The following is a 57,671-nucleotide window of genomic DNA, read 5'->3' on the forward strand; positions in this document are numbered from 1 at the left end:
ATGTTTTTCTTGATGTTCATCTTTCAACGAGTATTTTAGAGGTTAGTGGTTTTCCAATTCGAATAAAAAAAGGTACAAATCCAATAGATGTGGTAAATAACGCACTCAAACTTAAATAAAAAAAGCTACTGCATCAAAGTATTGTCAAAAGGGTGATTGTACTAAATATTAATAGGTAGATTGTAGTGATTTAATATTAATAATTTTATTGAGTGCCCTAAAATCTTTCCGCCTTTGGCAATACTAACATCATTTATCTGTATAAGCTTAATTACATAGACTACAATTATGACTATCGAAAAATCTGCAATGAAGGAAGTTAATTATTCCCAATTTTTTATAAGGATTGCAATCGGATTGCTTATTATTTCAATTGGATTTCCATTTTTTATAAACTGTTTTTTTTCTGATTGGTCTAAAAGTGGCACTTTTGGAGATACTTTTGGAGCATTAAATGCCCTGTTCTCAGGATTGGCATTAGCTGGTGTTATTGTCACTATTATGATGCAAAAATCCGAGTTAAAGAATCAACAACACGAATTGAGTTTACAGCGTTCAGAAATGCAAGAAACTAGAAAAGAGTTTTTAATAAATAGAACTACAAGTCTTGTATATAATCAACTAGACAGATTTGAAAGATGTTTAAATGAATTATCTATCACACATGCTGGAAAGCCCTACATCGGTAATGATGCAATTTCATTTCTGAATGAAAATAGAATTCATGTTATGCAATCATCAGATATGTCAGAAGAACAATTCATAAAAGCAAAGAAAGATTCAATAGTTAAGCTCATAAGAATATATGGTCCAAACAAATCTCAGATTGAGAAATTTGCTCACAATGCTTATAACGCAGTAGAAGTTCTTAAAATGCTGATTTTTTTAACAGAATTGGACATAAAGCACCTTAACGACATTAAAAATTTATTCTTTACTAATGTTGGTTTTATTAATATGGGGATTATAGAACAAATATGTGAATTGACGGAGGACGAGTTAAAATATATGAATTCTAACGAATATGATAATTTGGATATTGAACCGTGCAGTATGTTTAGATCAAAAATATTTCTAAAGCCAATAAAAGAATTTTATTATTCTAAACTAAATCAAGAAAATTTTCCTTTTCTCAAAGCTGAATGGATGGATAGCAGAGGGGAAATTTGACTAAATATATATATAATTTCTTTACAATAGTAAAGATTGGATTGTTTGTAGAATTGAAAAAATAGGTTTGAGTTAAAATAAAACACTATTGACACCTCTCCCGATGCCAATAGTATTCCATAAACATCATTCAGGTAGTTGTCGATTTTTTAATCTAATCATAGTCTAGCTGGTTTTAAAAGTTTACTATTTTATTTGTTCTCCTGCATTATAAAAAGTCAAAGAGGAGAGAAGGAGCTCTGATATTGTTCAGAGTGGTTGACTTCAGTGAGGTACACCAATACTCACTTCGATAGTCATCGCATGGATAATCGGATCATAACTTAGCTGGTTTTAAAAATTTTTACTTCTTTAGTTCACCTGCCTTTGTAAAGAAATCAATAAGCAGATAAAAGATCTCTGATGTGTTTTTCAGATCAGAGCAGTAGACATCGTTTTCTGCATAGTAGATGTACATGAAAAAGACATAGATTAGCACCTTGTTCATGTCCTGCGGTGTAATCAGCTTGAGAAGACTATCCAGCTCATCAATGATTTCCTGATTGAGTACAGTGTCTTCCTGTAAGATAACAGCTACTCTCTTTAATGGATTTGTTTCCATAAATGTTTGTTGGGTTTTGTGCTTCGTTCCGCAAGCGTTTAAAAAAATAAGACAATAAAAAAGCGTGGAACAGTAGCTACTGGGATAGAGGTACCGCGAAGAACCCGAAATACAATAGCTAAGCCCACGCAAAAGCGGAACACCAGCTATTCTTGTATTTCTGAAAATTCGCGGTTTTCTATACCCAAGAATATGCTAACGCAATTTTATTATATGTAAAAGTCTTTATGTCTGACTCTATTCGATAATCATTACAGTGTTAAGGTTGAACGGAGCAAAGATAGGAAAAAAGTTGAAAGTTGAAAGTCAAAAGTTTAAAGAAAAAAGAATGATATAATATTTAGATAATGAGGATTGGTAAGTTTTTATTCTTTTGGAAAGTTCAGATGTTTCGCAGGCTCAACATGACAAGGCTTGGCTTTGAGAGTATATTTTCCTTTGTCATCCTGACCCCTGCGAAGGATCTGATAGTTACAAATAACTTGCAATATTAATCATCATCTGCCAGATAGCTAAGTTATCATTGTAAAACTCAGATGTTTCGCAAGTTCAACATGACAAAGAGTAATGATTCATTAAGTTTCTGAGGCGTGCCACAGGCCTTAGGTGAAGGGCAGCCTGATATCTTGATAACTGTTAAAACTTATGTCCTACTGTCAGAAATGTATTAAAAGCCTTTATTCTATTATCGACAGGTCTATCAATAAAATTGTTGAAAGTAAATTGGTAACGACTCGTCAGGTGCCAATATATATTGTCGTTTATGTTGCATCCTAAAGTAATGCCTCCAAGGCCGGCAATTAAGAATGAATTGAACTTTGGGTCAAAGGGATAATAAGAAGATGAGCCTATTTTGAACATAGGAGAAACTCCTATGTGCGCCCCTAATACAAATGATTTATGAAGGGGATATATATTAAAGGTTATCGGTGCTTCAATATATTTGCCTTTTACTCTGACTATTCCATCTGAAAGGACAGCTCCATTAATATCTGTAAAAGTTGCCAATCCCTTATATCCATATGTTGAATAGCTGGGCTCAATTCCTATATCGAATATTTTTGAAATGCCAGGATAAAAAACAAGGCCAAAAGAAGGCGTAAATATAGAATTAACATCTTTCATATAAGGACTAACAATTTCTACTTTGCTAAAGTTAATCCCTCCTTTAATTCCAATTGATTGAGAGAATGTAATAACGGGCAAAAGTGTTAAGATTAAAATAAAAATCTTCTTCATTGTGTTAAGATTTATTGTTGAATAATTAAAAATAAAGTACAAAATTATTGAACAATAAAGATTTATCCAAAGAAAGGAGTTTGTTCTTTTTAAACCGCTAAAAAAGAACAGAATAAAGGTGGAGCATTATTAGAACTCAGGACACGGCAATACTTTAAGTTTCTTTATACCTTTCTTCTTATTGAAGATATAGGTGATATTCAGTTCATGTGCTCCGGCAGGACGGGCTGCTTTTAATTTGGAAACTATAAAATCATAACTGTATGTAAGCCTGAATTGCTTTATTCTCCATCCTGCCAGAACGATCATAGATTCGTTATTCTGAAGTCCGGAATTATACTTCTTTACTGGAATACCTCTGTACCACACTCCAAGAACATATTCGTTATAAAATAGATACACTCCCATATCCAGTTGATCTGACTTTCCCTGAAACTTATACTGAACAGTAGGTATAAGGTAAAGTGATTGTGTTGCGTACCCCATGTGGTTTTTGGTATCACCTTTAATCGCTTCAATTCTGTAGCCCGCGGTAATTGAATGTTTTAATGGTAGAGGACTTCTTTCATTCCAGTAAGATTGATTGGGTCGGTTTAAATGATGTCCTGCATAGGAAACCCATATCTTTCTGGAATATAAAACCATACCTGATCCTATATCCGCAAAAGTTTTTTTATTGGAATTATAATGTGGATCGTTGGTGGGATTGCCTGTTAATCCCTGGTCATCAAATTGATCGGGGTATTTAAGATTGGTATAATCAATTGATCTGCTAATTAGACCTAATTGTATAGCAGGTCTTAAAGCAAGGTTTTCAGAAAGTCCGATTTCATATGAATATTGCAGAGCTGCTTCAGTTGAATTGATATAATTTTTTCCCTGCCAGTCTTTTAAAATATATGCACCAAATCCACTTTTATATTTCTCAAAATATCTGTCATAAGATAAATAAGAGGTGGTGTACTTAGCTTCTAAAGAAGGCCATTGCAATCGTTGATGAAATGTGATCCTGTCAGCATGTGCACTGCCGGCAAAGGCAGGATTTAAATATAATGAGGCTGCATAAAATTGAGAAAATTGAATATCCTGACATTTCACTTTAAAAGTAAATGTTGATAAAACTAAACATAGTATTAAAGTGAATGGATTTTGTAAACTTCTAATATTCAATTTTTTTATCCTATTTATAATTGAAATGTAATGGTAAATTCTTTCAATAATGACCGATATCCAATCTTGTAATAAGTTTTTTACGTATGATTTTGGAAAATGATTTAGACAGGTAACGACATTTATTATATAAGCTGCATATCTGTATTGAGAAATTGTCTTTGTAATAAAAAGTATAACTGACGTTTAAGGGTAAATGTATTTTCAAAAAAATAAGCTTCATCTTATATGCCTGTTAGTAGGCATATTAATACTGTTTTCAAGTAATCCTATATACTCACAAGCACCTTTAAGTTCTTGTGATCCTTCTACTCCTTCATTTGTAGTAGATTTGTCTGGCAATGCTGATAGCGCATGGTTTAGTCCCAGTGTTGTAAGGTCAGGCCTATGTTGTGGTCTGGATCCTAATGCCAGTCCACCGATTCGTTGTATTGAATTTGTGCTTACTCTGGATACAGGTGCACAAGGTATTCGTTTTGATATAGCATCCGGTGCCGTTCCTCCAGGCTCTTTAGGGTATCAGATCAATTGCGGACCTTATCATATGGTGGGTGAAAATATTTGCCTTGATGGGGCAGGTCCTCACAGACTTACGTTTTGTAAACCAGGAGCTAATAAAAATATTTATACCATTGTTTCTATTCCCAAACCTAATGTAACTCCTCCTGTTACAGTTAGTGACGCTTGTAACGCAACACTCACTGCCGAAGGGTTTGATCCTGCTACTATTCAATGGAGTTCTGTCCCTTACAATCCAATATATAACAGTTATCTAAATTGTACTGCAGCATGTTCTACCGTAACTGCAACTTATCAACCTGGTGCGCCGCCATACATAGACTATCAGGTAAGTGGTGTGCCAATTGGAGGTTGTAATGCTAATCGGGTAACAAGGTCCACAAGGGTATATTTTGTTAATGACAAGACTGCGCAGATCATGCCTAAAGACGCAACAGTTTGTTTTGGAAATTCAGATGCTACAATCACCGCATATGGAACAGGAGGAGCCCCTCCATATAAATACCAGTGGAGCACAGGAGAAACCACACAATCTATCAATGTAGGAGAAGGAAAATATTGGGTGCGCATAACTGATGCTACCAGTTGTCCTGCTGCAACTGATACGGTAACGGTTACCGCATATAAATTGCCTATCACCGCAAATGCAGGTCCTGATCTTACAAGCTGTGCCAACAATCCCTCCGTAGGACTGGCAGGCTCAGTAGCTGTTGCTACAGGAGGTATATGGTCTGGAGGGACAGGTACATTTAGTCCTTCTAATAATTCTCTTAATGTTACTTATACTCCTTCTCCTTCAGAAATAACAGCAGGCACTGTAAAACTTACATTAACAACTACAGGTAATGGAAGTTGTCCTCCTGCTACGGATGATGTTATAATAAATATAGTGCCTTCTCCTGTGGTGAATGCAGGAACCGACAGAACCATCTGTGCTAACAATGCATCTGTTTCTTTAAATGGAATTGTAACAAATGCAGGAGGTGGAACATGGACAGGTGGCGCAGGAACATTCAACCCGAATGCCAATACTCTTAATGCCACATATTATCCTACTGCTACTGAAATCAGTTCTGGTTCAGTAACTCTTATCCTTACATCATCAGGAAACGGAACTTGCCTTCCTGTTTCTGATAATGTGCTCATTACCATTACTCCTTCGCCTGTCATTAATGCAGGACCTGACCTGACAGTATGTGCCAATAATTCAACCGCAAATCTTTCCGCTACTGTTTCTGTGGCTTCAGGGGTGAGCTGGACTGGAGGTACCGGGTCATTTTCGCCAAATCGAAATGTTTTACAACCTTCATATACTCCCTCTGCAGCTGAAGTGGCAGCAGGCTTTGTATTGCTTACTGTAACATCAACGGGAAATGGTAATTGCAATCCTGTTTCAGATGATGTGAGGATTAATATATCACCTGCACCTTTAGTAAATGCAGGAGCAGACAGAACTGTCTGTGCAAATAATCCCAGCCTTGTGTTAAACGGATCTGTCACAGTCGCTACAGGTGGTGTTTGGTCCGGTGGGGCAGGAACATTTAATCCCTCTACAAGCGCTTTGAATGCGAGTTATACACCATCTAATGCTGAAATTACCGCAGGAAAGGTTACACTTACTTTAACTTCAACAGGAAACGGATTGTGTAGTCCTGTATCAGATAATATGGTTGTGACCATTACACCAGCACCTATAGTGAATGCAGGATCAGATGTAACTGTTTGTGGCAATAATTCATCTGTATCATTATCAGGTATTGTAACAATTGCAACCGGAGGACAATGGTCTGGGGGAACAGGAACTTTTTCTCCCAATGCAGGTTCATTAGCTACTCAATACAATCCTTCTGCTGCAGAAATTGCTGCAGGTTCAGTTATCCTGACCTTAACAAGTACAGGAAACGGGTCTTGTCTGCAGGTAAGTGATAATTTAAGAATACAAATTACTCCGGCGCCAATTGTTAATGCTGGCCCAGACCTAGCAATATGTGCTACTGCAAATAATGTTGCATTAAACGGAAGTGTAACTGTGGCATCTGGTGGTACTTGGAGAACTTCGGGAACAGGATCTTTTACACCTAATGCTAATGCTCTTAATGCTTCTTATGTTCCTTCTGCATCTGATAAAACCTCAGGCAATATTACTTTAACTTTAACAAGTACTGGTAATGGCAACTGTATTCCTGTAACGGATAACATGCAGCTTACCATTTCACCGGCTCCTGTTGTAAATGCGGGACCTCCAAAAGTAATTTGTGCTGATGCAGGGAGTGTAAGTTTATCAGGGTCTGTATTAAACGCATCAGGTGCTATCTGGACGAGTACCGGAACGGGCAGCTATTCACCTTCTAATACTAACCTCAATACCAACTATAATTTATCACCAGGTGATAGAACTCCTCATGTGATAACCTTTACACTTACCAGTACAGGAAGTGGTGTTTGTAGTCCTGTATCATCTCAGACTCAGGTAACGGTAACCCCCGCGCCTACAATAAATGCCGGACCTGATATTACAGTTTGTTCTGATGTGCCTGATGTCCAATTGAACGGATCTGTATCCATTGCGACAGGAGGGATATGGAGTAGTTCCGGTTCCGGCAGTTTCAGTCCTTCACCTTTGGCACTCAATGCTAAATACATACCTTCTCCAGCCGATAAAGCGGCAGGGTCGGTTTCTATAACCATCACCTCTTCAGGTAACGGAACATGTTTTCCTGTAACAGACCAGATGCAAATCAACTTTACACCTGCACCTATTATAAATGCAGGGCCGGATGTAGTGGTTTGTTCTGATAATCCGGCAACTGCTTTAACTGGTTCTGTAACAGTTGCAACAGGAGGAACCTGGACAGGAGGGGCAGGAGTCTTTTCACCAGGAAGAAATGGTTTAGCTGTTACTTATACGCCAACTGCTTCAGAGATATTAACCGGATCAGTATTCCTGACTTTAACATCTACCGGAAACGGTACTTGTATTCCTGTTTCTGATAATATTGTGATTAAGATTACACCTGCACCTATAGTAAATGCAGGACCGGATCAGAACTTATGTGGAGATGTTAATTCCATACAAATCAATGGTACGGCATCAAATGTAACTTCCTTCACTTGGACAACAGGAGGAACTGGAGCATTCACTAATGCAAATGCTTTAAGTACTGAATATTTTCCAACTACTGCTGATACTACAAGTCATAGCATTACATTGCAGCTTTCTGTTACACCATTGCCGGGATGTAACCCGACTTCAGATGCAGTGACTATCAACTTTACTCAAATACCTGTTATTGATGCAGGCCCTGCTCAGACTGTTTGTGAAAACGATATCCCGGTGCAGCTTCAGGCTTCAGGGGCCAAAGCAAGATGGTCGGGTGGAGCTGGAACATTTTATCCTAATGACAGTACTCTCAATGCAACTTATACTCCATCAGCTGCGGAACTGACAATAGGATCAGTGGCATTAACCATTACAACCATAGCTAATTCTGTTTGTCCTCAGGTTACAGATAATGTGGCCATCAGTTTTATTAAAGGCCCTGTTGTAAATGTTGGGCCAGATATAACTGTCTGTGCTGACACGGCAGGGGTTCCTCTGGCGGCTACGGTATCCAACAGTTCAGGTGCAAGATGGTCAACCACAGGAACAGGAGTATTTTCTCCAGATGATATTACAGTAAATGCAACTTATGTTCCTTCTGCGGCAGATGCTGTAGCTGGCAATGTAATGCTTACTTTAAGTACGACCGGTACTACTATCTGCGATCCTGTAACTGATTACCTTATTTTGAGAATTAATCCGGCTCCTATAGTGAATGCAGGATTTGATAAAACTGTTTGTGGAGACACAAGTTCCGTTCAACTGAATGGATCTGTTTCATTTGCAGGAGGCGGAATATGGACAAGCAATGGTTCCGGGTCGTATAGTCCTGATAATGTCAGTCTCAATACAAATTATCTTTTTACCAATGCAGACACAGCAGCTCATCAGGTTACTTTCACTTTGACTTCAACAGGGAATGGTTTGTGTAAGCCGGTTTCAGATCAGGTGATTGTGAATCTGACACCTGTGCCATTTGTTTCGGCTGGCTCTGATATAGAGGTGTGTCTGGATGTAACAGCAATACCTCTTTCAGGATTGGTTGCCAATACATCAGGAATGCTTTGGACTTCTACAGGTACAGGATATTTTACACCTTCTCCACTTACAAATGAGGTTGAATATTATCCATCGGTTTCAGATCGTACTTCAGGTACAGCCACTCTTACGCTTATGGCGAATGCAACAGGTGTATGTAGCGGCCGATCACACAGTATCACATTAAGTTTTACACCTGCCCCGACAATTAATGCAGGACCTGATCAATCTATTTGTGCTGACTCTTCAATGATAAGTTTGAATGGTGCTGTAACAGTTGCCACAGGAGGTGCATGGACTACCAATGGTTCAGGCACATTTACCTCACCTTCAAGCCTTATTACAGATTATATTCTGTCTTCAGCAGACAGTGCTGCGGGTCAAGTAACGCTGATACTGACATCAACTGGTAATGGAACCTGCAATCCTGTATCAGACGAAATGGTGCTAAAGATTACACCTTCACCTACAATATATGCAGGACCTGATGTAACACATTGTGCAGATGTACAAGCGGTAAATATTTTTGGACTTACTACAGTCGCTACCGGGGGAATATGGTCTTCATCAGGTACGGGTTCATTCTCTCCTGATCCGGCACAGCTTAATACTGCATATATTCCATCCGCTACAGACACAGCAAATGGTTCTGTTGTCCTTACCATTACGAGTACTGGAAATGGGACATGTAAAGCAGTGTCAGATCAGATGGTCATTAACTTGACTCCCGCTCCATTAGTTAATGCAGGTGTTGCCGGCCCTATTTGTATTGATATTATGACAAGCTCACTTAGCGGAACAGTATACAATGCGGGAGGAGGAATGTGGAGCACTTCTGGATCAGGAACTTTTTCAAATATCAATAACCTGATTACGGATTATCTTCTTTCAGCTACAGATAAAGCCAATACTGCGGTCACAATATATCTGACTTCTACGGGAAATGGTACTTGCAATCCTGTTGTTGATTCACTTGTATTAGATGTTAACCCAGGTCCTATAGTCAATGCAGGAGCTGATCAGATTATATGTGCTGATGCAGATTCTGTTTTATTAAGTGGTGAATATTTTCTTGCAGGCGGAGCAAAATGGAGCACAGCAGGTTCAGGTGTATTTGCAGCTTCTGATACTTCAATGATTGTTTATTACAAACCTTCTGTCGCAGACACATCTGCTGGAAGTGTAAAGATATTCCTTACTACCTTTGATAATATGGGTTGTAATCCTGTTAAAGACAGCCTGCTTATTACATTTACTCCTGCTCCTGTAATTAATGCTGGAACAGATCAATTGATTTGTGTAAATCAAAACTCTATAAACTTGTCCGGTGCAGTAAGTGTCGCCACAGGAGGAATGTGGGAAAGTACAGGAGCAGGAATATTTAATCCTAATAATGCTCTTAATACAAACTATACAGTTTCACCTGCCGATACATCAAATGGAGTTTATTTTATATTAACCTCTACTGGTAATGGAACGTGTAAACCTGTTCGGGATTCCCTATTTGTTGACTTTCAACAACTACCTACAATTAATTCAAGTGCTACCTCCATCTGTGTAGATAATTCAGGAGCACCATTAAGCGGACAATATTCTAAAGCACAAGGAATCAAATGGACATCGACAGGAAGTGGAAATTTTCTTCCTTCTGATGTTGATTTGAATCCTACTTATTATCCTTCGCCTGCAGATTTTTCATCAGGAAATATTCAGATTCAATTATCTACAACAGGTAACGGAGTTTGCCCTCCTGCAACAGCTGATATTGCTGTTACTGTAAAGCCTGCACCAGTGATAGATGCAGGAACGGATAAAGTAGTATGTGCTGATAATCCACCGGTTAATGTAAGCGGAACTGTGGCAAATGCAGCAGGAGGTATATGGTCCAGTTCCGGAAGTGGAAGCTTTTCACCGGATCCAAGTCTGTTGAATGTTACTTACAATCCTTCCATTGCTGACATAGATACCGGAGCGGTTCGGCTCTATTTTACTACAACTGGAAATGGTGATTGTTTTCCAAGAGTAGATAGTATGCTGATAACTATTACTCCAAGACCTGTTATATATGCAGGGGAAGATCAGCTGATATGTCCTAAGCAGACAAGTGTTACGCTTAATGCTACTGTAAATAACGCTTCTGGCGGACAGTGGACTTCAACAGGAACAGGCACTAATTCTTCAGCATCCTCTTTAAACAATACATATACTTTATCTGCTGCCGATTATTCAGCTGGTCCTTTGATGTTCATTGTTACTTCTACAGGAAACGGTTTATGTCAGCCTGTAAAAGATACTCTTATGTTATCAATACTCCCGTTGCCGGACGTTGTCGCTGGTGCTGATCAGGCAGTTTGTCGCGATGTGGATGCAATTGCATTCTCAGGAGGTTATACCATAGCATCTGGTGCTAGTTGGTATTCTACAGGTACAGGTGTTTTTTCTAATCCTAATAGTACTATAACAGTCTATTATCCTTCTAATCAGGATAAGGACAATGGTTTAGTGAAAATCTATTACAAGACAATTTTGGCTAACACCTGCAGACAGGTGACAGATACAGCAAATTTGTATATAGCACCTATTCCTGTTGCGCAAACCATATCAGATCAGATAGTATGTGTGGATAATGAGCGCATTAGTTTGTCAGGAAATGTTACCAATGCTACTGGCGGGGGATGGACAACATCCGGTTCAGGAGTTTTTCTTCCTGATACCTCTTCATTGGATGCATCTTATATAATTTCTGCTCAAGATAAAAGTGCTGGATTTGTAAGACTTATACTTACAACAACGGGTAATTTAGGTTGCTCAAATACAGACTCGGTCAATGTTACAATTTACCCTATTCCTGATATAAAATTAGGGAATGAGAATGCATGTATTGGAGATCAGATAGTTCTGAATGCTCAACCTTCCAATATTCCGGTGTTTGGACAAGCAAGCTTTAGCTGGCAGAAAGGTAGTAATAGTTTACCGTACAATACCTCTTCTATAACAGTTACAGATCCAGGGTTTTACAAAGTGAAATATCAGTTAGGGGAATGTTCGAGATATGATGAACTTAATTTGTCATTTCATCCCAAACCAATACCTCGGGTAGATGACCTTGTGGAGTTTTGTAAAGAGACTCAACAAGTTGTGATACTTGATGGTGGTCCTGCAGACCATTACCTGTGGACGAAGTCAGGAAATACAGATAAACAGGAAGTTGTAAACCAGCCTGGAATGTATTATGTGAAGGTTTTTAATGAATTTAATTGTTCAAATCTCGATAGTATAAAGGTGGTAGATATCTGTCCTCCAAGAGTATTTGTACCAGATATATTTACACCTAACGACGATGGAAGCAATGATAAATTTAATACCTTTGGTAAATATTTTACTGCATACAAATTTACTGTCTTTAACAGGTGGGGAGAGATAATTTTTTATACAGAAAATCCAACGGAAGCATGGGATGGTACGTATTTAGGAGAACCGATGCCTAACGGAGTTTATCCATGGATTTTGTACTATGAAGGGTTAACAGAGAGATACAAAGGACCTTTTAAGGAGCAGGGAAGTGTAACTGTAGACAGATAGATTTATGAAAAAAAATTCATTCTATTTATGCCTGATAGTATTATGCTTTGTTTCTTGTATGAGAGACCAGTATAAAGGTAACTCCTTGAGTGAAAGCAAACAAAAGGGCTTGTCGGATATGAGCAATAATTACCACGTAAAAGAAACAGCCAGAGTGTTGAATGAAAATAAAAACAAGAAAGAGAAGAGGGAGAAACTTGCTGAAAAAAGAAGAGTTGCTCTTGCAAAGATGAATACCAAAAGCAGTACGAAGTATAAAAGGAAAAGATCGTTAGTGTTTGATTATTATTGATTGCTAGAAGATTATAGATTGTTCCCACAAAAGATATAAGATAAGCCCCTATTTTAGGGGCTTTTTTATTTTAATAATACTAATTAACGTTTTCATTTTACAAGTAAAAAGAAAGTAGGTTATAGTTTGAGGAGTTAATTAGTAGAGAACTATTTCCTTATTTTAGTTTTGGAATTTTTATCATTTTTCAATATCAAGGGTACTTCTTTTGGTCTATTTGTTGGATTTCAGAAATATAAAATGAAATTCCACTTACGTTCTCCTTATGGTTATAATTAGAAGTATTCTTGTTAATTTTAGATTTATATATTCTTATTATATGAAATTATATTTGAATTGTTCAGATCGTTGGTTTAAGGTATTTATTCTTAATACTGGTTTAGCTATTGTTTTCCTTATTTTACTGGCTGGGCCCTGCAATGCTCAATCATCCACTTCAAGTCAACCGGAATTCCCAACTGCTGAAACTATAAAAAAATCAGAATTGCACTATAATCTTATTCCCGGAAATAACAATACCTGGGGCTATGATATATTTATGGGCGATAAATTGGTAATCCATCAAAGTGTGATACCAGGAATGGCAGGAAATAATGGATTTAAAAACAAAGCCAGCGCCCAGAAGGTGGCAGAAGCAGTAATGCACAAGATGAGAAATGGAGAAGTTCCACCCAGTATAAGTAAGGAAGAATTAAAAAGAATGAATGTATTATAAATTTGAAACTTTAATATGAAACTTTTAACTTTTTGTAATTCGAAATTTTCAGCATTAATAAAGCGGGTAATTTTTTTACAGTTTGTTTTTACAGCTTTTATTAACCCCTCCTTTTGTCAAACTCCGGACTCCTGGACAAAAAAGAATCATGTTGGATTCAATAAACCTGATGCGCCTTTATCAAGATTTGGAGCTGTAGGTTTTTCCATTAACAACAAAGGATATATAGGAGCCGGGAAAAATGATAATGGAAACCAGATTGATTTTTGGGAGTATGATCCCATTACCAATGTATGGACACAGAAAGCTGATTTTATTGGCGGAGGCAGATATAATGCTGTGGGGTTTAGTATATCAAATAAAGGATATGTAGGAACGGGAAATGCAGGCCTAGGTGTACTTTATGATAATCAGAAAGGTTTTAAAGTTAAAGATTTTTATGAATACGATCCGGTAACCAACCAATGGACGCAAAAAGCGGATTTTGCGGGGGAAGCCAGACAGGCCGCTGTGGGCTTTGCTATTGGAGATAAAGGCTATATTGGTACAGGAACCAACGGTAATCCGCTCAATGACTTCTGGGAGTATAATCCCAGTACAGATACCTGGTCTAAAAAGAAAGATTTTCCAGGAAAGGCTAGATTTGGAGCTTGCGGATTTGCTATTCAAAATAAAGGATACTTGGGCAGTGGAAATATTGGTGATAATATTGAATATGATGATCCTGAAAAAGTAAGTGACTTTTGGGAATATGACCCAACTCTTGATATGTGGACTCAAAAGGCAGATGTTGGTGGAGACCCAAAGCATTTTGCCACAGGAATATCTGCAGGTAATAAAGGATATGTCAGCGGTGGAGATCAGTATATCTGGGAGTTTGATCCTGCAAGTAATACCTGGGAACAAAAAGTTGATTTAGGATATATTTTTGAATATGGAGCAGGATTCAGTATCGAAGGGAAACTGTACCAGGGTACAGGATATTCTTCAATTATTTTAAACGAATTTATAGAATACGATCCAAATAAAAATGCTGTGACAAGAAAAACCAATCTTGGCAATGAACTGATAACCAAAAGTGTAGGATTCTCAATTCTAAATAAAGGCTATATTGGAACAGGTTTTGGATTTAGAAACTATAAAGAGTTCTGGGAGTATGACCCTCAAACAGGATACTGGACGCAGAAAGCTGATTTTGCAGGAGATGGAAGAACCTCTGCTGTAGGTTTTTCAATAGGAGATAAAGGGTACATTGGTACTGGCCTTGGCTCAGTATCCACAGGAACCTCAGATATTTTCATGAAAGATTTTTGGGAATATAATCCTGCAACAAATGTCTGGACAAGAAAAAAAGACTTTCCTGGAGCAGGAAGGTATGAAGCTGTTGGTTTTTCTATTAATAATAAAGGTTATATTGGAACAGGCACTATTAATGGAAATTTTGAAAAAGATTTTTGGGAATATGATCCTGCAAAAGATGAATGGACCAAGAAAAAAGATTTTGGAGGTGGCATAAGAACAGAAGCTGTTGGCTTTTCTATTAATAATAAGGGATACATCGGGACCGGAATAGGTACAATGAATCATCATAAAGACTTTTGGGAATATGATCCAGCTATAGACAATTGGATTCAAAAAGCCAATTTCAAGGGAACTGGAAGAAGTGGTGCTGTAGGTTTTAATGTCGGAAATAAGGGGTATATAGGTACAGGAGATGACCCTTATTCTCAGTCTGATTTTTATGAATTTGACCCCGCAAACAATACCTGGACAAGGAAAGCGGACTTTCCTGATACCAGATGGAATGCTATTGGATTTGGCATTGGCAATAAAGGATTCCTTGGTACAGGGGGGGCTCACAATGATGATATGGGTGATTTCTGGCAATATAATCCAAGTGAGTTATATATAAACAGTCTGAATAGTGCAACATTCTGTAAAGGTAGTCCTATTGAAGTAAAGTTTGCTACTGGAAAGGTTTTATATAATACAGACAATGTTTATAATGTTGAATTATCAGATGTTTCCGGTAGTTTCAATTCTCCTCTTTTACTAGGCACACTTAATTCCGGTGATTCTTCAGGTGTAATAAAGGCAGAGATTCCACAGCAAATAATAAGCAGTAATTCCTATAAGATCAGAATTGTTAGTTCTCATCCTTCCTTTGTCAAAGAATTTGAAAACCAAATTGTAATTGAAAACAATAATGCTCCTGTTGTTGCTAATACAATTTTACGTGATACGGTTTGTTCTAAAGTATTATGGAATGGTGTACAGTTAACCTCTATTGAACCATCAGTAAGTTTTAAATGGAAGACTTTAGATAATCCATTTGTTATTGTTCCTGTTTCTTATGGAAACGGTAATATTCCAAGTCAGACTTTTTCCACTTCTGACGATCAACTTAGAGAGGTTAACTTTCAGATTCTTCCTTATTCAACCTGTCCTGGAAAGATGGCAGAATATATTGTAACTGTGAGACCGACTCCTTGGGTTAGCTTTGATTATCCAATGGAAGATCTTATTTGTTCAGGTCAGATGTGGCCAACCAGTTCTATGAATTTACAACCTAATAATGTTACCTTTAAATGGAGTTTATTATCCACAAATGGAGTATCTGGATATTTAACAGAAAGCGAAGGTGAGATTCCTCCGCATAAACTTTTAAACACAGGTGCAACAGATGCAAATGTTATTTATCAGCTAAGAGTTGAAGATGATTATTGCAGCTCTTTACCTATAAATTTTAAAGTTACAGTTGATGTGTGTACTGATTTAAAAAATGAAAAACTGAACCAGGAATCATATTCAGTCTCCCCCAATCCATTTACAGACTTTACTGTCTTAAAAATGAACGGTGAAGATAATTTAATGAACTATAGCATTTTGCTTTTTGACTCACAAGGAAATAAAGTATTGGAAATTCCTGATGTTAAGACGAAAGAAGTTTTAATAGAAAGAGGAAATCTACATGATGGAATCTACTATTATCAAGTTATAAATAAGAATCAACAAGCAGGAAGCGGGAAGATTGTGATTAGAAATTGATTTACTTGAAGTCTTATAGGCGTTTGCATTAGGAGTGAGAGTGTTCATTTAAATTTTATAATAGCCAGTTTGTATATCGAACTGGCTATTTTTTTGACGCAAAAACTAGATACATAATCCTATTTATTGCTTGGTTATTAAAACCTCATTTTCTTCTCATCAATTTTTTGCTTTTTACATAACATTTAAGACATTAGCATTTTCAATTTAAAACTTCCAGCTATGCAAACACCATATTCAACTAATCCTCAGTTTGAATTGGCAGTACAATTTGTCAATAATACTTCACAGAATATTTTTCTTACTGGAAAAGCCGGCACAGGGAAAACTACTTTTCTTAAATACATAAAGCAATATTCTCATAAGAAACTGGCAGTAGTCGCGCCGACTGGCATTGCAGCCATTAATGCAGGAGGTGTTACCTTACATTCATTTTTTCAACTTCCTTTTGGTAACTTTTTACCACTAGAAAGTAACAATGAAATGCCTGAAGGTAATTTCTTTAACCGCCATATGCTTTTAAAACAACTTCGGTTTGGGGGAATGAAAAGAAGGCTGTTTTTGGAGCTAGAGCTGCTTATCATTGATGAGGTTTCCATGCTTAGGAGTGATTTGCTGGATGCGATAGATTTAATATTAAAACATGTTCGAAGACAGTTCAATTTACCATTCGGAGGAGTACAAATAGTCTTTATCGGAGATCTCTTGCAGTTACCTCCGGTGGTCAATGAGGAAGATTGGAAAACACTTAAACATTTTTATTCAAGTCCTTTCTTTTTTGATGCACAGGTTTTGAAAACAGCACCTCCGCAATATCTGGAGCTAAAGAAAATATATCGTCAGACCAATGACGTTTTTATCGGACTGCTAAACAGACTTAGAAATGATAAGGTTCTTCAGCAAGATCTGGATTTACTAAACAGTTATTATCGTCCTGAATTCAAGCCACAGGTACAGGATGAATACATTACGCTTACAACTCATAACAGGAAAGCAGAAGAGATCAACCAGAAAGAACTGAACAAACTGGAAGGTGCAGCGCATATCTTTAAAGCAGAAATCAAAGGAGACTTTAATGAAAAAACTGTAACTGCCGAAGTGGAGCTCTTGCTTAAAGAAGGTGCTCAGATCATGTTTATCAGGAATGATAAAGGAGAGAATAAGAAGTTTTACAATGGAAAATTAGGTGTTGTAAGTAAGCTGGAAAAAGATGCCGTGTATGTGCGCTTTACTGCTAATGAAGATGAATTCAAAGTAGAGAAAGAGACATGGAATAATGTTCGCTATAATTTCAACAAAGAAACAGATGCTATTGAAGAAGAGGTATTAGGATCTTTTACACAATATCCACTAAGACTCGCCTGGGCCATTACCATTCATAAAAGCCAGGGATTAACCTTTTCAAAAGCAATAGTTGATGCCGGAGAATCATTTGCACCTGGACAAGTTTATGTAGCGCTGAGCCGCCTAACTTCTCTGGATGGATTGGTTCTTTATTCAAAAATAAGATTAGATTCTATAAATACTGACCAGCATGCGCTGGAGTTTGCCCTGCTGGAGAGGGATGATATAAGTCTTCATGAGGATCTTAAAGAAGGTGAGAAGCAATATGTTCATGCCAAACTTCTTGAAGTGTTTAATTTTGCTTCACTTTCCGATGTTATGGAGCAGTTCCACACAAGCATGTTTGATAGAAGATTGACTTTTCTGGATGAAGCCACTGAACTAGCAAAAGGTCTTTTGGAAAAGGCAAAAGCTATGGAAATTATTGCCGAGAAATTTGTAAGGCAAATGGAACAGCTCTTGAAGACAGCATCTGATAATAAATATGGAAACTTACGGGAAAGGGTAGATGCTGCAGGAAAATATTTTTTAGATACTATAAAGAAGGAGCTTTTCACACCTGTTGAACAACATTATGATAATGTGAAAAATCTGAAGAAGGTAAAGCAGTACTTGCAGGATCTTAACGAAGTATCCGATTTGATTAAAAGAAAGAAATATCAGCTGGAACAAGCTATGCAGTTAACCGTAGGTTTGGCTACTGGATCAGATCCTGGTAATTTGTTACGAGGAATACAACTATCAGGGAAAAATAGAATGGAAACGGAGAAGGAAGAGACGGTGAAGCAATTGCCCAAAGTGAAAGCCAAAAAAGGAGATACACAAAGGTTGAGTCTTGAGTTATTCAAGCAAGGCAGTTCAATAGAGAAAATAGCAGAAGAAAGAGGTCTTAATCCAGGCACTATTGAAGGTCACCTTGTTTCTTTTATTCTTACTGGTGAGGTAGCAGTAGAGGAAATTGTAAAGGAAGATAAGCTGAAAGTTATTGTAGCTGTAATAGAGGAAATGGGAGATATGCGGACTTCTGTATATAAAGACAGACTTGGCGAAAATTATAGTTATGGCGAAATAAATGCAGTTATGAATTGGAGATACAAAGTGGCAGCAGGAATTAATTAGGATTCATTAAGAGCTATAGAACTCTAAGTCCAATTTGTGGTTCTTATATCTGAGATTTACTTCGAAAAATTTTTCTGACTGCAATAAATTTTTTAGATCTTTTTGTCAGAAGAAAATCAATAGATAATAAAAGTAAATACCCGGAAGTAATCTCTCCCGGGTATTTTTGTTAAGCTATTTCTGTATTGTTGCTCTTATTATGGTTCCGCTTTCAGTAGTTATTTCCAACATATAAATTCCAGTCTTTAACACTGGTGGTACAATCCTGAATGTATCTGTATTAGTCTTTTGAACTTCTGCATAATATTTGAATCCCAATGTTGAAATTAATACAGCTTCAGTTACAATTTCTTCTTCATTAATAAATTTTATTTTCAACTCATTATCAAATGGGTTAGGGTAAATTAAATATTGTTGACTGGATTCAATGGCACTTGCTGTTGATGTAACTGTGAAGAAAATAGTCAAAGTGTCAAGTAATGTTCCCTGAGCATTGGATTGAGAATAGGCATAACCTTTCAACTTATGTGCCCCTAGCGGAGGTGTCCATGAGTTATAATTTCCATTATTGTCTCCAGTCATGGCGTATGGTGGAGTGTTTTCAATTCTTCCGCTTACACCATCCAGTTCAAATTTAATACATCCGATTCCGGTAGGTGATGTATTGGCTCTTATATTCAGGTTGCTGCCTGTGACATTTCTATTGATGATACTGTTGTTAGGTATGGGGTCAAATCCGGAAACAGGAAGTTCTGTATTCGCATTGATAAGTGTGAAGCTTTGCAGGTAATCTGGACCAGATGTTACTGTAATCTGAACGGAATCCTGTTGATAAGCAGTTGAATCATCATAAGCTTTTATTTTTATATTATGCGTTCCAGTTTGAAGATTCTGAATGGGAAAAGAATAGGAGGGTATAGAGTCTTTTCCTAATAATAAGTTGTCAATATAAAATTCCACAAATTTAATTATTCCATCAGAATCACTGGCTGTTGCAGTTACTGTAATGCTTGATCCTATACTAAAGTTGGATAAGTTTGCAGGAGAAGTAATATGTGCAACTGGCAACTGATTTGCTTTTTTGATCACCTTTACAAGTACTGAGTCTGTTGCAAATGCCAATGAATCATCATAAGCTTTTGCAATGAAGTGATAGGTGCCTTGTGGAAGGTTGTTAACGTTGATGACATATGATTCTGTGCTATCTGTGCCAATAAGCAAGTTGTTCTGAAAAAACTCTACACGTTTAATGTATCCATCATTGTCTACTGCTAAAGCGTTGATTGAAAAGCTGGTTCCATAAATAATTTCTGAGTTGTCTGCCGGCGAGGTAATCGTTATAACAGGTATTTGGTTTGGATGTTGAATTACATTAAAGTAAACAGAATCGATACTGTATGCACTTGAATCATCATATGCGATAGCTTTTAATATATAATTTCCATTATTAAGACCGGAAAGGTTAGTATTGAAAGGATATATACTATCTGTAAAAAATAAATTGTTATTAAGAATAAAACTGATTTTTTTAATAAAACCATCCTGATCTTCTGCGGATGCATTTATATTGATAGTACTACCATGGGTGAATGACGAGCTGTCTTCAGGGGAAATTATTGATATCTGAGGCAACTTGTTAGGGAGATCTTTTATAGTAATAATCACCGAATCTGAAGCTGATGCAAATGCATTATCAGTTGCTTTTACCTTGATGCTGTGTGTGCCAGGCGTTAATCCTGTAGTGGAATAAGTATAAGGAGAAGTCTGGTCTGTAAATATTGGTGTGCCATCCAGAAAAAAGTCCACTTTGGATATTGTTCCGTTAGCATCGATTGCATTGGCAATTATATTAATTACCTCTGTGCTTCCGTAAGTTTGATTGGAGGCTGGACTCGTCAAACTAACTGTCGGAGGAATGTTTGTATCTTCATCTGAAAAGATGAAGAATGCCCAATCATTATTGTTGGGAGAGGTAAGGGTTTGATTGACTAATGATGTAGATTGATTTGTGAATTCTCCTGTGACAGGATTGTAAATTCTATATTTCCAGTTTCCTGAAGGGATACTCACTGTCGCAGAGCCTCCTTTGCTGAGATAGGCGACATATTTTTTTTCTGTATTGCTTCCCAATAACCAGTTAGAAGTGCTGTTGGAAATATATTGGTCCATTGGCTCCATGAATTGAAATGGAAGAAAGTTGTTAAACAAATTAAGTGCATATCTTCCATAATCCCAGAATTTGTCCCTGCTTCTGAAATCTTCGCAATCTAAATCATCAATGGCTCGAGAGTTGTCATAACCGAAATACCAGTCATTTCCACCACCGCCACCTGTAAGGTTTCCCCATAAAACATTTTTTCTTAATGTTGCCTGGTTATTTACTGCAGGGCTATCCGGATTTAATCCTCCGTTCACTTCATCATGTTCTATAACCCATTTATATCCCGCCTGTGCGGATAGGTTTCTCCATTTTATTGGAAGGCTATGACCAACAGTATTTGGTTGTTGAAGGGATGTTCCGTCAAAATTTATATCTCCTAGCAAAGGTATATATAATTGATCCGGTGAAGTTGAATTAGCTTTTGTATGTACTTTAACAGGGTGTTTATATGGATCGTTTTTTTTGAAGAAAGCGGCATCTGCTTTTAATTGGGCTGTACTCCTGTTAGTTTCTTCTCCAAGATTCCATAATACCGCATTGTGATGTGAAAACCTTGCAATCATCTCTCTATAGTATATTATGCGCTCAATTCCAAGATTTCCGTTGTTGAGCATTCGATCATTTTCAGCTTCTTGGAAAACAAGTTGCAAAGCGATTCCTTTTTTTTCCATATGAGAAAATACAATCTCCCACTGATCGAGCTTGCTCACATCATAGCGTTTTGTTTCTGTGTATGTTGTCCATGGATAAACTTCACGTCCATCGCCGTTTACATTCATTAAGAGAAAGTAAAATTCATTGATGTCTTTTGATGACAAATAGTTGATAGCTCCTATGATTCCTTTTCCTAAACCATTTTTCCATGTAGTATCGCCCGCATTCCAATCAGAAATATGAGGCGTGTAATGATGAAGACCATCAGGAAGGTTGTTAACTGTGCCACCAGTATGATCCTGGGTATTGTCAAATTCCCAGTAGGCTAGAAAGTTTTCAGGACTTCCTGTTCCGTTTTTAAGAAAATATGTACTAGTTCCTTTAAATTTATAATAATGCTCATTATGATGTTCAAGCCATCCTTTACTTCTGAGATCTTTTCCGCTTTTGTCAGATGCTGATACAGAAAAAGATCCTGTTGTTCCGTCTATAGTGGCGATGGAAGTTCCTTCAAGGGAATCAGAAGAAGCTGCGATATTTGTGCCGTGTCTGAATGAAGTTTTGTAATTCCATATACCGGTAGTAGGGGGATTGAAATTTACTCTCCATTTATTGCCAGTACTGTCAGAAGTATTGTGTGAATTACCTTCTGCTGTATAATATCCTGGAACGATATAGGTATGATTTCCTGAAGTGAAATATACGTTTAATCTATAATCGCTAAAGGGATTGATAACATCTTTTTCAGCAGTTGAAGGTCCTGTAAAAGTCAAACTTACTTTATGCCATTGTTTCAATTCTCCTGTAATAGAAGGCTGAGATAGTAAGATTAAAGGACAAATGAAAAGATATAGGAATGTTGTTGATTTAGTAAATATATAATTCATGGATCGGTAAGATTACTAGTGTGTAACCATCATTTTTTTAGGAATGTTTTTGGTAGGGAAAGGCATTTTATGTCACCATTGCTTCATTATAACTTTAAACAAACGGAAAACGAGGGTCGTTATACTTTTGAAAAGCCTGTAAATCCTGTGTTTTATCGAAATACTATGAAAACTAATAACAATATATTATTGCTAATAATAATTTTATTTTTGTCAAGTGTGTCTTATTCTTTTGGAGGAGATGAATTACCGGAAAATAAAAAGAAGAATAAAATAAAGAATAATAAAGAGAATGCCCCGGTTGGGTTAACATATAAATCCGGTTTTAAAGGGAAGGATGATGGATTTCATGATTATTTTCTTACAGTTCAGCTTGGAGGTTTCTGGGCTTATAATAATGCTTCTATCAAGCTTAATTCTCCAGAACTTGAAGGTACAGATATTGATCTTGAAAGGGATTTTGATTTAAGTAATAATAAATTTTTCCCAAGAGCTGACGTGATCTTCAGAATAGGAAAACGTCATCAAATAGCGGCCTCATTTTTTAACCTTTCAAGAAAAAATTCTTTGGTTCTTGATAGGACTGTATCCTTCGGTGATACTACGTTCTATGTAAATTCTGGACTTGATGCTAAATTCAGACTAACTTCTTATGGATTAGATTATAGATTTTCTATTATTAAAACTCCACTATGGGAAGCAGGTGTTTTGCTTGGAGCTAAAGCGTTTAATGTATATGCTAGAGCTGAAGCACATTTGAATGGCTATAGTTATGGGGTTACTAAACAATACTGGGCTCCTGTTCCTCTTCCTGGTGTGCATGTTTTGGTTAATCTTGGTAAGCATGTTGTGCTGAGAGGTATAGGAGATTATTTTCAACTTAACGTAAATGATTGGAATTTTAAAGTATGGGAAGTCAGACCTGGAATTGAGATCTATCCAATCGAAAATTTAGGTCTTTCATTCTACTATCATTACCTCGTGGCCAATGTCAACAATGTTCCTGAAGAGGATATAAACGGTTATTTTAAATATAAAATCAGTGCTGTTACCGGTCAGGTTGCTTTGAGATTCTAGTCTTATTCCAATGATATCATTTGATATTGAGCTGTTAAGTTGAATAAGTGCAAACTAGATTTGTTTTGTTAAAATTGTTTGCATAACGATTTCAAATTATTGACAGTTTTCAAAATGAGCAGGAGCTCTAAAAATGATAAATATGAAGAAGGTCAATATATTTAATAAAGTATCTTTGATGTTTGGAATGCTGTTTGTTTGTGTAGCAAGCGTATTCGCTCAAGTTTCGTCAGATAAGGATCCGAATGCTGATTTCAGTCAGTTTAAAACCTTTGGATTTAAACCCGGAACGGTTATAAATCAGGGAAAGACTGAAACGAATAATACCATTATGGATAACAGGGTTGATAACGCAGTTACTTCTGAGTTAACAGCAAAAGGATTAAGAAGAGATGATAATAATCCTGATCTTGTAATTTCTTATACAGCAGGAGCTCAGAAGAAAACCGAACTTGAAGATGCTGGTCCTGGTTTTGCAGGTCCAGGTATATATGTAGCCGATGGATGGTGGGCAGATTCGTATAATGATTTCTGGACAAATACCTATAATGAAGGAACTTTAATGATCGATGTAAAAGATGCCCAAACAGATGATCTGGTTTACAGGGTATATGGCGCAGGCGAGGTTAAGAATAAATCCAAAAAACAGGATAAAGAAGTAAATAGAGTTGTTCAGAAGGGATTTAAAGATTTCCCTCAGAAATAACCCTCATTGATTGAATAACGAAAGCAGGTTGCAGAGATGCAGCCTGTTTTTGTTTAAGAGGGGACTCCCTTACAGAGAACAATTTAATGTTGAACAGTCTTATTTTTAAAGGGAAGAATTTGAATATTATGGCTTTATATCAAAAGGATGATCATCGCAGTAACTTGTTGGATGATATTTATGCATCTCCTGATCTTGGCGTATCTATGCCAAAGTATCGGATACCTGATGAAGAACATGATCCAAGGATTGCATATGCTGCGGTGCACGATGAATTGATGCTTGACGGTAATTCAAGGCAAAATCTGGCTACTTTCTGTCAGACATATCTTGACCCTGAAATACATAAGTTAATGGATGAATCGGTAGATAAGAACATGATTGATAAGGATGAGTATCCTCAGACTGCAGAAATTGAATCCCGTTGTGTGGCTATGATTGCAGATTTATGGAACTCCCCGGATGCAGCGAACACGATAGGATGTTCAACTACCGGATCCAGTGAGGCTGCCATGTTAGGCGGGCTCGCTATGAAATGGAAATGGAGAGCAAAAAGACAAGCTCAGGGCAAGCCCGCCGATAAGCCTAATCTTATCTGTGGACCTGTTCAGGTTTGTTGGCATAAGTTTGCACGTTATTTCGATGTGGAACTTAGGGAGATACCGATGGAGCATGGAAGATTATTAATGTCTCCGGAAGAAGTACTTAAAAGATGCGATGAAAACACAATAGGTGTTGTGCCTACATTAGGTGTGACCTTTACACTGCAGTTTGAAGATGTTAAAGGTGTTAGTGAAGCTTTGGACCAGTTACAGAATGATACAGGATTGGATATTCCGATACACGTCGACGCAGCAAGCGGGGGATTTGTAGCTCCATTCCTCTATGAGGAGTTGTTATGGGATTTCAGATTGCCGAGAGTAAAATCAATCAATGCTTCCGGACATAAGCATGGTTTATCTCCTTTGGGAGTCGGATGGGTAGTTTGGAGAGAAAAACAGGACCTTCCGGAAGAGTTGATATTTAATGTTAATTATCTCGGTGGTAATATGCCTACATTTGCATTAAACTTCAGCAGGCCAGGTGGACAGATCATTGCTCAGTATTATAATTTTCTAAGGCTGGGGAGAGATGGTTATAGGAGAATCCATCAATCATGTATAGACACAGGAATCTACCTTGCTGAAGAAATAGCAAAGTCTGGTCTTGTGGAAATGATCTATGATGGAAGAGGAGGTTTGCCAGGATGTTGTTATAAGCTAAAGGAAGGGTTGGATACCAATTATACTTTGTATGATCTTTCTGACAGGCTTAGAGCAAGGGGATGGCAGATAGCGTCCTATTCTCTTCCTTCCAATGCTCAGGATATAGTGATTCAGAGAATTCTGGTGAGACACGGTTTTACTCATGATCTTGCAAATCTTCTACTGGACGATATGAATCGATCAGTAGAATTTTTCAAGGAACACCCTATTGTAAAACCTATGACGAGGGATGAAGCAGGAGGATTTAATCACTCTTAAGCTGAAAAATCGTAGCATTCGTTCTGTAATTTTGCAGAACGAATGTTTTTATTTTTTTGTGAGTTTTCCTGTTTAAACTTTTTTTTATTTGACTTGTTGATAAAGCGGTTGCAGTAAATTAAGCCTTTATAGAAAATGTGGAGGCTCACATTCTTTCACTTTATAGCAAGATCATATGTTTAAATTTAAGGATGAACGTCCTAATATAAAGAAGGTTGAAATTCCTGTTAAGCAAGGTACTATTACTACTTTCGGAATCTCAATGATGACTTGTGCATGCGTATTGAGCTTAAGAGGATTACCTGTAATAGCTAAGGAAGAATTAACAATGTTTTTCTATATAGGGTTTTCAACACTTCTATTTTTGATTCCGGTATCCCTTGTTTCGGCAGAGTTGGGAGGAGCTTTTGGAGACAGGGCAGGGGGTGTTTATACCTGGGTAGGCGAAGCTTTTAATAAGAGAACAGGTTTTATTGCTATCTGGCTAGAATGGGCACAAACAATCGTGTTGTATCCTACTGTACTAGGCTTTGCATCAGGTGCATTTGCCTATGCTCTTGGAAGCCCTTCTCTGGCAAGCAATGGAATGTTTGTGGGTGTGTTTTCAATTTTTATATATTGGGTGGCAACTTTCATTGTCTTCAGGGGATCTGCAGTTATTCAAAAAGTAACAAGCTATGGCTTCCTTTTAGGTACAGTTATCCCTGGATTATTAATTATAGGCTTTGGTTCAGCCTGGATGATAATGGGGGAGAAAATCGCATTTCTGCATCCTGATCCAAATAATGTCGCTGTGGCCAGAATTGTTGATGGAAAAGTAGCACCTCGTATCTTTCCTTATTTCAATAGCATTACAGATGTTGCATTTCTTGCAGGTATTGTATTGCTGTTTTCAGGAGTTGAATCTCAGGCAGTACATGCAAATGAATTGAAAAATCCTGCTAAACAATTTCCTCAGGCTATGCTGCTCGCAGCTTTAATTATATTCAGTATTTTTACATTAGGTGCATTATCGGTAGGTGCTGTAGTTCCTGGTAAAGAGATTAATGTTCAGTCTGGATTGATGCAGGCGTTTTATAGAATCTTTAATAAATTTCATCTTGGAGGGCTAACTTATATCTCCGGTTTTTTAGTAACCTTTGGTGCTGTTGCAAGTGTTCTTTCATGGTTGTCAGGTCCAAGTAAGGGGCTTCTCGTTACTTCTAAAGATGGAATATTGCCTGATTTGATGAGTAAGACTAATGCAAAGGGGATTCAAACGGGAATACTTTATTTTCAAGGATTGTTTGTCACTATATTGGCTTCATTATATATTTTTCTTGAAGATGTAAATATAGCATTCTTCCTTTTGACAGTCCTTACTGTGGGCCTTTATCTGATCATGTATATGTTGATGTATGCAGCAGCTATTAGGTTAAAATATACTCACCCTAATCTTCCCAGATCATATAAAGTTCCTGGTGGAAATACAGGCATGCTGATTGTAGCAGGAGTCGGTTTTCTTGCCGTATTGTTTGCCTTTGTGCTTGCTTTCGTGCCTCCGTCTCAGCTTCCTATCGGAAGTCCTGCTTCTTATGTAGGTATGGTAATTGGAGGAACAGCATTCTTTACCGGACTTCCCTTTTTGATTTTCTATGTGAAAAAGAAAAGAGGTATAAATCTGAGCGGGAAACCTAATGTTTAAATTTTTGAATAATGTTGAGATGATTAAGGAGAATTGAGTGGTGAATTCATATTTGAATGCAGTTAATTTATTTGAGTTAATAAAAATGATTAGTTAGAAAATTAATGATCATCAAACTCTTTAAAAGCAACTTTATACTTTGTTATATACGTTGATATCATATTTTAGATTAAATCCACAAACTTTATTGAAGCAATTAAATGCGATCAAAAATACAGTGCGATTGTTATTATAGCTCATAGTGATCATCTTTATTACAGCCCTAGTAGTGTTATTACTTTTCCTGATCTTTTGCTAGAATTTAATTTTAGATTTAGTGTTGTCATGATTAATAAAACAGAATAATCGTGGCGGAGAGATTTGCTATCGTCTCTTAGATCAGAGTTTATCTATATATTATTTGATTAAATTCATTGCTTATTTATTGTTATCAATAGTTTTCTGTAGGATTCATTTCACCATATTTTTCCAAAGTTTTTTGAAGATTTTCAAGACTTGAAACGTCAAGATTTACAATTCCTGTTAATGGCCTGTCCAAGTCGATAATGAGAAGCATAATCGAAGAAATAATTATAGCAAGACTTATAGCAAATTTTAATTTTCCAGAGTCTGAATATCCATGGTAATATCCAGTAGAAAAGAAAGAAAATATTGAAATTAAAATTAATATGAATACTATTGTTATCGGCGCACGGTTTTCAAGCGCAGATGAAATACTTTCGCTCGTATCTACAATACTGTTTAATGATTGAATAATCAGGCTTGTATTAACATTCGGTTCAAACTTCCCTATCTTGGCTGATTTTGCCCAAATTGTTACCTGAAGATTTATCAGTTGGGTTTGAATTTCATCCTGTCGCTCAGTAGTGGTTCTTATCTTATATTGATTGTAATATTGTATTCTTGTTGCCAGATATTTTTTTAAAAGTTTTCTGAGATTTTTTTTGGCGGTACTATCTTTCAAAAGCCCTACTCTGAAGTAGGCTGTCCCGATACTGGTGCCTTCTCTGTCAATTAAAGTCCTGCGCTCTTCATATCTTGTTGCTGCTACACTGAATGAAAATGCAAGGAGTATTCCCAGTAAGGATAAAGATCCGCTCTGTATGGAAGAGATAATAAAGAAATCGTTGCTGTTTGTAGTTTTTTTGCTAAAGAACTTTCTTCCCTGGCGAAATCCGATTAGATAAGATATAATGAGGATTATTAATATTACTAGTATGGATATCCATTCATCTTTAAATGTAAAGGGATCATCGGTAAAGAAATATTTCATAAATCTGGGCTAATCTTCCCGATACAACCAGAAACCTATCCTCATGTTCTGATTTTTAAATTTCAAAATCTAGTGGTAGAATAAAAAAATACAGACCTAGTTATACTCGTTGTAACATTTTTTTAGCATCCATGTTTGACTTCAAACATATTAATACTAGAGGTAGATGGCGATATTATTCCCTCTCGTATTGTTTGTTTAAAATGTCCTATAATCTGCTATAATGCTCAGTATAGGGAGTAGGGTTGATACTCTTTGAAGTGTGTTGAAAGACTGGAACTAAGTATAGGACTTGGAATACCAAGGAGATTAACATTCATTACTTCTTTAGAAGTATTTTGATTCTAATAATTTCAAGGTAATAACTATATCTATCTATATTATGAAAATTACAAAACCAATCCTAAAACAGTCAGTACTAGGAGGACTAGTAGTCCTATCATTAATCAGCATAGTTTTTTTCTCTTTTACTCAAAATAAGGATAAAGCAACTGAAGAAGATATTAAAGCAGCGTTAAAAGAGGCTTATGATAAATTTAAAACCTTAAAAGGAGGAAAGAATGCAGACTACATACCATACCTGGCAAAAGTAGATTCTACCTTTTATGGAATAGTAATAGTAACTGCTGATGGAAAAGTTTATCCAATGGGGGAAACTAAATACGAATTCGGTATCGAATCAATTTCAAAGGTATTTACGCTTGCCCAGGCTTTACAAGAAAGAGGTGGCAAAGTAGTAATGGATAGCATAGGGGTTAATGCAACAGGTCTACCATTCAATTCTGTACAAGCAATCGAAATACAAGGACAACAACCACAAAATCCTTTGGTCAATGCAGGTGCAATAGCTACCGTTAGTTTGTTGGAGCCTAAAAATAACCAAGAAGCAAAATGGGCCAAAGTACAAAAAAACTTTAATCGCTTTGCCGGTAGAGATCTTAAAGTCATTGATGAGTTATATAAATCGGAAGCTGCGACAGACCAGCATAACGAAGCAATTGCTTTACTACTTAAGTCATACAATAGACTGTTCGATAAGCCAGCGATAGCTATCGATGTATATACTAAACAATGTTCATTTGGTGTCAATGCAAAAGATCTTGCTGTAATGGCTGCCACACTGGCTAATAATGGAGTTAATCCATTAACTAAAGAAAAAGTAGTTGACCCAAAACATATCCCGCAAATATTAGCAGTGATGAGTACAGCAGGGCTATATGAAACTACAGGAGAATGGATGTTTAAAGTAGGTTTGCCTTCAAAAAGTGGTGTAGGAGGGGGGATAATATCTGTAGTTCCTGGACAGATGGGGATTGCTGTATTTGCACCTCCTTTAGATAAGGCTGGTAATAGTGTAAAAGCACAAAAGACAATTGAATTCCTGGCTGATAAACTAAAATTAAATGTCTTCACGGCACGTAATTAATTAATGGGCGATAAGTTTTAACTTCACTCATGTTATTATAACAATTGTCATTGTCTTTGTTTTCATAAAAAAGGCAATGACAATTACTAATCTCGTAACTAAGGACAATGATACCATTACCCAAGTTTATCTGCAATCATGGGGACAAGTAAATCCTGTATTTTAATAGGTAAAAGCAAGTTGGGTTTCTTAAGCATAAATGACTACTTCGATTCTCTTTTAAATAACATTTTGTTAGAATGAATACATTCAATGGATATATCTATAAATGGAAAATTCACTTTATAGCCGCATTATTATTAACAGGTGTATTCTTTACTCTGTCAGAGTATAAGGATGTTGCAGCTAAGACTCCCCCTCTTACTCAATTTGCAAATTATGAATTAAATGATTCACATTTTCACCTTACTAATTACATTCAGAAAGGAACTGATATAAATAAGTTCTTAGATATAATGGGCGATAAAGTAGAAAGAGTGGCCTTATTCGGTATTCCTCTTCAGCAACAGTGGTCTTCAAGGATTTCTGGAAATCATGCACCACAGTATTACTTGGAGACAGATGCACCATTGTATTATTATTCCTTCACTGATGCATACATTGCCATGGCATATAAATCTTTAACGAAGGAGCAACAGAATCGGTTTGATCCTATGATTACAGGATTTAATCCTACTGATATGTATGCTGCAGATCATATAAGACGAGTATTACAGACTTTTCCAGGTGTATTCTCTGGAATTGGTGAGTTTACTGTTCATAAAGAATTTGTTTCACCCAAAGTGGCAGGAGGTGTAGCCAGCTTATTAGATCCTGCTTTGGATAGTATATTTAGTTTTGCAGGGGAAGCAGGATTAGCTGTTATTATACATAATGATATAGATGTACCATTTGCAAAGGAAAATGAAGAACCTGCTTACTTTAAACAGATGAAGAATCTTCTTTATCGCCATCCTAAAACTTCAATCATTTGGGCTCATATTGGTTTAGGAAGAATCATCCGCCCTGTTCAAAGCTCACCGACAGAGGAATTAACTTCGAGAAATAAAAATCAAATACAATTGGTACAAGATATTTTAAATGACCCAAAGTTAAGTCATGTATATTTTGATATTTCCTGGGATGAAGTGGCTAAGTATATTGTGAAAAATGATGCTACTGTTCGTGCTATGACAACTCTTATAAATAAGTTCCCGGATAGATTTCTCTTCGGAACGGATGTAGTTGCACCCGATAATCAGAAAGAATACTTACAGGTATATTATCAGTATGACCCCTTATGGAAATCTTTATCTAAAGAAACCAAAGATAAAGTTTGTAAAGGCAATTATGTTAGAATATTTGACCAGGCAAGAAAGAAAGTAAGAGAATGGGAGCGGGCAAATGTAAACTTGAAAACAAAATAAAATTTTAGTTGTTTTTGCTTTACCACTCGAAATTTATATTCTATCTACTATAGATAAAATGTATTCATTGTTTAATTTTTATTTGAGGATATTGAAAATGAAAAGAAATAAGAGAATCTCCTTCATTATAACTATGCTTTTTTTGACATTGATTCATTCTATAAAAGCACAGGAAGATAAAGTGACTACTAGAGGTAATGAGGCAGCACCTCATAAGGAGAAAGTAGACAGTATGACGATTTACGGGTTCGCAATGGGTGATGCGGGTTACAATTTTAATAACATAGATCCTAATTGGTTTGATGTGGTGCGACCAACAAAATTACCAGCTTTCAAAAATCAATTTGGATCGGATGGTAACACCTTTTTTTCCGTTCGTCAATCACGACTTGGAGTAAAAAGTTATTTCAATACTCGTTTTGGACAAATGAAGACAATATTTGAGATAGATATGTTTGGAGTTGGTGTAGATGCTGGTGAAACAACCATTCGTTTACGTCATGCCTATGGCGAATTGGGACATTTTGGTGCAGGACAAACGCATAGTCCTTTTATGGATATTGATGTATTCCCTAATATATTGGACTATTGGGGACCTAATGGTATGATTTTCTTTCGTAACGTGCAAATACGTTACATGCCCATTAAAAAAGATAATAGTCAGTTGACGTTTGCATTAGAAAGGCCAGGTGCCAGTCAAGATATGGGAAGGTATTCAAGTAATATTGAATTGGATAGTATTGAACCAAGATTTCCCTTTCCTGACTTTTCTGCAGAATACCGTCAAATAGGAAAGTTTGGTTATGTTAGACTAGCAGGTATTGTGAGAAGGATTATGTGGAAAGATCAGAATCCTGATTCACTTGATTTGTCTGGTGGCACAGTGGGATGGGGCTTTAATGTAAGCACTAATTTGAATCTGGGAAAGAAAGATATTTTCAGAGGACAATTTGTATATGGCAGAGGAATACAAAGTTATATTAACGACGCTCCCAGTGATGTGGCGCTCAAGGAGGATGTATCTCCTTCTCCAAAACCAGTTAAAGCGGTTCCTGTACCAATGATTAGTATGGTTGCTTTTCTTGAACATACTTGGAGTAAGAAATTCAGTACAACTATAGGCTATTCAATGTTAACCATTGATAATACAGATGGTCAGGCTGATGATGCTTTTCACAAAGGTCAATATGCGATCGTTAATTTGCTTTACTATCCAACCGACAATCTTATGGCGGGTATAGAATATCAATGGGCAAAACGAAATAACTTTAATGATGGATGGAGTTCTCATTTGAATAAAATTCAAGTTTCTGTGAAGTACAAATTTTCTCAATATATATATAGAAAGGTAAATTCATAGTGTTGGAATACTGTCACTTATCGAGATAATGCTTAAATAACCATGAAAAGAAAAGTACAATTGTCAAGAGGTTTATTCCTGAAAGGTTTTATTGGTGTTTTAATTCTTGGTGCTCTTTTGGTCTCCTTTACATTTTCTAAAGATGAAATTTCAGCTGAAAATATAGACCAGGTTATAAAAGAAGCTCATGAAAAATTTAAAGGCATTAAGGAAGGAAAAAATGCAGATTATATTCCTTATCTGGCTAAGGTTGATCCCAATTTATTTGGTATTGCTATCATTACAGCAGACGGACATGTGCATTTGGTTGGAGATACGAAATACGAGTTCGGAATAGAATCAATATCCAAGGTAATGACATTGGCTCTTGCTATGCAGGACAGAGGTCCTCAAGTAATAAAAGATAGTATTGGAGCAAATGCTACAGGTCTGCCATTTAACTCAATCACTGCTCTTGAAACTTTAGGAAAAGAACCTCAGAACCCTATGGTGAATGCAGGTGCCATAGCAACAACCAGTATCGTGCTTCCAAAAAATAACAAAGCAGAGAAATGGAAAAAAATGCATAACTATTTTAACAAGTTTGCAGGAAGAGAGATAAAAGTTATTGATGAACTATTTAAGTCTGAGATGGAAACGAACCAACGTAATAAATCTATTGCAATACTGCTTCAGTCTTATAACCGTATCTTTGATGATCCAATGATAGCGCTTGAACTTTATACCAAACAATGTTCTTTTGGTGTTAATGCAATGGATCTTGCAGTAATGGCCGCAACACTAGCTAACTCTGGTGTAAATCCAATGACAAGAGAAAAGCTAGTTGAAGCTAAAGATGTACCTGAAATTTTAGCTGTAATGAGCACTGCTGGTTTATATGAAAATACTGGGGAATGGATGTATACTGTTGGATTGCCTGCTAAGAGCGGTGTAGGGGGTGGTATTATGGCAGTAGTACCTGGTAAAATGGGAATTGCAGTTTTTGCTCCTCCTTTGGACCCCGCAGGTAATAGTGTGAAAGCACAAAAGGCTATTGAATTTATAGCAGATAAGTTGTCGCTGAATTTATTTTCTGCAAAGAAATAATCTATTTAATATTTAAGCACATAATTCTTCATATTTGAAATGTTGTCTGAAAATTAAGTCAACTTTTTAGGTATGAAGAATTTTTTTTAAAAACCTTTATATTTACCAAATCCTTCTCCAAAGCGACATTCGGACTGGCCCTTTGAATGGATTCATTTATTGCAATGTTAAATAATTGAATTTTATTTTTTACTATTACTTATGTAATGTATATTTATTACGTAAGTATATTGTGATTTGAAAAGTATTATATCCATATTTCTGATCATCAGTTGTATAGCTGTAATTTCTCTCAAGGATAGCCTCAGGAGTATCCACAGTCTTTTGCATTATATTCCTAATCCGTTTCACAGTCACGTTCATATTCATAGTCACCTTCATACTCATACGCATCGTTCAGGTAATGAACATGACCATAACCATCGATCTAATCACTATTTAAAAAGCCATCCCCAGGTTGAGCATGCATATGAGGTGCATCACCATCATCAAGCAGAATCTGCTGGTACGAATAAGGATGAGGTAAAAAATGTTCATAAACATTCGCAAGATCATGATGTATTGGAACACTTTGGATTGGAAAATCAGGAAGATGAATCATCCGCAGACGGTAGAAAGAAAGAAGGAAAAAACTCGTTTAAGATTCAATTATATCCTGGTATCTATTATCAATATGGTTTCAATGTAAATGAAAATGTTGCAGAGAATTATTTTCACGGAAATAATAATTTCTTCTTAATATATTTTCAAAATCCTCCATCACCTCCTCCTGAATATACTCTTTCTTAATTTTTAATTCCCAATCAATCCTTTAGTGTTGTGGTACATTCGGCCCACCTGATATTGGATTGCCCGGAATTGAATAATGATCTTTATAGGTCATTATAGCCCTATCCCTACGTCTATTATATATGAAGGTAGGGAGGATTTTATATTCTTATCATTTATTGATTTTCAAATGAAGCAGTATATACTTTTTACAGCAATATTCGTTTTGCTGGGCTGTCCTGCTTTTGCTCATGGAGTTATCAAGGGCAGGATAGTTAACTCAAAAACCGGAGAGCCACTGAATAATGCAGTGATTATTCTAAGGGAAAATAATTCAATGATTTTGAGTGATGAAAGCGGAGCTTTTGAGTTTCGCAGACTGGAAACCGGGATTTACCATTTAGACTGTTCGATGCTGGGATACAGGTCAAAATCTCAGGAAGTATTAGTAGATGAGAATGAAGTAAGATCTGAAACAATTAAAATGGAAGAAGGATTCCTTCAGATAGATCAGATTACAGTTTCCCCGAGAAAAGAAGTAAATTATTTCAATGCGATAGACTTTCGTTTAAGACCAACCCAGACCACCCAGGATTTGCTGAGGCTTGTACCTGGCTTGTTCATCGCTCAGCATGCCGGTGGTGGAAAAGCAGAACAGATATTTATTAGAGGCTTTGATGTCGATCATGGTACGGATGTGGCAATTTCTGTTGATGGTATACCTGTTAACATGGCTTCACATGCTCATGGTCAGGGGTATGCAGATCTTCATTTTGTAATTCCCGAAACGATTGAGGGAATGGACTTTTCCAAAGGGTCATACGACGCAAGGACAGGTAATTTTAATACTGCAGGGGCTGTTCGTTTTCAGACTTTAAATTATTTGAGGAAGAACATGTTGAAATTTGAAGCCGGTAGCTTTAATACCTACAGAGGGGTGACAATGTTAAAGCTGCTTGATAAAGTGGATTCGATAAACTCACGCAGGCAAAATGCTTATATAGCATCAGAGTTTGTGACGACCAAGGGATATTTTGTGTATCCGCAAAACTTTCAGCGTCTGAATATAATGGGAAAGTATACAGCAGATTTGAATAGCTCTACAAGTCTTAGTCTTTCGCTTTCAACATTTGCAAGCCAGTGGGATGCTTCAGGGCAAATTCCTGAAAGGGCTGTAAGAAGTGGACTGATATCCTGGTATGGCGCCATTGACCCTACAGAAGGAGGAAATACATCAAGAAGCAATGCTAATCTTTCTTTAGTAAAAACACTTAACGATGGTGCAGTTATCAGAAATCAGTTATATGGAATAAACTATAAGTTTAATCTATACTCGAATTTTACCTTCTTTAAAGACGATACTATTAATGGAGATGAAATCTATCAATATGAAGAAAGAAATATTTTCGGATATAATGGTTCATACTCAAAGAGCTATGAGATACTTGGAGTAAAGACTTCTACAATAGCGGGTTTCGGGTTAAGAGATGATAATATAAGGGACATAGGGCTGGCTCATACTGTTAGAAGAAGAATACTCAATGATATTAAAAAGGGAGATATTGATGAGACAAATGCTAATGTGTTTGCAAATCAATCTTTTTATCTTTCTCCAAGAGTTACTCTGAATCTTGGTCTCCGATATGATGCTTTTACTTTTCGATATAATGACAGGCTTTCTGATACTCTCGGTAAATCAAGAAGTTTGAATGTATTCAGTCCAAAAGTAAATCTGTATTACAATCTTTCATATGGAGCACAAGTATACCTTAGTGCAGGCAAGGGATATCACTCCAATGATACCAGGGTATCTGTTATGGATTCCGTGCGCAATAAGATACCTTCTGCATATGGACTTGATCTTGGTACTAATTTGAAAATCGGCAATAGAATTTTTATGAATGCTGCTTTATGGGTACTCACCATGGATACAGAGTATACTTATACAGGTGATGATGGTACAATAGGTTCCGAAGGCAGAAGCCGGCGATATGGATTGGATCTCAGTGCAAGAGGGCAATTGAACAAATGGTTGTTTTTTGATTTTGATTTTAATTACTGTAAATCAAGGCTTACAGATAATTCTGATGAGACAGGATATCTACCTTTAGCTCCTAAGTTCTCTAGTATTGCGGGGCTTAGCATTCGTAATCTTAATGGATTTAATGCAAGCTTACGATACCGCTATCTGGGTCAAAGGCCCGCTGCCGAAGATAACTCTATTGTAGCCCAGGGATATTTTATTATTGATGCAGTAGTGAACTACAATGCAGAGAGATTTCAGATTTCATTATCAGCAGAGAATCTCTTTAACCAAAAATGGAAAGAAGCTCAATTTGCCACAGAATCAAGGCTGCGAGGAGAGAGTATTCCTGTAACGGAGATTCACTTCACCCCGGGAACCCCTTTGTTTGTTAAAGCAGGAATAACCTATTTATTCTAAAGAAATAATAGAAAGGGGAATTGCAATTCCCCTTTCCTGTTTTGCCGAACGATAGATGATTTTGTTTAGTTATAATTTATATAACTTTAAAGTTCGGCTTATGACACTCATTAATTTCGCCAGATCTGAATTTGTAAAGTCAGTGAGTGATGGTTCAAAAAACTTTACAATAAGAAAAATGAGAAAACACCCTTTTAATAAAGGGGAGAAATTACAATTATATACGGGTCTTAGATCAAGGCATGCCATAAAACTTCGGGATGCTGTTTGTAAAAATGTATGGGATCTTCGGATAGAAGAGCATGAAGGAACTTTTTTATTTAAGCTGAATGGACGAAGGCTCTCGTATGAGAGAGTCAATGGAATTGCCCGGAAAGTGGGCTTCAGGACAGTTGATTTATGGATTAGCTATTTTAAGGAGAAATATGAATTTCCATTCGAAGGGCAGTTAATTGAATGGAATTAACTACACTTTTTTATAAGCAAATTAAAGACTCATACATATAAGAGGAATTGAAATAATCGGAGGGAACTTTCTATGTATCCCTTGTTTAATTTATAAACGTCTCACTGAAATGGAACAAAGGAACCTTATAATTTTTATAAAGCAATTACCTATGCCTTAAATACCTGTTCTTTAAGGGAAGATACCTAGTTCCAATAGAAGATTTTGAATAATTATATAACTAAGGATTAATTCAAGGGTTAATAAAGAAATCATCTGTTTTCGCTGAAAGAAGATTCAGTAGTTATGTTTGATATTTACTCATCACTATTCCCCAATAATAGAAGATTATAAAACTCCATAAGAGGATGTTGAGAGATAGCTTTATTGTAGTAGAGTTTCTGGCAATAGCCTCAGGGTGCCTATCGGGCGTATTGCATGCCCTTAGGAGAAACTTTGATATAGTTGGAGTAATGATTATCGGGATAGCATCCGGCGTTGGTGGGGGGATATTAAGAGATATTCTGATTAGCGAAGGACCTCCTTTGGTAATTAAATATGAAAGTTATCTGATTACAATTTTGTCAGCAACGTTTATAGGAATGTTTTTTGGTACATTAGTTGACCGATTGCAAAAGGTCATCTGGCATATTGACGCTTTTTCTCTTGGTTTTTTTACAATAGCAGGTATGCAACGTGCTTTCCTTAACGATCTGTCGGTACTGCCCGCATTATTTCTAGGCGTTATTACGGCTACTGGGGGCGGATTATTGAGAGATGTATTGTCAAGGGAAACTCCGATAATATTATTGCCAGGGCATCCGCATTCACTGGCATCTCTTTTTGGTGGAATTGTCTATATGATATTTATAAAGCTTTTCGGATTTGAGATAATTATAAGCGAGGTAATTGGAGTTATTGCAACTTATATATTAAAACTCCTTGCTTTAAAATATGATCTTATAGTTCCTACCCCTCCGGATGTAATGCATCATATACAGAAGTTTATGTCAAGGCGAAAGAGCAAAGGGGAAAAATGAGTTTTTAAATAATATCTTATTGATACTTTATTTTTGGTGATTAATGAAAAACAAGAAGTTGAATTAACCAATAGTATATCCATAAAACTCCCGCTAAATTCAGTATAAGAATAACTAGGTTTTTATTAGTCCCGTATTGAAGTCCAAGAATTGCTGGTATGATAAAAAGGGTGGCAATCCCTGAAGTGAGGAGAATATAAATGCCATAGCCTGAATTACTTTTTGATGTTAAAATAATGAATGACAGATACCAGAAATAAAAATTCCCCGCGAAGCTAAGAAAAGATAATACTCCGTTCACATATCTCAGTTTTGTCAATATAACTTCTTTAGATTTTAATCTTTTGTTGATTTTTGTAATGATCAATACAAAAGCAATAAAACATATAAGCGTAAGGAATAAGATAGGTATGCTCATAGCTGATTTTGACAGGTATTTAAATAAGAAAAGTAGTAATTTATTAATGAGGAACAGTAGTTAAAAAAGATAAAATACTTTTTCTTTTTGAAAAAGATTTGGTATCAAAAAAGCACGATCTGAAAGGATCGTGCTTTTAAACTTTTAGCTTTAAGTTTTAGGCTTACAACTTATTTAATACTCTCAGCAACAGCAGGCTCAAAGAACATTGTTTTATTCAATGCAATGATTGACTTATTAAAGTCTTCACGGTTCACAATGAATTGAAGGTTTACTTTTCTCAAAGAGAAACCTGCACTCTTAATATTGACATTAGCTTCAGCCAATGCACCAGCAGCTTTGCCAAGTACACCTGGCTGATCCATGTTGGAACCGATCATACAAACAATTGCTACTTTTTCAACCGCTACTTTCTGATATTCTTTCTCTAGTTCATCAACTAACTTTTGTTTAAAGTCTTTCTCCCAGATTACCATAGAAATACTATTGGCACTTGTTGCTTTGAAGATGTAGCTAACTTTGTAAGATTCGAACTTCTGCATGATCTTAAGATCAGAGCCAACTGCACCTACCATAAGAGGATCGAAAATCTCTATGATAACAGCCTTAGGCGTTCCTGTGATCACATCCACTTTTTTCTTTGGAGAAATATATTCTCTTGTGATTAAAGTACCTGGATGCTCTGGTTCGAATGCATTTTTGATTCTTAGGTCAATGCCCATCATTTCAAGAGGTTTGGATGCTTTCGGGTGAATAGCTTCCATTCCAACATCTGCAAGCTGATCAGCTACATCATAGTTGGTGTTGCAAACAGGGATACAGTTTTCAACTCCAACAATATTAGGATCTGCAGAAGATAAGTGATATTCTTTATGTATGATAGCTTCCTGAGGTTTTACAGCAACAGCAATCTTACAGAAGGTAACCTCTGAATATCCTCTGTCGAATTCTCTCATAATACCCTCCGTGCCTTTTGTATATCCTGTAACAACGCAGATGGTTTTAGAGAAATCTATGTCTTTGAAAGAATGCTCAATGCGCTGATCTATTGTGAAAGGATAGTGATCATCAAATCCTCCAAGATCTATAAGGGTTGCATTGATACCATGTTTCTGAAGAATGTTGGCAAAAACAAATGCCGAATGAGATTCACCAAGAGAAGCAAGAATCTCTCTGGATGCCTGAAGTATGTTTTCACTGCTTACATAACCTGAAGCAAGAACGTTAGCCAAGTTCTCAAGGAATTTCTCCGCCTGAGATATTTTATTGGCAATGTATTCGTCTGCAAGTTTCAAATCTAGCCCAAGGTCAACGTATTTTTTGTTGATCTCCTGAAGCTTTTCAGTAGTTTCCTTCAAAGGTTTGTGGAAGTCCTTTTGCTGGGTAATATGATGGTAAACTCCTGGTTCTCCTGTTTTCTTATTTTCCAGCAGCCAGTTGGTTACTCCCGAAAAAGCGGAAACCACAAAAATTCTGTTATAAAGGTTTTCATTTTCTCTGCCATATAATACGATGTTTTTCATTACATCATGAAGGGCAGTCATACATGTTCCACCTATTTTTTCTACTGTAAGCATTTTGAGATTTATGTTATATATTCACTTAATGTGTCTTGCCAAAAGAGAAGTTCAGGTTATTATTCAGTTAAGAAATTGTGTCCTGAAATTTAAGACTGGAAGATAAAATCCATACCACTTCCAGGTTAGTATTCCCTTTACTTATGCAAATTTATTGCAAATTAAAGAATTTTTAGTGTTTTAGTCACGCGGATTTTAAGTTTGGTAGCAAGAATTTTTCTTAAAGAAGCGGGGGCACAGTTTATTTAATTTTCATTGTAAAATCCTATGGGTTATTCTCTTGTTAATCAGTTTGTTGTTGGTTAAGGTGATGAATAGCCAATTGTAAACGAAAAATAGGGTTAATCTTCTGGCAGGAAAAACTTTTCTAATCTGCATTTACGTCCCTAATTTTCTTTACTTTGTGTATTAATTTTTTATAAAATTTTTAATCAAAGTTCATAATATGAATAAATCAGTACAGAAACTTTTGTTGCTTTCAATCGCTTTAGTCATTTTTTTAGGGCAATTGTCACATGCAGGCTCTATAAATACTCTTGGGGTGTTTAGCCCTAATACCCGCAAAAAGTCCAAAAGGTCATTAGCGAGGATAGCTGAGTCCAAACTTTGGCTTCCGGAAACAGAAGCTTATTATTATTGGGACTATGTTACAAATGACTGGGGTATATCACCAGATATTTCAAAAAATATATATGATGAAAAGGGGAATCTGCTAATGAATGTGAGTTTCTCTAATGCAGGCGACTCAATTTATAAAGAAGTCCATAAATATAATACTGATGGCAAGGAAATTGAAATCACCAGCTACTATTGGGGTGAAGAGGATTTTATTCCTGAATATAGGCAATATAGTACTTATGATTCATATGGAAGGCCATTGGGTTATATAAGTCAAGTCTACCTTTTAAGTAAAAATGACTGGGAAAATGAATTGAAAGTTGAAAGCACTTATTCATCGATAGAACTTCAGTCGCCGGATAATTACATTCAATCCAGTTGGGATGGTGAAAAATGGAAGGTAATCAGTAAAGGTGCGAATATAGTGTGGAAAGATTTTGAAAATGGTGATATTGCTTCAGGATTTGTATATAAATACGGTATTGATACTTTAATGACGATATACTCAACGGATGGAGGTATTACCACTGGCATGATCTGGAGATATGAATATGATGTTTTTATTCCAATGGCTAAAACACTCTCATCAGTAGATGAACTGGGTAATACTATTACAGTGCTTCAAGTATTAATGAATAATGAGTATCACGACTATCAAAAAACTACGGATTTGGTTGATGATTATGGAAATTACGCAGGTTCTGAGATTGCTTTCTGGAATGGATCTTGGGAAATTTCACAGTATAATATTTACAATAATACCTATAACGAAAGTGGTGATTTAGTGGAATCGGAAATAGTTAGTTATAACCTTGATGGTAAGGGAAATACGGAAAAAGTTAAGGTTGTTTATTCTGATTTCTTAGTGATAACAGGGCTTCAAAGGTCTGAAAATTCTATGTCAAGATTTGCATATCCTAACCCAACAACAGGTGTTGTAAATATTGAGGTAGGAGGGGATGAGGTCCTGTTCTCTGTTTACAATTTACAGAATCAATTGATATTATCTTCAAGTACTTCGGGTGGAAAAGCAACTATTTTAATGGAGGCTTTACCATCAGGAGTCTATTTGTTAAAGTCTGTAAGCTCTTCAGGTAAATTGTATACAGAAAAACTAGTGAAGGAATAGAATTTAGAGCTTAGCAATGAAGAAATAGAAAGGGAGGCTTGGTAATACTGACCTCTCTTTTTTTTATCTAATGATGAAGTTTTGGGATTAATTGTCAGGGATTTAAATATTGGCCTGATTTCAATCAGGATCAGATGAAATAAAACCTTAGTTTTAATGTTATCTTTACAGGCAAATTCAATTCAAAATGCGAAGAAGACTAAATTTTTTAAAGACTGCATTTCTTACATTTTCACTTTTATTCATTGGAAGTATATTGACTTCATGCAAGAAAGATAATCCAAATCCTTATGTAAATTTTACTCTGGATCTAAATGAGAGTTCTAATTCTGCATTAAGGATGCCCGGCGGATCAGTAGTCAGCAATGGTGCGATCATTGTGAGATATTCCAACTCTTACCTGGCATTCTCCAACTCATGTACCTATGATGGCTGCGGGTTAAGTTATTCATCCATTTCCAATCGCTTTATCTGTTCCTGTGATGGTAGTGAGTTTGATATTAATGGAAGGTATTTATCCGGATCACCAAGCCCCAATATTCCTCAATTTAATGTAACTCAGAATGGTAGCTTACTAACAATTATTAGTAAGTAAGACCTATCAAACAAAAGATAAAAAGTCTGGTTGCTTATTAGCAAATAAGGCTTTTTATGCAAAATGAGTATTTGTACTATGTAGCAGAGTGGATCATCGCATCAATACTATTAGTTATACTGGCAATTCTTTTTGAACTGGGTTATATTCTTGGAATAAAAAGACTAGTTAGAAAAGGAATTCGAGATGAGGATATTGGAGCCATACTGGGTGGTATTTTGGGCTTGCTGGGGATAATGTTTGCTTTTACATTTTCAATGGCAGCCTCAAGGTTCGATGCCAGAAAACTTGCGATCCTTAAAGAATCTAATGCCATAGGAACTACCTACCTCAGAGTCTCTCTTTTACCTGACTCCATAAAACCAGAAATATACTCCCTTCTTGAAAAGTATGTGGATTATCGTCTTAAGTATGATCGTACAACCGATCGAACAAAGATGAATGCTATCGTTGATAGCTCTGAGGCTGTTCAGGTCAAAATCTGGAGACTGGCTTCCAGAAATGCAGTATTAAATAATAATTGGAATTCTTCTCTTTTCATTAATACTTTAAATGAGATGATTGATCTATCTGCTGAAAGATATGCTGTTCAGCTCAATCACGTACCTGAGATCATCATTTATCTTATGATTTTGCTTGCCACTATCAGTACATTTACCCTTGGCTTTGCATGTGGGCAGGAAAAAAACAGGAAGTTTATTTTTTCATATAGTCTTGTGGTTTTGATGGTACTGGTATTGATCGTAATCATAGACCTTGACAGACCACTAAGGGGAATTATAAGAGTTGGGGATAAAAGTCTGATGGATCTGGACCGATCAATAGGGAAGTATTCACCATTAAAATCAGAAAGTAACTGATTAAACATCTATAACCCTATACCGGTTGTATTCATTCTTACCAAGGTATTATCTCATGCAGATTTTAAAATCTTCAGGATATTGGAGAATTCTTTTTTTATCCGGCATTATTATTTTAATGGTCCATGCTTGTAAGGACCCTGATCCTGTGAGTGATCTGGACCCTATTCAGAAAGATATGTATATATCTAATAGAGATGCCTCAGTTAATTTTGCTGACTTTAAAACTTACTTTCTCATTGATTCACTTAAAATGATAGGGAAGGATACTATTATCATACCTAAACACTATCTGACTGAGGAATTAATCATTCATGCTATTGATTCCAATCTTCAAAATTTGGGATTTGCCAGAGTAAATTTGGATCAGCATCCTGATGTAGCAGTGGTTGCTTCTGTATTAAGGTTTAAAGAATCAGTTCCTCTTTCCTACTCTCCAACATTGTTTGGGCCAGGCGTTTTTGGATATGCTTCTTCCAGTGAGTTTGGATTTCCCGGCTATCAGTTTTCAGCTCCTGATAATTTTGGGTTTTATTCTTTTGATGTAGGTAGCCTAGCTATTGATATGATTGATCTGAAGAATGCGCCGTCAGCAGGAAAATTAAATATAATATGGAATGGACTCCTATTGGGTGCCGCGAATGATTCTCTTGTAGCAAATCCACAAAGAGTGTTAACAGGTATTAATGTTTTGTTTGAGCAATCGCCATACTTAAAGGATGGAAAGTAAAATGGAGACTTATAAAATAAAGCTTCTTTGTCTGCTATTGCTGATTCTAATTATGAAAAGTGAAGCAAAAGCTCAATACCGAAATTTGTTCTTATATAATTACTCTGCAGGAAAAACTGTTGGATCGCTGGATAAGTTCATCGATAGAAAATACTATGACGGCTTTCATATTGATCTGAGACATTTTTTCAAAGAGGATTACTCTTTCGGTTTTCGCATCGGATGGAATAATGTAAAAGCTGTTCTTGACCGCCAAAGTTTTCAGACAGATAAGGGAACAGTTTCAGCAATTCAGACAAGGTATATGAGTAGTTTACCTGTAGTTGTTAACGCTTTTTATTATCCAGTAAAGGGTAAAAAACTTATCCCTTATGTAGGGGGAAGCCTGGGGGTATATGTCATGGATTATCAAAAGTGGTTTGGTGCGGTTGCCTTCAAAAAGAAATCATTCAGGCCGGGAATAAGTCCAGAAATAGGTTTCCTGGCACCTATAAAAAAGTCAGAAGTAGGAGTAGGCGCCTTTGCCCGGTTTAATTATGCAGCGTATTCCCATGAAGAGGTGAAAAATATGATCTACATGGAGCTGGGGGTAAGTATCTTCTTGGGAGATAAGAACGATAAAAGCTGTGAGTGAGCTAAGCGGAAAGCTTAAAGCTCAAAGTTCTGAGACTATAAACCTTATATTTAAATTTTTTCGGAGAAAGGAGCACTTATTAGATTAATTTGTATTCAATTTTTTATTTAATTTTTATAATCTAAGCGATACTTAACTTTCCGTTTTCCTCATTGTGCCTTCCACTTTAAGCTTTTAGCCTTCTGCTTTAAAAAGGTGGTACGAATTTGCTTGTGCTGTCGGCGTAACAACCAAATCATTAATACAGACATGAGCTGGAAGAGTGGCACAGTAGTATACAATATTTGCTATATCTTCTGCTTGTAAAGGCACATATCCTTCATAAACTTTTTTAGCTTTATCTTCATCTCCTTTGAATCGAACAAGAGAAAATTCTGTCTCAGCAGCTCCTGGGTGTATAGCTGTTACTTTAATATTGTGCTTTAGCAAATCTATACGCATACCCTTGCTGATGGCGTCTGTCGCATGCTTAGCAGCGCAGTATACATTTCCGTTTTCATAAACTTCCTTCCCCGCTATAGAGCCTATATTTATGATATGTCCTTTATTGTTTCTGATCATGTATGGAATAATAGCCTTAGACACATACAGTAATCCCTTAACATTAGTATCTATCATGAAGTCAAAATCCTGCAAATCTGCATCGGCAAAGTTTTCTCTACCCATTGCACCTCCAGCGTTGTTTACAAGAAGATCAATTGATTTCCACTCTTCAGGGATGCCTGTAGCAATATAGGTTACCTGATCTTTATCCGTTACATCAAAGTCATAAGCCAGAACAGCAGCATTATATCTTTCTTCCAGTTCTGACTTCAGGGCATTTAATCGTTCTTTACGTCTACCTGTTATGATACAGTTCCAGCCTTCTGATGCAAACTTCTCAGCTATTGCTTTTCCAAAACCAGACGTAGCGCCCGTTACAAGAATTATCTTCTTTGTCATTGATTGAACGTTTTATATTTAAGCGCCATTATTCTTCTGAAAGACTCTTCAATTCTGCTTTCTTTGATTTCACCTGATCTGACAAGCTTTTTAATGATGGCATGTATCTGGGTTGCAGATATCCTGTCTTCGAGATGGACATTATTGCCAAAAAGTAAGATATCAACACCTGCATTTATAGAAAGCTTAATAGCGTTTTCAAGTCCATAGTTTTTACTGATGGCATTCATATGCATGTCATCTGAAAAGACAACTCCGTCAAACTGAAGTAAATCCCTAAGTATATCATTCACGATGGCTTTGGATAGTGTTGCTGGCAAGCATGCAGTGTCCAGATGACAATTTGTTATGTGTGCAGTCATCACAGCATCGCAGTTGCCGGATCTGATAATATCTCTGTATGGCCATAGTTCCATTATTTTCCATTGATTGGTGACATCTACTATTCCAAGATGAGTGTCAACAGAAGAACTGCCATGTCCTGGAAAATGCTTTAAAATGGTTTTTACTCCATAGTCATGATGGCCTTCTATGCTTAATAAGGCCTGTTGGGTGACAATTTTCGGATCGTCAGAATAACTCCGTTCGACTTTATAGATTACAGGATTTTCTTTATTAAGACCAAGGTCCACATCGGGAGCGAAATTGAGGTTTATACCAAGCTCTTTAAGCTCTTTAGCAAGGTTTCTGGTATAATATAGGGTTGAATCAGGATTGTTAAGCTTTCCCAGGTATTGAGCCGAAGGCATTTTTACAAAACCATACTTTTCTTTTAATCTATGTACTTTACCTCCTTCTTCATCAATCGTAACGAAAAGAGGAATAGGAGCTTCAGCCTGAAGATCTGAGATTAGTTTTTTAAGAGTTTCTGCTGACTTTGTTTTGCTTATGTTTTTTTCAAATAGGATGATAGAGCCGATTTTACCTTCCCTTAAGTCTTTTCTTAAAGTGTCGTTCTCTGGCAAAGCTGTCCTATCGTTCAATCCCACAAGGATCATTTGCCCGATCATAATATTAAGGCTGTCTTCAGATAAAGGTTTGGATCTTGTTTTTGAGGTTTTGACAGGTGTGGTCCTCGTTTGTGAAGTTTTTTCCTTTGTTTTGCAGGAAATAAGAATGATAAATAATAAAAATAAAATTCTGAATTTCATTGTGATAGCATTAGTTAAAGCAAATAGTATTCTACTAAAACCGATATAAGTACTTGCTGTTTGCCAAAGATAAGAATCTTTAGCTATTAAATAAGTTGTAAATTGGCAGGATAAACTTGTGAATATGACTATGATTAAAGCTGTAATCTTTGACATGGATGGGATTCTTATTGATTCTGAGCCTCTGTGGAAAATTGCAGAAAAAAAAGCATTTGCCAAAGTTGGCCTTATTATGAGTACAGAAATGTGCAATCTTACAATGGGATATAGAATTAATGAGGTTACTGACTATTGGTATGAAAGAAGACCTTGGAAGGGAAAAAGCAAAGATGAAGTGACTGAAGATATTATTCAAACTGTTATTGATGAAATAAAGGCTAATGGAAATGAGCTGAAAGGGGTAAAGCGTTCCTTAAGATTATTGAAGGAGCAAAACTATAAAATTGCGCTTGCTTCTTCATCTGCTATGAGGATCATTAATGTCGTAGTAGACAAACTGGAGATAAGAGAATATTTTGATTCAATATGTTCTGCTGAAACCGAACCATATGGAAAACCTCATCCGGCTGTATTTATCACAGCAGCAGATAAACTTAAGATAGATCCGCATCAGTGTCTTGTTATAGAGGATTCTGTAAACGGAGTGATTGCTGGCAAAGCAGCAAGAATGAAAGTCGTGGCAATACCGGATGAAAGCCTTTCAGGAGATAAGAGATTTATCATTGCAGATACAATCTTGCCGGATCTTGATCATTTAACTTTGGATTTGATCAGAAGCTTTTCTTAGAAGAATTTTTAAGTATAATTTAAATCTTGTCGTTATCCTTGTCTGTTCCATTCTCAGGGCATTTCCTTGTAGAGACGCCATGCTGGCGTCTCTCTATCGACAAGGATGGAATTTATCTTGTCAGGTACAATGGTGATAAACAGTATTATCTATAATATTTCATCATCGTTTCATTATCAAAGTTTTGAGACGCCATGCATGGCTCTCTACAGGGAAGATTTACTAAGAAAGGCAAGAGACCTTGTCTTACACATCAAGAACCTCGATATTCTTTTTCATTCCTCGAACTTCGGTAATCATTATAAAAAACATCACTATACTTGGGAGTAGTCCCGGATTCATAATTCGGTTACATATTTCCCTTGTCATAGCCTTATTGCTTTCCCTTACTTCTGCTTTTCCCTTTTCGTCTGACATGGCTAGAATGCAGGCACATTCCCAGCTTTTGCTCCTAGCTACAGATACGCTGAAGTTTAATAGTTTTCTTTCGAGTTTGGGGATTATTCTCGCAAGCAATCCGAGGACCGGAGATAAAAAGAAAATATCCTTCTCAAGCTGGACAATGGCATCAGAAAGGATTTGATTTATTTGGAAATAATCCTTACTCAGATTGATTACTTCCTTTCCTGGCGCCACTGCTACACAGGTGTTAGGGAGGTCGTAGTTAACATGTGCATTTACTCCTAAAAGCAAATGCTGAATGATGGTATGTTTCTTTTTACCATTTTCAAAAGCATAAAACCAGGGACTGTCAGCACCAAGAGTGTTATTGTGATAACTTTCATAAGCATCCAGATAGTAATTGGCAAAGATCTCTACAAACTCCGTCATACGCTGATTGTCTTCAAATTCTCCTTTTTCGATCGCACCTCTCACCCTGATTGATATGGTTTTGTAAAATGCAGCAAAATATCCATTCCGGTTTTTGCTTTTCTCACAAGAAGCGATGATTTTATCCAGCTTTGTTAGGGTGGATTCGATAGGCTGACCTTTTGGAAGGGAACTTTCCTGCAACATGGGTTATGAAGAATTTTTATTGAAAATATTAATTTTGTTGTGAATATAAAATTTGAGTCTTGTATCTTATTGGGATTGAGTGTTTATGGAAATCTGCTAAACACTAGTGTTAGGGAAATGTTAAAATAATAGATTGATTGAACTATTGGAGGAGGGAAGATATGTTAAATAATGTTCCAGTATTGACAACGTTACCAGCTACTGATATAAACAGGGCTAAGGAGTTTTATGAAGATAAACTTGGTTTGACGATTGAGGAATTTTATGAGGACATGATGGTGTTGGACGCCAATGGAGTTAAAATCACAGTTTATGAAAGGCCAACGCCGACTAAAGCCGATCACACAGTGATGACGTTTGAGGTGAAGGATATCGAAAATGAGATCAAAGGTCTCAAAACCAAAGGTGTGATCTTTGAAGATTATGACATGCCTGATTTGAATCTGAAAACCAATAAAAATCATGTGGCTGTTATGGAAAATGACAAAGCCGCCTGGTTTAAAGATTCAGAAGGTAATATCCTCTGTCTTCATGAGACGCTTGTGAAATAATTAGTTGAAAGGTGCTGTTTTAGTTTTCATACTAATAAATACAGGTAGTTCATTGACACGCATGAACTACCTGTTCAATTTTTATAAGCTTAATGCTTAAAGCGGAAAGTAAATTCTACTTTTATCCCAGGCATAAAAATTGGAAGTTTAAATCCTTCTTATTAATAATAGAGAAGAATTGAGCATGAGATTAGTTCTTACTTATTTCTTTTCTAAAAGCGCATCTGCTGCCAATATCAGAAACAGATAATCTGTAGTTCCGCCACCTAAAACATATTCTGTTTGCTGCCAAAGGTAAGGCCATTCAAGAAGCTCAGGATAATCCGGTCTGATCAATGCAGTTCCTGAAGCAATTCCTCCGGGAATGTATGACCAATCATCTCTGTTGAATCCGTATGCTACAGTCAATGATTTTGAACCGATACCAGAAGCAAAGGAAGAAGTGTTAGATCCCGGATGACATCCAAGAATAAAGTTCATAGCATGGAGCATATAAGTGTCAGGAAAGATCTCAGGAAATGAAGTGTGCAGAAAATACTGCTGAACACCAAAATTCTGTATGCCCCAACCTGCCCCCCAGATATATGGTTCATAAGGTATACCATACGGATTTCTTTTTTCCTGCTCGTCTACCTTAGCACGGAATGCTTTCACTGCTTTGAGTATAGCGTCTTTATATTTTTTATTATTTATAAGAGAAAAACTTCTTCCAACTACATGACCCGTCTGCTCAATGCTCTTACTGATAAGATCTGTATGAGCAACGAGAAAGTCTGCATACTTTTTATCTTTGGTTGTGATCAATAACTCATTTGCAAGTTTAACTCTTTGTAACGGATCACTTTCTTTAGTCCTATTCCAAAGTTCCTCAGCTATGAAAAGGCTTTTACTAGCAAGAGTATCATTGAATCCCTTCATCACTCTCGAAGAGGAAGCCAAAGCTGCAGCTACAAATAGTTCTCGTTCAGGATTGTTTTCTGTAAAGACCCATCTGTCATCTGCAGAGCCAGGATAGCCTACTTTAGGAGTAGTTGAAGAAGCTTTCATGACATAATTTTTATTATCTGTCATGTTTGCAGGGTCACCGAGTAATACATACTGTCTTAGTGTTGGGCATATAATACCCCTGTATAATCGTCCTAATGATTCATAACCACCTACGATCGATAAGAGCCCATGCTCAATCTGCTGAAGCATATCCGGTTTCCCATCTGGCTGATGTATTTCAACTATTTTATTTACCTGATCTATGCTTGTATTATCATAGTTGGTTTTGAATAGTTCATAAGCAAGAGCAAGTCCGTGAACTGTCTCTGCCTGAGATTCTACCCTTAGATCAAAGTCTCCGGCATCGTGCCAGCCACCTCTGTTAAGTCCGCTAGCTCTGTCTCCTGAAGCATGCTTGCATAAGGTAGAGCTTCCCTGTAAATAGCCATCAAAATGATTGGTATCTGTCGACGCCATTCGTGCATCATCAAGGTGACAGAAGCCGTGCCATACTTTGTATCTGTCGTTTACCTTCATATGACACATTTGTGCAGGAAGAAAAGTTTCCAGGGTAGGTTGCCAAACATTTCTCTTAAATACATCCTTGCTAATCTGAAATGGTTCAGTCGTGTAGGTATTGTATTTTACAACGTACATGCCAGGCTGTTTTATTGAGGAGAAATCAAACTTCAGGTACTTGTAACGGATAAATTTACCCCAGTCATTAGATGTGGTTTCCAGAGTTTTTTCCATGACTCCGTTTTCGCCAATTCTATAAAGTGTAACAGGATACCTTTGAGTTTCTGAAGCATCAAGTTCTACTATAGCTACTTTTTGTTGAAAAGGATGGTAACCCACTTGTGAAAGCTGTACAACAGGTTCATATTTCCATCCTGCTATTGCATGTGGGGTGATGAGCCATTCGATAGCATTGTTTGCAGCTCCTTCCGGAACAAGTGATCTTACTACAAACCAGCCATTGTTGTGCTGTGATCTTCCATCAATAAGCTGTAGTTTATTCCCTTTAAGATTTTCAATAACTAATCTTTGGCGATCAGATTCCGGAGCAACCACTAGTTTGTTACCTTCAGCCATAGGAGTGGTCTGGTATTGCTTATCCTGATCTATAAAGCCGGGTCCATTGAGTTGTCTGGGGAATATACCAAAGCTTTGATCCATATAATATGATTTGCCAAAGAGTATTCCGGGAAACAATTCAAAGTTGAAGCCTACTTTACCGATCCATTCTTTTGGTAATGGCTTGTCCAGGTCAACAATAACTCGTACAGCTTTCCCTTCGGGCTTGATTTTTAAAGTATATGAAAAGTTAAGATCAGGATAGATAATTGGATTAAACCCTTTTCTGTTTTTCTCCTGATCAGGATATTCCATGCGTACACTGATCTCGTTTTTATTTCTGTCGACCATGCGCTTACCAACTTTTGGTACTGGCTGCCATTGGCCTGGAGTAGGCTCAAGCCTTAAATCTCCATTAGTTCCTATTCTTAGACCATTTTGAATAATGCCTACTCCTCCCTGATGACTTTCCGGATAGAAGTCATGAGCAAGCATTACATTAAGGCCAGTCATTTCAAGGTATTCAAGATCATTTATTTTTAAGGACTCTTGTTGGGCTTTGGAAGACGTGTAAATAAGTATAAATGAAAAAAGAAATAGACGGTAAAATAATTTATTCATTCGTATTTTATTATAGTTATTATTATAAAAAGACCTATAAGGCTTATCCCTTATAGGTCTTAAAGAACTTACATTATTGGTTTTGAGCGAAAGAAGTTTTTCTGTTTAAGAACAAATGTTATTCAGCATTAAGTATAATGCTATTTTTCTCATTCATAAACGCTTCAATAGAAAGCGTCAGATAAGCAAGAGGTGCATTCCAGTTAATAGCTATTTCATTAGATGCATAACTGCAAACATTATCCATATATGCTTTTGCAGGAAGAGAAGAAGAGTATTCAGCTCCAGGACAATCACCTTTGTCCTGCATCTGAGGATTTGGACCTCCAGCAAGCCATCCTGGAATTGGTTCTACAACACCGTCAGCTTCTGATGGACGATGGTGAGGATGCATGGTAGATTTCTTTCCGAATCCGGTTACATAAGAATAACCAGTACCATTTCTTCCAAGCAGATAATCAAGAGAAGAAATAGCAGCATTTAAGTATGCCTGATTTTTAGTAAGGCTATATGCTTGCAATAATATTACTCCTTGGTTGGCTGCAAATGAATTACTACCCCAAGTAAAGTGGCCTTTGTTTTGTCCCATTGGAACTCCAAATGCAGATTCATTCATTGCATGATTTTTAAAATTGTCAGCAAGTTTCAGAAGCGCATTTTTTACAGCTTCATGGTCAGGGGTTTTTGAGAAACGGCTAAGAGAGATAAGTCCAAGAGTATTAACAGTCTGCCAGTCAGGAAGGTTAAATGAAGCTAAGTTCTCAGTTACTTTAGCATTTTGATAATAAACAGGATCACCAGTAGAAACGAACAGTTCTATATTCGCCCATTGAAATTCATCAGCAACATTTTTGTCGTCATAAGCACCGGTAACAACTGCGGGATCAGTGATTTTAGCCTGGTCATATAATACAGAAGGGTTTTTAGTTGCCCATTCCATCGCCTTTTTACTTGCATACAGACATTTCTCAGAGAATTTAGGAAGCTCTTTTTTATACTTGTTGAAAACCCTGGCGGATTGAGCCATCACAGCAGCAAAGTCAAGAGTAGCAGCAGTTGTTTTTTCTACTACATATCTTTTTTGCTCTGCATCACTTGGCATCACAAACCCATCGAAGTTTGGATTAGTCAGTTTATGATAAACACCTCCGTCTGCATCTTGCATGGTAAGCATCCATTTGATGTTATAAAGAGCTTCATCAAGAATATCCGGAAGTTTGTTGCTACTCTCTGGGATGTTAAGCTTTAATGTATCGAAATATTCAGGATTGTGTTCGTAGGCAGCTAATAAAGTGTAAGTTGATATTCCTGAATTGACAATATATTTATTATAATCGCCTGCATCATACCATCCTCCTGGAGAGGATATTACAGTTCCTGTAGGTCTTTTGTCAGTTTTTGCAGATGGGTGGATGTATACCACTGTATCAGGATGCCCTTCTTTTCTGGCAAATTTACCAGCATATTTTTTTTGAATAGGAGTGGATGCTCTTTGAAAGTAAAATGCTTTTACAGAAGCTTTACCAAGATCCTGATGTACTTTTTTATTTACTTCAAATGAATGGGAGTTTCCAATTCCAGGGATGTATAAGTGATATTTTCCCTCTTTTTTCAATCCTGAAAAATCTGCTTTGCTGGCAGTTTCATCAGAAAATTCCCATTTGCCTCCTTTTTTTAGGCTACCCTGAAATGCAGTATCTTTTTTCGTTTCATCTATGACGAAAAATTTTGATGCTTCAGAATTGACAACAATTGCAACTTTGGATGCTCCGGGATAAAATCCAACCTGATTTAAACGGATATCATCAGTACTTTTCTGGGAAAAAGCAGTTGTGTTTCCTAGAGACAGGAATGTGAGTAAACCAACTGCAGCGGTTGAAAATTGCTTTCCTCTTAACGTTTTTCTATTCATTTGAGTGGTTTTATGTGATCAATTGAGATTATTATTGCTCTATATTTATTCAAATTACCTAATATTATAGTGCCTTGTCAAGCACTAAAGATACTTAAGGTGTTGGTATACAAGAATTATTCGTAAATGATTGGGCACATAGTAACCAAAAGGATGAATCTATGTTTGTAAAAAGATGATATTTATGTGACTTTATTGAATTCATTGAGGCGGTTATATCACCTTTAAAAAACTTTGGTTTTTTATATTAAAGTTTTCAACAAATAGAATTGAATCTAAAATTTTAAAGAATTAATAAGTTTATTGTAAAATGGCGATAGGCAAAATAAGGGTAATTGTCATTGGAGCAGGAGCTGCTGGAATCCTTTGTGCTAAAGAGTTATCTGAAAAGGGATTTTCAGTAACAGTTCTGGAAGCAAAAGACTCACTAGGAGGACGTACCCATACTATTCAACCCGAAGGTTTTTCATATCCGATTGAAACAGGGGCGGAATTTATCCACGGAGACCTTCCCATTACCAAAGGCCTTGTCGAAGAAGCTGGACTTTCTTTAATAAAAGTAGAAGGTCAATCCTGGCACAGACATAACGGTCAATTATCGACATCCCAATACTTTATAGAAGAGTGGGATCTGCTTATGGAAAAGTTGCAGGCGCTTGACCACGACATTTCCATTGGTGAATTTCTGGAAAAGGAATTTTCGGATTCTCGATTTAACGCGCTTCGAAGATCGGTAATTGCATTTGTGGAAGGGTATGACGCCGCTTCAGTTTCAAGGGCTAGCACTTTTGCCCTCAGAGAAGAGTGGTTGAACGAAGATTTTGATGCACAATACAGAATAAAAGGAGGGTATTCAAAATTAATGAATTACCTGAAAATGGAATGTGATAAGAATGGTGTCAGATTTTCTTTTTCTGAGGAAGTAAAAGAAATACAATGGGATGTCAATCAAGTTCTGGTTAAAACAAACTCTGGTAAAGTCTACGAATCAGAAAAGGTAATCATTACCATTCCGATAGGAGTACTGCAAGCGGAAGATACAATTGTTTTTAAGCCTGAAATAAAAGACAGATTTGATGCAATCCAGAAGTTAGGATATGGATCTGTTGTAAAGTTTTTAATAGAATTCAAAGATAAGTTTTGGGAAACTATAGATCCTTTTAATGATGGTGTTGGCTTGAAAAAACTGGGATTTTTTTTCTCTGATGCATCAATTCCCACCTGGTGGACTCAACACCCTATGGATAGCGCCCTTTTCACAGGATGGCTTGCAGGCCCGAGAGCAGAAGAATATAAATTTAAAAGTCAGGAAGAAGGATTGGCAGAAGCTGTGAAAGCTTTAGCTTATATTTTCGGATATACTGAAGATGAGATACGAAATAAAATAAAAGCCTGGAGAATAATCAACTGGACAGAAGATGCTTACTCAAAAGGTGCCTACACTTATGCTACTGTTGAGGCTCCGCAAGCACGTAAGCAACTGATTAACCCTATAGAAAATATCATCTATTTTGCAGGAGAAGGTTTATATGAAGGGCCTGAAGCAGGCACGGTCGAAGCGGCGTTTGCTAGTGGTTTGAAGGTAGCAAATGAGTTTTAAGTTATAAGTATTAAATTCTAAGTTAACTTATTCTCTTATAACTTATAACTTTCTGCTTTCCAGTTTTTAAAAGGATTCTTAGAAAGATTGGAATTAAAATATCTTTCATCGCCACTTACTTCTTTATCAATCCATGCGGGAAGTGTGAATTTTTCGTCAGCAGCATCCAGTTCTATTTCAGCAATTATAAGTCCTTCGTTTTCTCCGTTGAAAACATCCACTTCCCAAAGCTTTCCGTCATGAAGAATCTCATGTCTTACCTTTTCAATGCAATTGGATGCGAACAAGTTTAAGAGTTCATTTGCATCTTCGGATGGTATTTCATATTCGAATTCAGCTCTGGAAATTCCTTCTGTTTTTCCTTTTATAGTTAAATAGCTTTTCGCTTCTGTGATCCTTACTCTAATGGTCTTTCCAGGTTCAGTAGATATGTATCCTTGTTTAAGATAAGATGCTTTACCTTTCGTTGCGCTTTCCCAAATGTCTTTCTTTATTAAAAACTTCCTTTCTATTTCTTGTCCCATTTTATTCTAAAGATTAGGATTAATTGAGCAATAAAGATAAGTTAAAATAGATCGGTTTTTACTATTGTTGAATTCTTTGATTCTTTTCATCCCTAATTTTTCTGCGACCTTTATAGACGCTGCATGATTATAAGGCATGTTTGCATAAAGTCTTTCTATGTTTAGTTCATTAAAGCCATATTCCATAATAGCTTTCGCTGCTTCAAAGCCAAAGCCTGAATTCCAGTAAGGTGTATGAATAATGTATCCCAGATCATGAATTAAAGTATTGTCTGTCTCAAGTTTTAAAATACCGCAATCTCCAATGAGCTCATTAGTCTTTTTTAAAAATATTGCATAGCGACCAAATCCATTTTCCTTATAGGATTGAATACTTCTATCAATCCATTTTTTAGTTTCTTTTAATATAAAAGGAGCAGGCCAGAATGCCATTGTTTGCGGATCAGAAAATACTTTTTGCGCAAAATTTAAATATTCAGTTTGGTATTCCTTGATTATCAATCTGTCTGTTTGTAGATCTTTCATTTTTGAAATATACAAAGAAAGTAAGGGTAAAGGATATAACTTAATTTTTCATTTAATCCCAGTGTCAATGCTGCTCATACTAAGTAATAGTTTGATTTTTAAAGGGTTTTAGAATGGACTTTTCTTGTGAAAATAAAATTCTGAAGAAAGTTTGTTCCGATAAATCTTTTGTTTTACTTTTGGTTTAACCAAATGGTTAAATCTTTTAGTTAAACCAAAATGTCAAATTCTAACGAGTCTAATACACAGGAAATTATAAAAAAGACAGCCCGCGAAGTCTTTTTTCAGAAAGGTCTTGATGGGGCCAGAATGCAGGACATAGCTGATAAGGCAGGAATAAATAAAGCATTGTTGCATTATTATTTCAGATCCAAGGAAAAGCTTTTTGAAATCATTCTGGATGAAGAGAAACAAAACTTTATGCGTTACCTAGAAGATATTATTACTTCTCAGGATATTACCTTTTTTGAAAAAATTGAAAAAATTGTCGAAAAGCAAATTGACAATATGATCAATGCTCCTCACTTGCCACATTTTATA

At 36.5% G+C, this 57,671-nt stretch carries 41 protein-coding genes (1 of these 41 running past the window's edge); 27 read left to right on the top strand and 14 right to left on the bottom strand.

Annotated elements, in window-relative coordinates; translation table 11 throughout:
* The first annotated feature begins 288 nt into the window (after window positions 1-288).
* Window positions 289-1,170: a hypothetical protein gene (locus tag J7604_RS20485; protein ID WP_293900032.1), complete on the top strand. Its 882-nt coding sequence runs from the start codon at window positions 289-291 to the stop codon at window positions 1,168-1,170.
* Window positions 1,171-1,513: 343 nt separating this feature from the next.
* Here the strand turns inward: J7604_RS20485 and J7604_RS20490 are convergent, their stop codons facing one another.
* The 3 genes from J7604_RS20490 to J7604_RS20500 form a co-directional block, all read right to left on the bottom strand.
* Window positions 1,514-1,771, bottom strand: coding sequence for a hypothetical protein (locus J7604_RS20490; protein ID WP_293900035.1), 258 nt, complete (start codon window positions 1,769-1,771; stop codon window positions 1,514-1,516).
* A 636-nt stretch (window positions 1,772-2,407) separates the two neighbouring features.
* Window positions 2,408-3,010, bottom strand: coding sequence for an outer membrane beta-barrel protein (locus J7604_RS20495; protein ID WP_293900038.1), 603 nt, complete (start codon window positions 3,008-3,010; stop codon window positions 2,408-2,410).
* Between the two features lie 129 nt (window positions 3,011-3,139).
* Window positions 3,140-4,180, bottom strand: coding sequence for a type IX secretion system membrane protein PorP/SprF (locus J7604_RS20500; protein ID WP_293900041.1), 1,041 nt, complete (start codon window positions 4,178-4,180; stop codon window positions 3,140-3,142).
* A gap of 196 nt (window positions 4,181-4,376) precedes the next feature.
* Between J7604_RS20500 and J7604_RS20505 the strand changes: the two genes are divergently transcribed.
* The 5 genes from J7604_RS20505 (at window position 4,377) to J7604_RS20525 (ending at window position 18,937) form a co-directional block, all read left to right on the top strand.
* Window positions 4,377-12,419 carry a gliding motility-associated C-terminal domain-containing protein gene (locus J7604_RS20505; protein ID WP_293900044.1) on the top strand — a complete coding sequence of 2,681 codons (8,043 nt, stop codon included), beginning with the start codon at window positions 4,377-4,379 and terminating at the stop codon, window positions 12,417-12,419.
* A gap of 4 nt (window positions 12,420-12,423) precedes the next feature.
* Window positions 12,424-12,711, top strand: a complete 288-nt coding sequence (locus J7604_RS20510) for a hypothetical protein (protein ID WP_293900047.1) — start codon at window positions 12,424-12,426, stop codon at window positions 12,709-12,711.
* Between the two features lie 319 nt (window positions 12,712-13,030).
* Complete coding sequence (locus J7604_RS20515; protein WP_293900050.1) at window positions 13,031-13,426, top strand: DUF4907 domain-containing protein; 396 nt, start codon at window positions 13,031-13,033, stop codon at window positions 13,424-13,426.
* 15 nt (window positions 13,427-13,441) lie between these two features.
* Entirely contained in the window at window positions 13,442-16,474 is a 3,033-nt protein-coding gene (locus tag J7604_RS20520; RefSeq protein ID WP_293900053.1) for a PKD-like domain-containing protein, read from the top strand.
* Window positions 16,475-16,696: 222 nt separating this feature from the next.
* Entirely contained in the window at window positions 16,697-18,937 is a 2,241-nt protein-coding gene (locus J7604_RS20525; protein ID WP_293900056.1) for a helix-turn-helix domain-containing protein, read from the top strand.
* Window positions 18,938-19,111: 174 nt separating this feature from the next.
* On the opposite strand, the gene J7604_RS20530 is transcribed toward J7604_RS20525, so the two are convergent.
* Window positions 19,112-22,639 (bottom strand): Ig-like domain-containing protein, encoded by a 3,528-nt coding sequence (locus tag J7604_RS20530; protein ID WP_293900059.1) that lies wholly within the window; start codon window positions 22,637-22,639, stop codon window positions 19,112-19,114.
* 165 nt (window positions 22,640-22,804) lie between these two features.
* On the opposite strand from J7604_RS20530, the gene J7604_RS20535 reads away from it, so the two are divergent.
* From J7604_RS20535 to J7604_RS20550, 4 genes are all read left to right on the top strand, one after another.
* Window positions 22,805-23,716: a hypothetical protein gene (locus J7604_RS20535; RefSeq protein ID WP_293900062.1), complete on the top strand. Its 912-nt coding sequence runs from the start codon at window positions 22,805-22,807 to the stop codon at window positions 23,714-23,716.
* A 142-nt stretch (window positions 23,717-23,858) separates the two neighbouring features.
* The gene (locus J7604_RS20540) at window positions 23,859-24,422 is read left to right on the top strand and encodes a DUF4136 domain-containing protein (protein WP_293900065.1); all 564 of its coding nucleotides are present in this window, start codon (window positions 23,859-23,861) and stop codon (window positions 24,420-24,422) included.
* A gap of 128 nt (window positions 24,423-24,550) precedes the next feature.
* The gene (locus tag J7604_RS20545; protein WP_293900068.1) at window positions 24,551-25,945 is read left to right on the top strand and encodes a glutamate decarboxylase; all 1,395 of its coding nucleotides are present in this window, start codon (window positions 24,551-24,553) and stop codon (window positions 25,943-25,945) included.
* A gap of 175 nt (window positions 25,946-26,120) precedes the next feature.
* Complete coding sequence (locus tag J7604_RS20550) at window positions 26,121-27,629, top strand: APC family permease (protein ID WP_293900071.1); 1,509 nt, start codon at window positions 26,121-26,123, stop codon at window positions 27,627-27,629.
* Window positions 27,630-28,059: 430 nt separating this feature from the next.
* On the opposite strand, the gene J7604_RS20555 is transcribed toward J7604_RS20550, so the two are convergent.
* Entirely contained in the window at window positions 28,060-28,902 is an 843-nt protein-coding gene (locus J7604_RS20555) for a hypothetical protein (protein WP_293900074.1), read from the bottom strand.
* Between the two features lie 382 nt (window positions 28,903-29,284).
* Here J7604_RS20555 and glsA (J7604_RS20560) point away from each other — a divergent pair, with 382 nt between their 5' ends.
* The 8 genes from glsA (J7604_RS20560) to J7604_RS20595 all read left to right on the top strand — a co-directional run bounded on the left by glsA (J7604_RS20560) (window position 29,285) and on the right by J7604_RS20595 (window position 38,876).
* A complete protein-coding gene (glsA, locus tag J7604_RS20560; RefSeq protein WP_293900077.1) occupies window positions 29,285-30,328 on the top strand; it encodes a glutaminase A in 1,044 nt (347 codons plus the stop codon).
* Window positions 30,329-30,567: 239 nt separating this feature from the next.
* Window positions 30,568-31,734, top strand: a complete 1,167-nt coding sequence (locus J7604_RS20565; protein WP_293900080.1) for an amidohydrolase family protein — start codon at window positions 30,568-30,570, stop codon at window positions 31,732-31,734.
* Between the two features lie 97 nt (window positions 31,735-31,831).
* Entirely contained in the window at window positions 31,832-33,094 is a 1,263-nt protein-coding gene (locus J7604_RS20570) for a DcaP family trimeric outer membrane transporter (RefSeq protein WP_293900082.1), read from the top strand.
* 42 nt (window positions 33,095-33,136) lie between these two features.
* Complete coding sequence (glsA, locus tag J7604_RS20575; protein ID WP_293900084.1) at window positions 33,137-34,180, top strand: glutaminase A; 1,044 nt, start codon at window positions 33,137-33,139, stop codon at window positions 34,178-34,180.
* A gap of 237 nt (window positions 34,181-34,417) precedes the next feature.
* Window positions 34,418-34,969, top strand: a complete 552-nt coding sequence (locus J7604_RS20580) for a hypothetical protein (protein ID WP_293900086.1) — start codon at window positions 34,418-34,420, stop codon at window positions 34,967-34,969.
* A 169-nt stretch (window positions 34,970-35,138) separates the two neighbouring features.
* Window positions 35,139-37,391 carry a TonB-dependent receptor gene (locus tag J7604_RS20585; protein WP_293900088.1) on the top strand — a complete coding sequence of 751 codons (2,253 nt, stop codon included), beginning with the start codon at window positions 35,139-35,141 and terminating at the stop codon, window positions 37,389-37,391.
* A gap of 100 nt (window positions 37,392-37,491) precedes the next feature.
* Window positions 37,492-37,857: a hypothetical protein gene (locus tag J7604_RS20590; RefSeq protein ID WP_293900090.1), complete on the top strand. Its 366-nt coding sequence runs from the start codon at window positions 37,492-37,494 to the stop codon at window positions 37,855-37,857.
* 347 nt (window positions 37,858-38,204) lie between these two features.
* Window positions 38,205-38,876, top strand: a complete 672-nt coding sequence (locus tag J7604_RS20595; RefSeq protein ID WP_293900093.1) for a TRIC cation channel family protein — start codon at window positions 38,205-38,207, stop codon at window positions 38,874-38,876.
* 40 nt (window positions 38,877-38,916) lie between these two features.
* Here the strand turns inward: J7604_RS20595 and J7604_RS20600 are convergent, their stop codons facing one another.
* Window positions 38,917-39,294, bottom strand: coding sequence for a hypothetical protein (locus J7604_RS20600; RefSeq protein WP_293900096.1), 378 nt, complete (start codon window positions 39,292-39,294; stop codon window positions 38,917-38,919).
* A gap of 170 nt (window positions 39,295-39,464) precedes the next feature.
* Window positions 39,465-40,871, bottom strand: a complete 1,407-nt coding sequence (locus tag J7604_RS20605) for an aspartate kinase (RefSeq protein WP_293900099.1) — start codon at window positions 40,869-40,871, stop codon at window positions 39,465-39,467.
* Between the two features lie 445 nt (window positions 40,872-41,316).
* Between J7604_RS20605 and J7604_RS20610 the strand changes: the two genes are divergently transcribed.
* The 5 genes from J7604_RS20610 to J7604_RS20630 all read left to right on the top strand — a co-directional run bounded on the left by J7604_RS20610 (window position 41,317) and on the right by J7604_RS20630 (window position 45,437).
* Window positions 41,317-42,618 (top strand): T9SS type A sorting domain-containing protein, encoded by a 1,302-nt coding sequence (locus J7604_RS20610; RefSeq protein WP_293900102.1) that lies wholly within the window; start codon window positions 41,317-41,319, stop codon window positions 42,616-42,618.
* A gap of 187 nt (window positions 42,619-42,805) precedes the next feature.
* On the top strand, window positions 42,806-43,213 hold the full coding sequence (locus tag J7604_RS20615) for a ubiquinol-cytochrome c reductase iron-sulfur subunit (protein ID WP_293900105.1): 408 nt from the start codon (window positions 42,806-42,808) through the stop codon (window positions 43,211-43,213).
* 56 nt (window positions 43,214-43,269) lie between these two features.
* A complete protein-coding gene (locus tag J7604_RS20620) occupies window positions 43,270-44,073 on the top strand; it encodes a hypothetical protein (RefSeq protein WP_293900108.1) in 804 nt (267 codons plus the stop codon).
* A 55-nt stretch (window positions 44,074-44,128) separates the two neighbouring features.
* Window positions 44,129-44,803, top strand: coding sequence for a DUF4136 domain-containing protein (locus J7604_RS20625; protein WP_293900111.1), 675 nt, complete (start codon window positions 44,129-44,131; stop codon window positions 44,801-44,803).
* 52 nt (window positions 44,804-44,855) lie between these two features.
* On the top strand, window positions 44,856-45,437 hold the full coding sequence (locus J7604_RS20630) for a hypothetical protein (RefSeq protein WP_293900114.1): 582 nt from the start codon (window positions 44,856-44,858) through the stop codon (window positions 45,435-45,437).
* A gap of 174 nt (window positions 45,438-45,611) precedes the next feature.
* Here J7604_RS20630 and J7604_RS20635 read toward each other — a convergent pair whose 3' ends face one another.
* Both J7604_RS20635 and J7604_RS20640 read right to left on the bottom strand, forming a co-directional pair.
* Window positions 45,612-46,379 carry an SDR family NAD(P)-dependent oxidoreductase gene (locus J7604_RS20635; RefSeq protein ID WP_293900117.1) on the bottom strand — a complete coding sequence of 256 codons (768 nt, stop codon included), beginning with the start codon at window positions 46,377-46,379 and terminating at the stop codon, window positions 45,612-45,614.
* A complete protein-coding gene (locus J7604_RS20640; RefSeq protein ID WP_293900120.1) occupies window positions 46,376-47,530 on the bottom strand; it encodes a glycoside hydrolase family 3 protein in 1,155 nt (384 codons plus the stop codon). The genes J7604_RS20635 and J7604_RS20640 overlap by 4 nt, the downstream gene beginning before the upstream one ends.
* Before the next feature lie 124 nt (window positions 47,531-47,654).
* On the opposite strand from J7604_RS20640, the gene hxpB reads away from it, so the two are divergent.
* A complete protein-coding gene (gene hxpB, locus J7604_RS20645) occupies window positions 47,655-48,317 on the top strand; it encodes a hexitol phosphatase HxpB (protein WP_293900123.1) in 663 nt (220 codons plus the stop codon).
* Window positions 48,318-48,563: 246 nt separating this feature from the next.
* Here the strand turns inward: hxpB and J7604_RS20650 are convergent, their stop codons facing one another.
* Window positions 48,564-49,334 carry a DUF5995 family protein gene (locus tag J7604_RS20650; RefSeq protein WP_293900126.1) on the bottom strand — a complete coding sequence of 257 codons (771 nt, stop codon included), beginning with the start codon at window positions 49,332-49,334 and terminating at the stop codon, window positions 48,564-48,566.
* 161 nt (window positions 49,335-49,495) lie between these two features.
* On the opposite strand from J7604_RS20650, the gene J7604_RS20655 reads away from it, so the two are divergent.
* Window positions 49,496-49,885 carry a VOC family protein gene (locus tag J7604_RS20655; RefSeq protein WP_293900129.1) on the top strand — a complete coding sequence of 130 codons (390 nt, stop codon included), beginning with the start codon at window positions 49,496-49,498 and terminating at the stop codon, window positions 49,883-49,885.
* A 201-nt stretch (window positions 49,886-50,086) separates the two neighbouring features.
* On the opposite strand, the gene J7604_RS20660 is transcribed toward J7604_RS20655, so the two are convergent.
* Window positions 50,087-52,570, bottom strand: coding sequence for a glycoside hydrolase family 9 protein (locus J7604_RS20660; RefSeq protein WP_293900132.1), 2,484 nt, complete (start codon window positions 52,568-52,570; stop codon window positions 50,087-50,089).
* Between the two features lie 118 nt (window positions 52,571-52,688).
* Window positions 52,689-54,482, bottom strand: a complete 1,794-nt coding sequence (locus J7604_RS20665; RefSeq protein WP_293900135.1) for a glycoside hydrolase family 9 protein — start codon at window positions 54,480-54,482, stop codon at window positions 52,689-52,691.
* Window positions 54,483-54,792: 310 nt separating this feature from the next.
* Between J7604_RS20665 and J7604_RS20670 the strand changes: the two genes are divergently transcribed.
* Entirely contained in the window at window positions 54,793-56,082 is a 1,290-nt protein-coding gene (locus J7604_RS20670) for an NAD(P)/FAD-dependent oxidoreductase (protein WP_293900138.1), read from the top strand.
* Window positions 56,083-56,117: 35 nt separating this feature from the next.
* On the opposite strand, the gene J7604_RS20675 is transcribed toward J7604_RS20670, so the two are convergent.
* Complete coding sequence (locus J7604_RS20675) at window positions 56,118-56,606, bottom strand: CYTH domain-containing protein (protein ID WP_293900140.1); 489 nt, start codon at window positions 56,604-56,606, stop codon at window positions 56,118-56,120.
* 6 nt (window positions 56,607-56,612) lie between these two features.
* Window positions 56,613-57,131 carry a GNAT family N-acetyltransferase gene (locus J7604_RS20680; protein WP_293900143.1) on the bottom strand — a complete coding sequence of 173 codons (519 nt, stop codon included), beginning with the start codon at window positions 57,129-57,131 and terminating at the stop codon, window positions 56,613-56,615.
* A gap of 219 nt (window positions 57,132-57,350) precedes the next feature.
* On the opposite strand from J7604_RS20680, the gene J7604_RS20685 reads away from it, so the two are divergent.
* A protein-coding gene (locus J7604_RS20685) for a TetR/AcrR family transcriptional regulator (protein ID WP_293900146.1) crosses the window boundary here: on the top strand, window positions 57,351-57,671 show its 5' portion. The gene runs 300 nt beyond the window's last position; only the first 321 of its 621 coding nucleotides appear in the window; its start codon is at window positions 57,351-57,353; its stop codon lies off the right edge, out of view.

This window comes from Sporocytophaga sp., from assembly GCF_017745095.1.
Classification (GTDB): domain Bacteria; phylum Bacteroidota; class Bacteroidia; order Cytophagales; family Cytophagaceae; genus Sporocytophaga.

Coding starts and splice junctions, on each gene's coding strand:
- J7604_RS20485 (WP_293900032.1), top strand. CDS start 289: ATGACTATCGAAAAATCTGCAATGAAGGAAGTTAATTATTCCCAATTT.
- J7604_RS20490 (WP_293900035.1), bottom strand. CDS start 1,771: ATGGAAACAAATCCATTAAAGAGAGTAGCTGTTATCTTACAGGAAGAC.
- J7604_RS20495 (WP_293900038.1), bottom strand. CDS start 3,010: ATGAAGAAGATTTTTATTTTAATCTTAACACTTTTGCCCGTTATTACA.
- J7604_RS20505 (WP_293900044.1), top strand. CDS start 4,377: ATGTATTTTCAAAAAAATAAGCTTCATCTTATATGCCTGTTAGTAGGC.
- J7604_RS20510 (WP_293900047.1), top strand. CDS start 12,424: ATGAAAAAAAATTCATTCTATTTATGCCTGATAGTATTATGCTTTGTT.
- J7604_RS20515 (WP_293900050.1), top strand. CDS start 13,031: ATGAAATTATATTTGAATTGTTCAGATCGTTGGTTTAAGGTATTTATT.
- J7604_RS20520 (WP_293900053.1), top strand. CDS start 13,442: ATGAAACTTTTAACTTTTTGTAATTCGAAATTTTCAGCATTAATAAAG.
- J7604_RS20525 (WP_293900056.1), top strand. CDS start 16,697: ATGCAAACACCATATTCAACTAATCCTCAGTTTGAATTGGCAGTACAA.
- J7604_RS20530 (WP_293900059.1), bottom strand. CDS start 22,639: ATGAATTATATATTTACTAAATCAACAACATTCCTATATCTTTTCATT.
- J7604_RS20535 (WP_293900062.1), top strand. CDS start 22,805: ATGAAAACTAATAACAATATATTATTGCTAATAATAATTTTATTTTTG.
- J7604_RS20540 (WP_293900065.1), top strand. CDS start 23,859: ATGAAGAAGGTCAATATATTTAATAAAGTATCTTTGATGTTTGGAATG.
- J7604_RS20545 (WP_293900068.1), top strand. CDS start 24,551: ATGGCTTTATATCAAAAGGATGATCATCGCAGTAACTTGTTGGATGAT.
- J7604_RS20550 (WP_293900071.1), top strand. CDS start 26,121: ATGTTTAAATTTAAGGATGAACGTCCTAATATAAAGAAGGTTGAAATT.
- J7604_RS20555 (WP_293900074.1), bottom strand. CDS start 28,902: ATGAAATATTTCTTTACCGATGATCCCTTTACATTTAAAGATGAATGG.
- glsA (WP_293900077.1), top strand. CDS start 29,285: ATGAAAATTACAAAACCAATCCTAAAACAGTCAGTACTAGGAGGACTA.
- J7604_RS20565 (WP_293900080.1), top strand. CDS start 30,568: ATGAATACATTCAATGGATATATCTATAAATGGAAAATTCACTTTATA.
- J7604_RS20570 (WP_293900082.1), top strand. CDS start 31,832: ATGAAAAGAAATAAGAGAATCTCCTTCATTATAACTATGCTTTTTTTG.
- glsA (WP_293900084.1), top strand. CDS start 33,137: ATGAAAAGAAAAGTACAATTGTCAAGAGGTTTATTCCTGAAAGGTTTT.
- J7604_RS20585 (WP_293900088.1), top strand. CDS start 35,139: ATGAAGCAGTATATACTTTTTACAGCAATATTCGTTTTGCTGGGCTGT.
- J7604_RS20590 (WP_293900090.1), top strand. CDS start 37,492: ATGACACTCATTAATTTCGCCAGATCTGAATTTGTAAAGTCAGTGAGT.
- J7604_RS20595 (WP_293900093.1), top strand. CDS start 38,205: ATGTTGAGAGATAGCTTTATTGTAGTAGAGTTTCTGGCAATAGCCTCA.
- J7604_RS20600 (WP_293900096.1), bottom strand. CDS start 39,294: ATGAGCATACCTATCTTATTCCTTACGCTTATATGTTTTATTGCTTTT.
- J7604_RS20605 (WP_293900099.1), bottom strand. CDS start 40,871: ATGCTTACAGTAGAAAAAATAGGTGGAACATGTATGACTGCCCTTCAT.
- J7604_RS20610 (WP_293900102.1), top strand. CDS start 41,317: ATGAATAAATCAGTACAGAAACTTTTGTTGCTTTCAATCGCTTTAGTC.
- J7604_RS20615 (WP_293900105.1), top strand. CDS start 42,806: ATGCGAAGAAGACTAAATTTTTTAAAGACTGCATTTCTTACATTTTCA.
- J7604_RS20620 (WP_293900108.1), top strand. CDS start 43,270: ATGCAAAATGAGTATTTGTACTATGTAGCAGAGTGGATCATCGCATCA.
- J7604_RS20625 (WP_293900111.1), top strand. CDS start 44,129: ATGCAGATTTTAAAATCTTCAGGATATTGGAGAATTCTTTTTTTATCC.
- J7604_RS20630 (WP_293900114.1), top strand. CDS start 44,856: ATGAAAAGTGAAGCAAAAGCTCAATACCGAAATTTGTTCTTATATAAT.
- J7604_RS20635 (WP_293900117.1), bottom strand. CDS start 46,379: ATGACAAAGAAGATAATTCTTGTAACGGGCGCTACGTCTGGTTTTGGA.
- J7604_RS20640 (WP_293900120.1), bottom strand. CDS start 47,530: ATGAAATTCAGAATTTTATTTTTATTATTTATCATTCTTATTTCCTGC.
- hxpB (WP_293900123.1), top strand. CDS start 47,655: ATGACTATGATTAAAGCTGTAATCTTTGACATGGATGGGATTCTTATT.
- J7604_RS20650 (WP_293900126.1), bottom strand. CDS start 49,334: ATGTTGCAGGAAAGTTCCCTTCCAAAAGGTCAGCCTATCGAATCCACC.
- J7604_RS20655 (WP_293900129.1), top strand. CDS start 49,496: ATGTTAAATAATGTTCCAGTATTGACAACGTTACCAGCTACTGATATA.
- J7604_RS20660 (WP_293900132.1), bottom strand. CDS start 52,570: ATGAATAAATTATTTTACCGTCTATTTCTTTTTTCATTTATACTTATT.
- J7604_RS20665 (WP_293900135.1), bottom strand. CDS start 54,482: ATGAATAGAAAAACGTTAAGAGGAAAGCAATTTTCAACCGCTGCAGTT.
- J7604_RS20670 (WP_293900138.1), top strand. CDS start 54,793: ATGGCGATAGGCAAAATAAGGGTAATTGTCATTGGAGCAGGAGCTGCT.
- J7604_RS20675 (WP_293900140.1), bottom strand. CDS start 56,606: ATGGGACAAGAAATAGAAAGGAAGTTTTTAATAAAGAAAGACATTTGG.
- J7604_RS20680 (WP_293900143.1), bottom strand. CDS start 57,131: ATGAAAGATCTACAAACAGACAGATTGATAATCAAGGAATACCAAACT.